Origin of the sequence: Vibrio sp. 10N.222.54.A3, from assembly GCF_041474095.1 — a bacterium.
GTDB lineage: Bacteria > Pseudomonadota > Gammaproteobacteria > Enterobacterales > Vibrionaceae > Vibrio > Vibrio crassostreae_C.
Window position 1 is genome coordinate 1 of sequence record NZ_JBFRTN010000055.1, and the last position, 52,238, is coordinate 52,238.

The window sequence follows — 52,238 nt, forward strand, 5'->3', positions numbered from 1 at the left end:
TTTAACTGATCGGCATTAGCACGGCATGTGCTCCTTTTTATGCAAGCCAGAGTGGAGGACTTTACCTCTCTCCAAACGCCACGCTAACATTGGTATAAATCGGTTTCCATAAGTATTGGAACACCGACTTCTCGCCAGTTGTGATGTCTACTTCACCCGTCATACCCGGCAGTATGGAAAAGCTTTCAGGGTTATCACGGAAGTAAGGCGTATCAACCGACACTACAACTTCATAATAGATCTCGCCACGTTCGCTTTGACTTGTGGTCGGTGAAATACTCTCTACCGCCCCTTTTAAAGCCCCAAAGCGGCTGTAATCAAACGCATCAATCTTGACTCGAGTGGGCTGCCCAACACTCACAAAACCAATATCTCTTGGGGACAAACGTGCTTTGAAGTCAGCGTTCCCTCCGACAGGCACAATTTCAACTACCGTGCCACCCGGCTGAATAACACCACCATCCTGCGTGCTTGGTATGCTTTGCACCAAGCCTTGTAGCGGTGACACTAACATAGTGTTCGTCAATTTAGCTTGGCTTGAACGAACTCTAGCATTCAATGCTGATAAGTCAGATACGGCTTTAGAACGATCATCGCTCACTTTAGCTTTCGCTTCCGCCAGAAGCTGTATGATTTTTTGGTCATTACTGTCAGCTTGTCTAATCAATACCGACTTCTTACCACGAGCTTCTTCGATTTTCTGTTCGATACTGGCCAATTTTTGTCGCATTTCAAGCACACGTAAACGTGAAATGTTACCCGCTTTATAACCCTTCTCCAGTATGTTCAACTCTTGCTTAGTCGCATTTAACTCTTTCTCATAACTCGGCAAGGCCTTTTCTACGCTACGAAGCTGCTCTGCAATTTGCTCGCTCTCTTTCTCAAGCACCACACGCTTTTGGAAGTAGAGGGCTTTTTGCGCGTTCAGCTGCGCTTTTTGTTGGCTGACGATCTCTGGGTAATCGACCTCGAACTCAGCAAGGTTTGGCTCACGTTGTTCAAGAAGCGCATTCATACGTTCTACACTGGCTAGAAGCGTCACTTGTTGGGACTTTAGCTCTTCAAGGGCGGTACGCTGGAAAGTGGCATCAAACTCAACAAGCGGCTGGCCTTTCTCGACAAGCTGTCCTTCTTTAACGAGAATTTGCTTTAACTTACCGCCAATCGCGCTTTGTAATACTTGCTTCTCGCCTTCTGGAATCACAGCACCTTTGGCTTTGGCGATTTCATCAACTTGAGTGACTACAGACCAAGTGGCAAAAGCAATAACACATAAGGCAACCGACCATGTGGCCAGCGCCAATGTACGAGCCGTATTTTGTGATTCAACAAGTTCACCGTAGCGCTTGCCCTTCTCGATAGATTGTTTAGTCATTAGCGACTCCTTGCTTAGACTTTGATTGTTCTTGTTGGGCTGCATTTTGTTGAGCAGACGCCTCTTGAGTTGACGGCTGTAGCTCTTGAGATAACGGTTGCTCAGATAACAGCGGTTCTTGAGAAGTTTGAGGCTCTGAAGGCTGTTCCTGCTTCGAAGACTGCTCCGGCTCTAATGGACCGGCATAAACCACTGCACCTTCATTTAATACCACCACTTTATCGGCAAGCTTGATTAAATCCGGATCGTGGGACGTGTAAATCACCGTTGCTTTTCCTTTTTTCGACTGCACAAATTCACCAAATATACGTTTAGCATTTGGGTGAGCATCAGGCACAGGATTATCCATTAAGAACATTGGGTAGTCATAAACCAGCGCTTTCGCGTCAATGAGGATCTGCGCGACGCTGCCAGACAACATGTCAAAAAGGCTGTCCGGCTGAATACTGCTGATGGAAGTATCGAGCCCACCTGATAATGTCTCGAACCAACGCTTTCCGCCGACCATTTCAATTGCAGAGATCATTTTCTGATCTTCGACTTTGTGACCGTCGTTTAGCCACTCTCGAATACTCAGCGTAAGCAAATCAGGATATGCGGCTCGAATGAAACACCAGTGGCGATAAAGCTGCGGGTCGTATTGAACGAGGTTAACGCCTTCAAGCTCGACCATGCCATTTTGGATAGGCTGCAAGCCAGACAGCACTTCAATTAATGTTGATTTACCGCTCCCAGAAGGGCCGGTAATCGCGACAACTTCACCGGCTTCAATATCAAAACTCACACCATTCAAAGCGGGGCGACTCTGTTTGGGATAGCGCAGCGTCACTTGCTCTAATTTCAAGTTAGGCGCTACCACAGGTAACGGGTGATGCTGGTAACTGAATTCACGCTCAGACGGCTGAGACAAAATACGGTTCACTTGCAGCTTGGATTGATTAAAGCTATTAAAACGCATCGCACTGTTTGCCAACACCTGAGCAGGACCCGTCACCTTAGATATCAACATCATTGAAGCAATCAAACCACCAGGGGTCATCACTTGTTCAAAAATAAGTCCTATGCCTAACCCCATCACGGCGAGTGTCGAGCCCACACCAATGAAATAGTAAATCGAGGTGTACCGACTCTGGAGAACCGATTGATTAAAGGTCACTGTTGAAGCAAGAAGATTGGCCTTTTTGAAACGTTGAATCCAGTGCTCTGAGAATCCAGCACTGCGAATAAAGGCAAGCTTGGATGACAGCTCATTAGTCATGTTTTGACGATTCGTACCTGCCACTGTCGATTGCATCGAGCGCTTGCTGCTAGAGCGTATCGAGCGTTTTGCTAGCAAGTAATAAAGGATTAAAGAGACGACTGGAACCAGTACCAACCATCCGCCTAAAACACCTATCGCAAGTACAAAAATAAGAATGAATGGTAGGTCAAATAACGCATTTCCTAATGGCCCCGATAGCACACCTGAGATACGCTCTGACAACATCACTTGGTTTTGCTGACTAGAAGAAGCTGTTTGCTGATTTTGAGCATAGCTATTACGAAGCAGACGCTGCACGAGGGATTGAGAAATCTCACGACTTACTCGGTTGGAAACTGAAGCAAACACTCGGCTACGTAATGTTCTCAACCAACCCATCATCACAAACAACAACGCCGCGCCAATGGCGATACCTTGCAACTCATGCCCTGCATCACCACCAATCACATGGTCATAAATCGACATCGTGATGAAGGGAACAGCAAGCGCAAATAAGTTAGTGATAAAACTGACTAGCAGCAATTTAGGAATAATGGGGCGAAACGCATGTAGTCGTTCGCCAACCCAATCAGGAGAAGCCTTCTCTAGTGGTGGACCTTCGATAACAATACAAAACTGAGGGACATCGGTAATGTCGTCATTGGCATTAAAGGCAACAAATTGCTTGGATTCTAAATGACCAGAGACCAGCTCATTTTCACCAAGCACCAGTAAGACCAATTTATGTTCACCAACGTCATCTAGGTTGGCAACCAAGCGATAAGGCAGTGCAAGCCTGTCGAACAAGGCAAACATATCGTCGATTGATTCAATGCCATTTTCATCGACCCATTGATGTGCGAACAACTGGATATTAGCATTAACTTCCAACTGCTTAAGAACGGAAAGGCTCTCGGTTTCTAAATGATTCATCACCTCTTGTCGACCGCTGGTATCTGCACGGTTGTTCGTACCTGAAGGGTTACCAATATCTAAACGATTCATACGACGGCCTCCTGATTGCTCTCGCTGTCGACCGTAATAGCTCGACTTTCCACTGTAATGATTCGATTAGCAAATTCGCGAAGCTTCGAATGGTAGCTCACCATCAGTATCGTGCGTCCTGCCGTTACTTCTTCCTCCAACACCTTAGCTAGATTCCCAAGGGCGTCTAAATCAAGTGAAGAATCCGGCCTTTCCAACATGATTATGGGTTTATCACTTGCCAATTGAGCCGCGATATTGAGCATTTTCACGTTACCCATACTCAACAAAGAAGCACTCGTATGGCCAATTTGTGTCTCTAGTCCATCGGGTAATCGAGTAATCTCTTTGGTTAAACCCAAACGCTTTGCATAGTCACTGGCGCTTTGCGTTTTCTCAGGGTCAAAGCCACACAAGTTGTCAAGAATGGTCCCCGACACCAGTTGTCCTTTAACGCCACAGTAGGCTGCAATGTTGGTTACCGATGCGATTGAAACGGCAGCTCCGTTAATGAAGCACTCACCCGCTTTCAGATCATCAATACCTGCAATCGACGACAATAAATGACTGTTGGTGTGGCGATCCTCACTCTCTAACAATATCAACTCACCTTTATTCAGTGTGACATCTGCATGAGAGAGTTCACCATATCTTTCAACGGTCGCTTGCTTGATTTCCAACGTCTCAAAGTCAGATAAGTGGTTCTCGGCTTGCTCAGAATCTGAAGATTCCGATAATGATAAGTCACTCAATTTTTCTATTGCCTGATTGGCACTGTGTATTGAATTAAGCTTGATTCTAACCCCAACCAGAGCACTCAAAGGCGCAACCGCTCTGCCCGATAAGATAGAACATGCTGCCAATCCACCTGTGGTTAACTGGCCATCCAACACCCATAAGCTCCCCGTAATCACGAGTAAAACTGACGTGGCTAATGCGGCAAGCTGAATACATTCTTGGGCGAAGGCGTTCTGTTCTTCTTCTCTCGCTTTAGACTGAGAGCGAACATTATTGAGGGATTTAAACTGATTGAAGATTCGAGACTCAACAGCCTGACGTTTGATTCCTTGAATGGTTTGGCTCAGTAAAATCAAGAACGCTTTTCGCTCCTGCTCATCTTGGGAAGCTTCTTCACTTAAGCTTTTAACGCGAATAGAAGATAACCAAACGATTCCGAGAGTAATCAGCCAAACTGCCAAAGGTATCGCCACCAGCTCACCGCCGATGTAAGCCACCAAGCCCAAGAAGATCAAGGCAAAAGGCAAATCAATAAAGCCTGCAATCACACCACCGGAATACCAATCTTTGACTTTGGATACAGAACCAAGCCCCTCTTCCACGCCGCCAACACCAATGTGGCGGAGATGGCCTGATGAAGCCGTTGTTACTCTTTCAACCAAAGTTTGATAGGTCGCTTTCTCGGTATTGCTGGCCGCGGCTGACAAAAGCCAAGTACGCACAAACCGGATCAATGCTTCCATGGCAACAGCCAACGCTGCACCCGCCAACAACAAAGTGGCAGTACCGTAACTTTGGTTAGGTAAAATACGATCGTAAATTTGCAAAACCGTTAACGGAACGGCGAGAGAGAGAAGATTCATGAGTAAAGAAGGCAGTAAGACTTTCCCCACCACCCCTTTGTTTTTCATTGAACTTGCGGGCATACACAATCCTTATCCATGCTTATGAAATAAGATTGGTACACCATGTTGAGTATTGCAAGGTAACGGACTGATTTAACGTGTTTTTCAATATAAATATGACACAGATCTTTCTACACAAATCTGTGGCTATACCCGTACCTTAAAAACGCTCCTTACAAACGCTCGTTACAAGTGCTCGTTACAAGTGCTCCTTACAAACAATTGTCGTAATCCGTTATCGCCTGCTTTAACTTTGAAAAGTCTGAGTTACATAAATACGGTTTCAGCGCTTCAAATTTATCTGAGGGCCACTCGTATATTTTGAATGACATGAGTTCGTCAATAACGGACTCATCAAAGCGGTATTTGACGACTTTAGCTGGAGAACCACCGACAATGCTGTATGGAGCGACGTCTTTAGTCACCACACTATTCGCTGCAACCACAGCGCCTTCGCCAATCGTCACACCGGGCATCACCATCGCTCTCATGCCTAACCACACCCCATCTTCAATGTGAGTGTCACCTTTGCCAATGTAGGCATCGTCGATTACATCCATAAATGGATACAGCGAAAACCAATCAACTCTGTGGGTATGGTTGCCACCCATTAAAATCACAACCTCTGCGCCAATGCAGACATAATCGCCGATATGGAGTTCGTCGATTTCCCATCGAGGCTCCCACTGGCGGCTGACTTCGTCGCCATGTAAATAACGGACGACAGATTGCTCGAACCCATTATCCCAGCAATCGCTGTAATAACTGTGTTGACCTTTTACGTGAATATTGGGGTTGGTTACGACTTCATGCAGCAACTCGAATTTGGACCAATGCTTCTTTTGCATTTTTACCTCTGAATGATCTATTAAGTTTTATTCGTTAACTATCAAAATGTTCGACGATGCAAATCCAAGGAGCACAAACTAACGCCCTATAAACACAGGGTTCACAGGGATGAATAGTGAGTATCACGCTTAAATCATAGCAATGTCGCTAAAACTAAAGAGGCGTCAGTGGATTCGAGGTTGCTTAAGAAGAGGAAGTAGTTTCAAAGTTTGCCCAGTTTTTATCGATAACTTGGTTGGATAATTTACAGGCGTATTGTAACTGTTTAGTCGCGCCAATTTGACAGGAAGATGTGAGTAATAAGGTTTCAAATTTCGTTTCGTGGAATACGGAATGAACAAGAGCCTGCGCGATTACACAGGCTCAAACTTAGACTCAGCTATAAACTTCGGAGCTCGCTTGGAGCTGGGCTCAGCGACTACATGCGTGCAAGCTGTACTTTTCTGTCTTTATTCACCACGCAGAAGTTACCGCGCTTAGTACGACACTTAGAGCATCGTTCGCATTCAACAGGGCTTCTATCCCCTTCCTTCCAACGCTTCACTAAATGGGGTTCAGAAAGCAGCGGTCTTGAAAGCGCGAAGTACTCAATGCCCGTGTTGTTTGCAATCGCTTCGATAGCATCAAAATCCGTTAGACCACCAACCGTGATCACTGGGATATTAACGTCTTGGCTGATCGCGTGACCATACTCATGGAAGTAGCCTTCAGCTTGAATGGTAAAACCATCGTGCGACTCGCCAATCATAGTGTCTGCTTTGCCATGAATATTGCCTGACACGACAATGCCATCCACACCCACTTGTTCAAGCTTTTTACAGACAATACGTGTTTCCTCAAAGGTGACGCCACCTTCAAAAAACTCGGATGCCGTGAGCTTAACCAAGATAGGGAAATCATCACCCACCAGCTTACGTGTCGCGGTATAGATCTCTAACAAAAATCTCATGCGGTTTTCTAAGCTACCGCCGTATTCATCTTCACGTTGGTTGTAATAAGGGCTTAGAAATTGGTTAATCAGGTAAGTGTGAGCGGCATGAATTTCAACGCCATCAAAGCCTGACTTCTGTGCTCTCAAAGACGCTTGAGCAAACGCATCAACAATGTAGTCGATCTCGTCTTTGGTCATCGCTTTGCCTAGAGTTTGAGTTCCTTTTTCTGGAACCTCACTTGGTGCGTAGATTACTCGCTCGCCAAGGTCATGCGTGGTTTTGGTGCCACCATAAGCCAACTGCATCACGATTTTAGAGTCGTTGTCGTGCACCAGTTGAGTCAGCTTTTGATACTCTTCAATGAATGAGTCGTTATACATACCCATCATGCCTGCATTCGGCTTTTCTTCTTCAACAATGTTCGCGTAGCCCGTCACGATCAGGCCGACTTCACCTTGAGCCAACTCTTCATAGATAGCGTACAGTTTATCTGTCATATGCCCATCTTCGGTGGCCATATTTTCCCACGTTGCACTTCTCATGAAGCGATTCTTTAGTGTCATCTTGCCAATGTGGGTTTCTGTAAACAAAGTGCTCAAGTGTCTTCCTCTCAAAATCGTGTTACGCAAGTTACCCATTAAGCATGGGCACTGATTCAGGCGGATACTACAGAGAATAAGGCAGCGAAAACTTAATCTAGATTAAGAGAGCGGCACTCTCATGTGAGAAAGATATAGAAAGCATCAAAAAGAGATAAAAAAGATTGGAGAAATGGTAACAAAAGAAAGTCGCTAAGTTTTAATAAGCGACTTTGTTCAATTTAATCTGGACTAAGTCAATGGTTCTTACGAGAGGTGTCCACCTGCGAATTTCTGCCTGCTAACAGTTATTTGAACTCATAGGTGTAAGACGCGCCAACACTGTTATTTTCACCGAAATCGTCCTCAGCAAAAATAGTGAAGAAGTTGAATGATTGAGCGTCACTCAACTTGTAGCTAGCACCGACGCCTGCCCAATACCCTGAATAATCATCAGACCCCATTGAACCGCCACCGAAGCCCATGATAGACCATTCATCAGTAATCGTTTTTAAACCAAACGCACCAATGTAGCCACCGTGTGTTGAGCTCGACATCAATACATAGTCAGAACCAACATTATCATCATCGAAAACCGCTACTTCGCCGTCATTATAGCTGTAACCAGCCATAGGGAAGATTTGCCAACCGAACGGCTCAATATCGAAATAGCTCAGTGGTATAAATGTGCCAATACTGTAGTTGTTCTTATAAGCATCGTTGTCATATTCAGAACGGCTAAAGTTGAAGTTAACAATACCCATAGGCAACAGCCATGAGCCGCCTATTCGCCATTCTTCGCCATCTGCGTTAACACGAGCATTGATCATTCGTGCTTCATCAAGCCCAATAGACCCAGAGAACTGCAGATCTTCGTTATAAGCAACGCCAGCTTTGGTTACGATTTTAGTCGGATCATCAGGGTGCTTCTCTTCAGCAAAAGCACCCGTTGAAAATAAAGACACTAAAGTAATGATTAGTAGATTACGTAATGTCATTAGAAGGTCGCGCTAACACCAACAAAGTGGATACGGCCATCGAACGAACCATTCAACAGATTAACTTGACCAAATCGACCATATCGATCCATCTTAACTGAACCCAAATCAGCGTATTCATAGAACACATCAATTAAGATGTCGTCCCAGTAGGTAGATGCGCCAACTGAGTAGCGGTACTGTTCACCCACAGGAAGGTCAACCCATTGCATTGACGGATCGTCTTGCGGAGAAGTTTCGTAAGAGAAGCCAGCTTTCAAACGCCAGTCTGAGTTAAGTTGGTAATCTGCACCAACTGCAAACTTCCATACATCGTCCCAATCGCGCAATAGTGTTTGATTAATTGGAAGGTTACCATTTTGGTTTGTACCCAAATCTAAAACAGTGCTATCCCATTGACTCCAACGATGAAATTGCACACTAGCTAATAGATCAAGCTGAGTATTAAATGCATAACTCAAACTGGCATCAACAATTTCAGGTACATCTATACCAGTATTTAATGAACGCTGGCCGCCAGTAAATACATTCACATCATTGTTAAACTTATGCTCTAGCTTAGAACGGTAACTTGCGCCCAGCTTAAGTTTATCTGTCGGTGTGTACATTACGCCAAGGTTATAGCCGTATGCCCAGTCAGTATCTTGCTTCGCAGTAAGCATTGACGTTGTTTGTTGGAATGCAGCCCAACTGAATTGCACACCCGCGCCTACTGACCATTGGTCATTCAGCTTATAACTCAGTGATGGGTTCACTTGCATTGCAGTAAGAGTGATATCTTCTAGAAGTGCAGCACCCGCCCAATCACTGCCGTAATCAAGGCTAGAGCCGCCAACAGCGCCAAGCGCGATACCAAGGTGTAATTTGTCTGTGACTTGATGAGCGTGGAAGGCACCAAATGACGGCATTACGGAATGAGCTTTACCATCTGGATTACCACCGTTATCTTGATACTTCATTTCAAGATCGAATGCCATGGTGTTGATGGTCGTTTTGCTTTCGCCCATGTGAGACATAGTGGCAGGGTTTGTCCACATCGCCGCTGCAGATCGAGTGTAAACACCATCACCAGCGCCAGTAGTACCAGCGTTGGCAACGACAGCTTCTTGCAAAAACAGGCCACTTGCGAATGCATTTAAGCTCGTAAAAATTGCAGTGGCAGCTAGAGAGTAAGTAAAAGTTTTGTTCATCAGAGCGCTCATTTAGCCTTAGACATTAAATTGCTCTAAGGTTACCGCAAAGCTCAATAAACAAAGGGAATATCCATTATTCCTGTACAAGCGCTATTTAAACTTTCTGGCGACGTAAGGGCGTGGTTTGTCTCGATGAATTTCACGTTGAGCAGCAATCGCCCTGTTCTTACCTAACCCAACCTTTATCTGATACCAAGTTTCGCAGAATACAGCCATGCCCGGGCTTGACCACCAAGTCTTGTTGTAGAGCTTCTTGTTAGCAGCGACGACATCTGGCGACCGATTCGCACACTCAAGTGCCAACGCATAGGCTTCAGCGTAAGGATCTTCGGCAATCTTGGTCACCAACCCATATTCTTTAGCGGTTTCACAGTCGATCACTTTGGCCGTCATCGCCATTTCAAGGGTGTGATCTTTACGCATCAGCTCTCTAAAAGCGATAGCGCCTCCCATGTCTGGAATCAGACCCCACTTTGCTTCCAATATAGAGAAGTTCGCATCCGGGCTAGCAATTCTAAAATCACCCCCACTGACCAATTGCAGGCCGCCTCCCCAACAACGACCATGAATCGCAAAAATGACAGGGCATGGAATATCTCGCCAACCCAATGAAAAGCGTTGTGCAGCGTTAGGCAATGTCGGTAGCCATTTAAACAAGAGCTTCATCGCCCCAGATTTACTGGTTAATAGGGACTTAACATCAAGCCCTGAACAAAAATCAGAACCCTCACCTTTTACTATTACGGCACGAATCTCGGTGTTCTTTTTCAGCTGAGTCACCATGTTATTCACGCCTTGAAACATTGCCATATCAATAGCATTGAGCTTATCGGGTCGATTCAACACAACCGTCGCAATTTGGTTTTTATCGATAGAACAAGTAATACGATCGAGGTTTGGCATGGTGGCTACCTTATCAGTGGTCAGACCTTTAGGTTATACATTTTATTAACATATGCCAAACTTGCACATTAAGAAGCGAGACCTGTGTTGCTTAACGTCTTTCCCTTTACACAAACGACATCAACAAAAAAGCAGTGATGGATCGCTCCATTCACTGCTTTTCATCCGTAGCTTTTATCGCCAATGGCTTTGATTGCCAGTAGCTTTGATTAGCAATGGCTTTCGGTCATGAGCAAAACCTATGTTCTTCGAGATTTCAGTAGCAAGAAGATAAAGTAGCTGCCAGCAATAATGGAAACTAACGTCCCTGCCGCAAGCTGCGCTCGGAACACTACCACTTGCCCTAAGCAGTCAGAAAATAGCATATATTCTGGTAACTTAAACCAAAGCGCTGAACATTAAAAAGGCCATTGAAATTCATCATTTCAATGGCCTTCTCGTTCCTACTAGCCAGGCAGCTAGCTAATTACCTAAGCAACTAACTGAGCTGAGACTCTCTCGCTTCTTGGCTACTGAAACCACGCAAAATGTTAAACAGGGTAATCAATGTGAACAGCATGATAACGAGCGATAAATGCCACGCTTCCCCTAACCCTAACTGAACCAGGCCCATACTCACCATTGAAGACACCACCATCTGCCCGCCACCAGACATCGCAGCCGCCGCGCCAGCGTTCTTCTTATAAGGCAACATCACTAACGCCTGAGCACAAGGTAACGCAATACCATTACCAAGGATCATCAAGAACTGGCCAAGCATGAGATACAAAGGTTCGAGTGGACAGAAGAACAGCCACAAGGCCGCAGCAACGTGCAATACAGGTGTGCATAACAGAGTTTTCTTGTTACCCAGCATAGGGCGAATACGGTTACATAAGCCTGTTCCGCCAAGCATGCCTAATGCTGGAATCACCGCCCACATTGCGTATTCATCTGACGTCATACCAATCTGGTTCTGCATGATAAATGGCATCACCGACACAGTGGTGATCATCAAGCTAAAGTTAAGCCAACCGATACTCGCAAAGCTCATAAAATAACGAGAAGTGAGTAACTCTTTATATTGAGAAACCATTCTCTTAGGCGAAGGGATCGCCGAAACCTGAGTGACGGTTTCCTTAAATTTGAACGCTAACACCACCCAAGCTAATGAGACATAGCCAAGTAGCGAGATAAACACCATGCTCCAGCCAAAATGGAAGTTAATGAATCCACCGATAACGGGCGCGATCAAAGGTGTTATAGACGCAACCATAGCAATGTAAGACATCGCCAAAGGCAAGTCTGCCCCACTGAATCTGTCTCGCGTAGAAGCACGAGCAAGTACCGCGCAACAACCGGTTCCTAAGCCTTGCAGGAATCGCCCCATCACCATGCTAGTAAACGAATGGCTGAAGAAGATGATCATCAATAACCCAAGCATGGCAATCAACAAACCGCTTAGCAGTACCTTCTTGCGTCCCAAAGCATCGGAAATAGGGCCATAAATAAACTGGGAAGGGCCAAAGCCTAATAAATACACACTCACCAAAAGCTGGGCTTGCTCTAGCGAGACATCAAAATCTTTTGCGATCCAAGGCAAAGAAGGAAACACCAAGCCCATACTGAGCTGCCCGATACTGATGACCAAGCACGCAAGTAAGATCGATTTAAAATCAAATCCACGACTCATCGTTTAATAGGTCCGTTCGAAGAAAAATCGTGCGTATCTAACTCACAACATAAAAACTGAGAAAATAGCGAAAATGCTGCTGGTGAGTTGTTCATAATGCTCCGACGGGATCAAATAGAGAAAGGCACAGTAAACATACGTGAGCTTGTATAATCATACAATAGGCGTTCAACTAAATATGTGAATAGTCACTTTTCAGCAACCTCGGCTTTCCGCCATTCGGTCACAAGCGCTAGACTAACACTAGATGCTCATAATCAAGGGATTTCAATGAACACTCATCACCGTATTTTTTCATGTGCTTTGGCGCTGCTTGCCTCTGGTCCTATAACGTCAGCCTTTGCATGGCAGGCAGAGAAGATCACCGACGGACTCGTGATCCCTTGGGGACTGGCTTATGTCAACGATAAGTCCATGTTAGTCACAGAAAAATCAGGCGTCATTAAACATGTCGATTTAAAAACAGGCGATCAAAACACACTGTTCAGGCTGCCCAATGTATGGGCGAAAGGCCAAGGTGGATTATTGGATATCGCACTCTCCCCTTTTGAAAACGGAAAGTTCTACGTCACTTACAGTAAAGACGTCGATAGTGAAGGCGTAACGACACTGGCTTCTGCTAATTACAGCAATAATGAAGTCACCAATTGGACAGATGTGTTTGTATCTAAATCTAGAACGGACACCGGACGTCACTTTGGTAGCCGTATCACCTTTGATGATAGCCACCTGTATTTTTCAATCGGCGACCGTGGTGATCGAGACAACGGCCAAGACACCATGACTCACGCCGGATCAATATTACGACTGAATGCCGATGGAAGCACACCAAGCGATAACCCATTCACGGATAACAACAAAGTGCTCAATGAAATTTGGAGCTTTGGCCATCGTAATCCACAAGGTCTGTATTACGATTTCCCGACTCAAAAGCTTTGGTCGATTGAACACGGCCCTCGCGGTGGTGATGAAATTAACCTAATAAAAGCGGGTGCCAACTATGGGTGGCCTGTCACCTCACACGGAAAAGAGTATTGGGGCCCTATCAGCGTTGGCGAATCGGAAACCAAAGATGGTATTGAAGCGCCAAAAAAAGTCTATGTTCCTTCAATCGCTCCGGGCAGTTTGCTTGTTTACCAAGGAGACAAATACCCAGAGCTGAAAGGCAAACTGCTGGCTGGCGCACTAAAACTTACTCACATCAATATTGTGACAGTCAATGAACAAGGTGAGGCAATCGAGGAAGAACGCATTTTAGAGGACTTGGGCGAAAGGGTAAGAGACATCGAAACTTCACCAAACGGAGACATCTTCTTCAGCACTGATAATGGCAACCTGTACCGCTTGAAAAAGTAGCCGAGACCTCGTTCAAGTAAAGGCACTTACCTTACAACGACATTTATAAATATAAGCCGTTAAAAGTGGGCTCAACGCCCAGTTAGCGGCTTTAAATTTGCAAAAATGAATGCGCTAAAACAGTGCATTGACTCCAAATTCGTCATCAATTTCGACCACCTTTTTCACAAAAACTACAACAAATCACCATACAACTGTAACTCCATGATATTTAAGGAATGCAAAGTTTGACTACCCCCAAGTTTCTGCAACCTTTCCCTATGTATTCGATTGACTATCCCCTGATTTGATTTAGACTCGTTCCCGGCTAGAAAGAAAGTTCTTTGTATATAAACATTTCGTTGGATTACTAGTAACCCCGTTGTGTTGTACGCAATAGCAATAAACTTTTCCGCGCTATCAGTGCCACAATTGGCTCAAAATAAAAATTTAATTTTAGGATATCATCATGTCTAACACAGTTACTGGTACAGTAAAATGGTTCAACGAAACTAAAGGCTTCGGCTTCATTCAACAAGAAAACGGCCCAGACGTATTCGCACACTTCTCTGCTATCACTGGCGACGGTTTCAAAACTCTTGCTGAAGGCCAAAAAGTTGAGTTCGTAGTATCTCAAGGTCAAAAAGGCCCACAAGCTGACAGCATCAAAGTACTTTAATTTAGTATTTTAAAGCTTTCTAAAAATAGCCAGCCTCTGCTGGCTATTTTTTTACCCGCTATTCAGAGATTTAAGGTAATATTCCCCTTCACTATTTCTACCTAAGACACCCTCTCAATGGCTCTTAAACCGACAATCTACAAGTTTCGTATCTCTTTAACCGATATGAATCGCGACTATTACGACTCTTTTAATCTAACGGTTGCACAACACCCTTCTGAAACAGAACAGCGAATGATGGCTCGAATCATGGCTTTCTGTATCAATGCATCTCCTGAACTTGAGTTCACTAAAGGATTGTCTAGCATTGAAGAACCCGATTTATGGCAGAAGTCGTTAGACGATCAAATCCTAGAATGGGTCGATGTGGGCGAACCCGATCCAGAGCGTGTTAAGAAGGCAACTCGCCTATCTAAATCAGTACGCGTATTCAGCTTCAACACTAAATCAAACGTTTGGTGGGAGCAGAACAAAGGTAAATTCGGCTACCTAAAAGCTCAGATCGTTCGTCTAGACAACGATGGTATTGAGCAGCTAGCGGCGATGACACAACGTACGATGGATCTTTCAGTCATGCTGACGGGTAACTCTGCTTTCATTAACAGCGATACTCAATCGGCAGAAGTAACGTGGGAAGAGCTACAGAGTAATGACTGAGCGTCCAACCCCGAATAATTCGCAAACAGCAGCTAGCCAGCTAGAAGAAGCCAAGCAACAAGCCGACGCGCAGCAAGAAATCAAAGCTAAACAACAAGCTAGAACCAAGCTTCACCAGTGTTTAAAAGAAGCAGGTTTAGGTTCAGTCAAAGCGCTCTCGACAGGCTACGAGAAAGAGCTGTCGTCATTTATTGATGAAAACCACGCTTTGTTTAAACACGCTTTGTTTAAACACGCTTGCGAGAACAAGCCGGAGAACTCTGCACGTCAGACGTTGCTTGGCTTGCTAACCAAGGTACATATCGATGCAAGCTATCGCTTTGAAAGCAATAAAGAAGCGAATGAGGCGATGCAAAATGTATTCGATAATACAGTGGGAACTGAGCACAGCGACAAGTTACAAAACTCTAACGCTCAACAGTTAAAACTAGTCACGCATTTGTGGTTGTTCATTCAAGGACGACTAGGAATGGATTACAGCCTAGCCAATGATCACGCAGCTGTAGCCGCTACGCTACTGTCTCGTATATCGAGAAGCAGTGATGATGAGATTCGCGTAGAGTTCATGGCGAGTTTTTACGATGGTTTGAGCATCTATCAAGCCGAGAACAAGCCATCCGGTATTGTTCACCACTTAAAGCGTTTGTTTAACCTTTCTTAAGCACTCCACCAGCGACTGATTCTAGTTACGCTCTATATGCTTTCAACAAACGTTAAGATATAGAGCGTGCTTTTTCTGCTTGGCCGCAACAGATTCCCTATTACGTTCATTCCTCACTTTAGGGAATGGCGAAAGTGAATAAGTCGCTCATTCTTCACTTTAGGGAATAACAGCATTTTCAGCCATTACAGTTGACTTCATTGCAGGCGTAAAAAAGCCCCGCATAAAGCGAGGCTTAGAATATTTTCAACGAACTTCAATTTACAAAGGCTAAATCACGTGCATCCAATAACGAAACGTATTAACGCAGGCCGTGTAAGAATTCGTGGCGCGTTGCTGGGTTTGATCTGAAGATACCGCCCAGAGCTGTTGTTGTCGTTTCGCTAGTCGCATCCATTACACCGCGTGATTTCACGCAGTAGTGAACCGCATCCATGGTGACAGCAACGTCATCAGTTTCGAGTAGCGTTTGCAGTGCAACAAGGATCTGCTGCGTCATACGTTCTTGAACTTGTGGGCGCTGAGCAAAGAATCGAACAATACGGTTAATCTTTGAAAGGCCGATGATTTTCCCACGAGGGATATAAGCGACCGCAGTCTTACCATCAATCGTCACTAAGTGGTGCTCACAAGTACTGGTCACGGTAATGTCTTTTACTCGTACCATCTCACGAACGCCCATCTTGTTTTCGATTACCGTAATTTTAGGGAAATTGGCGTAATCCAAACCAGAGAAAATTTCATCCACGTACATTTTAGCAATACGTTGCGGTGTTTCTTCCAGACTATCGTCCGTAAGATCAAGTTCAAGGAGAGTGAGAATCTCACGCATATGGTGTTCGATTCGTTCCTTTTTCTCTTCTCGGCTAACCTGGTTTGGACTCATTGGTGTCTCTAAACCACGGCTTGCTAGCGCATCTTTAACCAACTTCGCTGATTCGCTAAGACCTGACATTGAACTTCCTCTTTTATTACCCCTTCTGGATGGCAAACAAGGATACTCGGAATTTTGAATAAATACACCCATATTTTAAGGGAGGTCATTATTTACGGGGCTTAAACTGTGCTAGAGTGGCTAGAATTTCGTTGGCGAACCATCATGATTTGATAACTATTGAATCCCTATTGCCAACCGCCAAATCAAAATAATAACGATCAAAGGATTTCAATTATGGGCTGTTGCGACGCTCCGGGCTTGATGCCAATTGAAGAAGCACTAGATAAGCTGCTATCACCAATTCAACCTATTCAAACGACCTTATCACTGCCATTAGCAGAAGCATTGGGTTACGTACTTGCTGAAGATATTCTATCCCCTATTTTCGTCCCTCCTTTTGATAACTCAGCAATGGACGGCTATGCACTGCGCTTAGCAGACCTAGAGAACAGTAAAGTGCTGCCTTTAGCGGGCAAGTCCTTTGCAGGTCAACCTTTTGAAGGTGAATGGCCAGCAAACACCTGTATTCGCATTATGACTGGCGCAAAGATCCCGGAAGGTTGTGACGTCGTAATCATGCAAGAAAACACGGCTGAAACTGACGCTGGCATTGAGATTCAGCAAGACGACATCAAGCTGAACAATAACATTCGCCCTACCGGTGACGACATCAAGCAAGGCGATATCGTTCTTAGCCGTGGCGAACGTTTAACACCTCGTGACATTCCAATGATTGCTTCGCTCGGTGTGAGTCATGTAACTGTGGCACACAAACCTAAAGTCGCTTTCTTCTCTACTGGCGATGAGCTCAAGCCATTAGGTCAGCCTCTTGAAGATGGTCAGATCTACGACAGCAACCGCTACGGTATCAAACCACTGATTGAAGCGTTTGGTTGCGAAGCAATTGACCTAGGTATTATTCCTGATTGCCCTGCAACGCTTAAAGAAACCTTTGTAAAAGCGCAAGAACTGGCAGACGTAGTTGTCACTTCTGGTGGCGTAAGTGTCGGCGAAGCTGATTACACCAAAGACATTCTTGAAGAGCTTGGCGAAATCGGCTTTTGGAAACTAGCAATCAAACCAGGTAAACCATTCGCATTTGGTGAGCTAGACAACGCTTGGTTCTGTGGCCTACCGGGTAACCCAGTGTCTGCAATGATGACTATGTATGTGTTAGTTCAACCTATGCTGGCTAAACTTGCCGGTCACACTGCGTGGACAGCACCAGAATCGATTCCTGCGATCACTAAATCTGCATTCAAAAAAGGCCCAGGCCGTACTGATTATCAACGTGGTATTTACTCGATTGAAAACGGTAAGTTTGTAGTAGAAACAACAGGTAACCAAAGCTCTGGCGCTTTCCGCTCAATGAGCTTAGCAAACTGCTTTGTGGTACTAGAGCGCGAACGTGGCCGTGTTGAAGTCGGTGAAACGGTTCAGATTCAACTGTTTAACTCCACGCTTTACTAACGAGGCTTGCTGATGGAAATACTGTCTGACGCAGAGATGCTTCGTTACAATCGCCAGATCATTCTCAAACAGTTTGATTTTGAAGGTCAAGAAGCGCTGAAACAGAGTTCAATCTTAGTGTTAGGTGCGGGTGGTTTAGGCTGTGCCTCTGCTCAATACCTTGCGACTGCGGGCATTGGTAAGCTAATGCTGATCGACGACGATGTTGTCGAGCTTTCAAATTTGCAGCGACAAGTACTTCACACCGATACTGATATTGGTAAGAAGAAGGTCGATTCTGCCGCTGAATCTTTGCAGGTATTGAACCCGCATCTGACGATTGAAACTGTCGAACACAGGCTTGATGACGAGGCACTTGGCAAGTTAATTGAAGCACACTCGCTTGTTCTTGATGCCAGTGACAACGTCGAAACGCGCAATCAGTTGAACCGCTTATGTTACGCATCAAAAACGCCTCTAGTATCGGGCGCTGCGATTCGCATGGAAGGTCAGATTAGCGTATTCACTTATCAAGATGAAAATGCACCTTGCTACCAGTGCTTGAGCGCTCTATTCGGCAACGCTGCTCTAAGCTGTGTTGAAGCCGGTGTGATGGCACCTGTTGTTGGCATGGTTGGCGCGGCTCAGGCTTTGGAAGCTATCAAGGTTATTGCCGGGTTTGGACAACCAAAGCAAGGCAAGCTTTTGATTCTCGATGCCATGTCTCACAGCTGGCGTGAAATGAATTTAATGAAGATGCCTAATTGTTCGGTGTGTGGTAAGTAATAAAAAGAGCCAAAGCCCATTGAGTTGGCTTTGGCTCGTTACCCTAATACGTTGTTAATGATTAGAAGTATATTCAGAAGCGACGTAATCTAGCTCCTTTTGCTCTGCGAGCATCTCAACTACAATTTCAGGTAGTGATGGAACCCCATGAAGAAAACCTTGTTGGTTAAAGCCGCCTAGAGCTTCCAGAAATGCACAGGTGTCTTTATTTTCAACACCCTCATAGATAATACGTGCGTTTTTTACCGAAACGAGCTTCTTAACTTCATCGATTTTTTGCATGTAATCAATGTTATGGCAAAGTCCCCATGTAATGGTTTTATCTATTTTTATCTCACTAATAGGCAGTTTGACAATACGTTCAATATTCGATGCTTCCATCCCAAAGTCATCTATAGAGATCTCAAAACCATTCAACCTTAGCCGTAAAATATTTGCCAACAATTCTTTTTCAATATTGCCTGAAAGCCCCTTTTCAGTCAGCTCTACAACGATAGTATGCTCAATACCTTGCTTATAGATCTCGAGTAGATTATCGACAACAGATTCATCAGTCAGTAAATTAGGATCGATATTAATTGAGAACCTCAACGATTTATCAAGTTCACTGAAGTGGAGATGATAATCCTGAATGAATTTATTTATCACGATATTGGTAAAAACCTTTTGCTTTCCTAGCTCTTCAATTACTGGCAAAAAATAGCTCGGTGGAAGTAAGGTCCCGTTTTCATCAGACCATCGTGACAACACTTCAAACCCCGAAATAACATTTATATCCGAAACAACTTGCGGCTGATAAACCAGATTGATGGGAAAATCGTCATCGATGATTGTTGCACGGTTACCAAAGCCAAGCTCGCTTTTGGTTATGGTTTCAACTTCAAGTGCTTTATCAACCAACTCACTTATTTGGTTAGCCCAAATAGGCTTTTCTAGTGAAGCGACAACATTTAACTCATAGAGCTTTCCAAGCATACTCACCGAGCTAACAATGGATTTATCCAAACCTGAAATAATGATTATTTTAGACTCAACATTTTGTTGCGACATCATACTCAAGAGTTCAAATCCATCGCCATTGGGCATCATGATGTCCATAATCACCAAATCAAATGATGCGTTTTGCATTTTGCTCATTGCATCGAACGCATTTTCTGCAAACTGTACAGATGTTTTTTTATTAGATAAAGAGACCGCATTTTTAATGACCTCTCTCGATAGTTCAACATCGTCAACAATCAATACTGTGTTATTCATTCTCTTCACCTTTATAGTTTGCAATAATATCCATCCAAGTGCGTTGTGATTTCATTTTCTTTGAATCCAAGTTCATGACCTTCATTGATCTATCGTTACTTCTTACACTTCGATACTCGCAGCCCAATGAAAAAAACAGATCAAAAATCCTTTTGCTTTTCAGTAGTATATAAAGCTCTTTATCTGGATTTAAGCTTTGTAGATACTTGTACGCCTCTCTGCCCATTGTGTCTGTAAATGACGAATAATGAGTGCAGTTAAAAGTAACAACTAAATGTGCTCTATCTTCTTTAGATACTAAGACTTGCTCCAAAAAATCTGCTGCAAGATTATAGTTAGCACTTAATAAGTGTCCGATTAATTGCCCATTAACCGTGACGAGCGTTAACTCTCCAGAATATTGATTTATTATTTTTTCAATAATTACCTTTCTACTCATACCTAAATCTTCTAAATTACTGAGCATAACGTTATCCTCATATTCAAAGATGACATCAATTAACTTGGTAATCTTCCCAAGAAGGAATGAATTATTTGAGTTAATCACCGTAACTTCTGTTTGGACGTGCATGTTCATATCAATATAACCGTTATTATTAAATTTATTCGTTAACCCTGTGAGAACTGTTTGTGAGTCGTTTGCCTCCCAAACATCAAATATGTTGACTCCAATAAGGTCCAGTAACTCGTTTTGACGTTTTAAGTGGGGAGTTGTTACTCCTCTTTCCCAACGGCTTAGTGTCACAACGTCCAGGTTGTTAAAGTTAGAGTTACTTCTTTGAATCGCATCAACAAAATTAGTTTGAGACAAACCATTATTAACACGAAACGTACGTATAATATTTCCAAACATAGCTTTATTTTCTTATTCGTTATTGTGATTTAGCTTATTTTTAATTAAATACGAACAAAAGCTAAGGGCAAGCTGTGATTGAATAATTTGAAAATGCCCAGCTACTCTCAACACTTATTGGATGATAGTTATTTTCATAACAGTTTGGGCATTATCTTGATGACAATGCCCATAACTCTCAGAAAAACAGATGAAAATAATACATGAAGATCCGAAGATGGCTTACCCTCAGGTTATAGGTAGGAGTATTTAACTAAGTTAGCAAGTACCACCTGATAAAGCGCAATGAAGCTTTAGCTTTAGATCGCTCGGGTTGAGCGGTTTGGTTAGATAACACGAAAAGTATTGGTCCATTCGAGCCTCTTCTTGAATGGTAGCTCGTGCCGTAACGGCAATTATAGGTAACGATGGCTTACGCTTTTCCAACTCAGAAGCAAGCTCAATGCCATCCATAACCGGCATTGAAATATCCGTCAGTACAACATCAAAGTCATGTTCAGAAGCGAGTGCTAAAGCCTCCAAACCATCATTCGCGGTCATGCATTCACAACCTAGCTCGTTTAAGTGGAACTCTAGAATTTCTCGGTTGAACTCAACATCATCAACGATCAAGGCTTTTTTACTTGTGCAGTCTAAGCGCTCTCTAACGTTATATACCTGTTCAGCAACACCGTTAGAACACTCAAGAACATTCATAATTTCTTGAGCTGGGAGTGAGATAACAAAAGTACTACCGGTGCCGAGCACACTCTCAACACGCAACGAACCCTTCATTAACTCTACGATGGTTTTAGTTATCGCCAAGCCCAAGCCAAAACCAAACTGTTGGTCTTCTTGATTAACCTGTTCAAAGCCGTTAAACACCGCATCCAATTTATCTTGGGGAATACCGACTCCAGTATCGCTTACGGAGATATTGAATGCTCTATCGTCGGTTGAAACTTCTATTGTCACCCCTCCCTTGTTTGTAAACTTCAATGCGTTCGAAACTATATTATTGATTGCTTGCTTAATACGAAGCTCATCAATCATCAATGTTGTCGAAGCATCGACATTGCATATAATATCAAGCGACAATTGTTTAGACTCGCTAAGCGGAAAAAACGTATTTTCAATTTCGCGCATCAAACTCATTACTGACAGGCATTTAGGGTTTAATGAATAGCTTGCTGCTTTTACTCTTTCAAAATCCAATAGGTCATTCACAATGCCTAAAATAGTATTGCTCGCACTCGAAATACCGTTCAGCTGATGGCGATATTCGTCAAAGTTTTTGCTATGGCTTAGCATATGTGTATAACCAATAATCGCGTTCAGTGGCGTGCGAACCTCATGGGACACATTTGAAAGCAGCACCGATTTCTGTTTATTGGCCTCACTCGCCTCTTGCGCTGCTATCTCGTACTGCTTCGTTCGCTCTTCAACTTCATATTCAAGCCCTTCAATCAAATTTTGAATCTGGATCCCAGCCTCAGAATAAGCCTTTGAAAGCTGTTCAATTTCGTCTCCATTACTATAAACAGTATGTCTGGATTTATTAAAATCACGCTGCTTTAGATATTTAGCTTGTGCGATCAATTTAGAAATAGGTATCAGCATCTTATTCACCGCGATTGAGTTAATAGCTAAAAACAGACCAAGCAAAAGGATATAAGCAAAGAACAGGCGTTTGATCAACGAGTTATCACCAGATAAAACCAGCTCTTTGGTGGTCGCATAACTGGAACGAATCACATGCTCTGGCGTGACTAAAATCAACCTCCAACCGGTTTGACGGTTCTGAACAAAAGTGACATTGAAAACACCTTTTTCGCCACTTACCACAAAACTACCCAAGTAATGTGACATGATATGGCTTCCGACACTCTTTTGAATTTGTTCATCAAAAACACTTTCAGACATCAATTGGTCGACATTCTGTTGTAGATTCGACGCGATAAGCTTGCCGCTGTCGTCTACTAAGAAATAACGGTATTGGAATTCATCGATCATATTTTCAAAAGTCAGTGAACGAGAAAAATACTCTAAATCTAAATCAAATTTGAGTAACGCGTTATCCCAGTGCTCTGGACGGATATAAATGGCAAACTTAGTGACGTGCCCCACTTTAACTTCTTTCCCTATATAGAAATTCTTGTAGTGGATCATGCGACTAAAATCGACAGAAATATAGCGGCTTACAATACCATTTTCGGTGATAGAGACTTCTTGGTTGCGTTCAGTGTCAATAAAAAGCACCTTTTTGATAAAGGGCTTAAGCTTAGTATTGATATAAGCCAGCTGTTTATTACGAAGTGCCTCGTTTTTCAATTCATTAACAAAATCATGAGCAAAATCAATCGCCACATGATCCACTTCCTCAGTGATCAGCTCGACCTCTTTATCAAGGGTTACACTTTGAGCTTTCACAAAGGTAAGTAGAAGCTTTTTGTTATTTCCCGTAATGCTCTCCTTTATCTCTTCAAATTGGTTTTGTGAAGAAACCTGAACGATTTCGATAGCGGAGTACGTAAGCAACACCACAAATAGAACCAGTATTGTTGCGTTGGTGAAAATGATTTTATTTTTAAAAGACACGTTCATATCCTCCAACTTAAGCGTCAAAAAGTTGAATCATGGCGTTAGACACATCCATCAAAATCTTTTTTCCTGCACTTTCATTGATTACCGCGTCGTAGTGCTCCAATTTAAGACAAATTCTTGCAACCTCTGTAGCCCCGCAAGATAACGCAATGCCTTTCACTTTATGGGCGAGCGCTCGATTGGACTCACCTCCTTGAAGAATATCATCATTAACCTTGTGCAAACTTCTAATAGCAATCTGACGAAATCGAACGCCAATATCCGATTGAAAGTTACAACCCGTCGCCATTAAAAATACATTTGTGTCGATGCTATACATACCAATTTCTCCCGCCTTCGTGACCCCCCTTAATTTTGACCGTCTGTTACAAAACTGATATGGCAGATCGAGAATTTAAATAACCGGCATGCCTAATGGCATTGTCTGTTTTTTAACTTGGCTTATGCCATATTCACTGCTGGCTACATTTGGACAATAGATCACACTTTTTATGATTATCGAGTGAAAATAATGGCTCAACTTTTCAGACATACTTTTAGACGCTTGGAACAATTAGGTCGAGTGTCTATAAAACAAATATTTGGCGTAACGGCCTTCTATGTAGATCACGTTTTGCTCGTTCTACATAAAAGTGGGGAGCTGTACCTCAGAGGAACACCGGCACAAGAAGGCTACTTTATTAACAAGGGCTACCCCAAGGTGAATGCGAGCGTACTTGGAGTAAGTCAGAATGCGGATTATTACAAGTTGCCAGCAAACCCTTGGAGCAAGTATTCTTTGACTCTATGTGAAGCAGAAATCGCACTAGAGCAAATAAAGAGATCACGAAGCAGTTATATTTCTGCTCCCGAAAGGCTCAAAGACTTACCCAACATGCGATTCTCAACTGAGCAACTTCTTGAGAAAGCGGGTATAAACTCCATTGAGAAACTCAAAAACCTGGGCACGATTGGTGCTGTAGAGGCTATCCAACAGCATACCCACCATAAACCAACCATCGAGTTAGTTTGGTCGTTAGAGGGTGCAATCCAGGGTATACACCGTTCACAACTGCCGACGAACCTAAAAAATGCATTGCGCACCCAAGCTCAAAGTTATTGTTAGCCTATATTGTTTTAACGAAGCTTAGATTCTTGTTAAATCCAAATGCGGTCAATTTGATGCCGTGGCTATTCCTAGCTACGGCTCATTAGGCTAACCCGCTGTCCTTAAGTGATTTCACTCAAGTTTAACGTCTTTAAATTAGCCTCCCCTTTCATTTGATCGCCCACTCCGTTTTAATTTTCACTGCCAGCCTTTATTTTGGTTTCCTACTATTCCCTCTGCTACAAATTACCATTCAAGTTTTAATGCAACTGAATTTATAACTATTTATTTTACAACCTGCCCTACCGCTACCAAACTAGGCATATCAACACAACACTAATAAAAGGTGCCTAAATATGCGTTCATTAATCTTTATTTCAACAGCAGTATTAGCAACTCTTATCTCTTTTCAGTCGGCGGCCGCAAATGTCACTGTGCGTTGGACAGGGAAAGTACCGACTTCTGACTGCGCTTCAAACCCTATTAGCAATCAAGTCGCGTTCAACTCACAAAGCGAACGTTGTAAGGTTGAACTTAAACAAACTGAAATAACTAATACAAAAACAGCAAATAAAATGGTTTCGTTTGATGTGTAATATGAAAGGAAAACCCATTAAGTAGGCATAATAGCCAGATTAATATTCAACCTGACCTTGCATGTAATCGCAGCAAATAAATAATACGGGTATGATAATTAAACTGGCTGTTTGTTTATGCACTTAATCTTACATAAAGGGTCGCTAAGAATTTCGCTAGCCGACCACCCAACGATAAAACCCATCCAGCTCACACTCAGTGAATTTTTAGTTCTAAAAGAGTTACTCACTCATCAAGGGGAGCATTTAACCAAACACCATCTACTAAAAATGGGATGGCCCAATTCATTCGTCTGTGACAATGCATTGAATATGGTGATCATGTCTTTAAGAAAGAAGCTTCTTAGGCTCGGTGGATGGATAGAAATCAATACCATTTACAAGATAGGTTATAGTTTAAATAAAACTGACAAAATATGTGTTTTGCAGTGAATTTAAACACTCCCGTCCAAAAACCAGCGCCGCCAACCTACAACTTGCCTTTGAATATGACCAATGCATTCGGTCAGTTGCATCAATGGCTAGGTGTTGTATCGCTCCTCTCGCTTTAGTCTTAAATGAGACCTCAACTTGCTTGGCTCTACGACTGATGCAGGTGTAATGCGGACAACTTAACGGCACATGGGCTAACCTAAATATCGAGTCGATAAATCCTTGCAGCGCTCTCAGTGGCATAGAAAAAACTCGTTTCACCATGAGTGCTGTCGTAATAGCTAAATCACTGAACCGACGTGGCCTCCCGCGCTTATTCTGTTTGCTTTGCGCCCACCCACTTATTGCTTCTTCATCGATCCAGAAGGTCAGAGAACCACGGTTAATGAGCGATTGGTTGTATTGCTTCCAGTTGGTTGTTTTGTAACAAGGTTTAGGCATAAGGCTACGAGAGAGTGGTGGTAGCTGATCAGATCGTAGGTTCTTGATTTAGTTCCATTGAATTACGCAACAAAGCCCCTGCCAATGCATACTATACGAGCGTTAAGCTCCGTTCTTGTCATTTTTGATAAGGCGACAACACTGAGTATATGTCAGCCTGATACGCACGAGACGTAGTTCTGATTGGATGGGTTGTTGCTGTTGACGTTGCCATAGTTGAGGTTCACGTTGTAGTAGTTGGAACCATTAGCCGTCGACGACCAGTAGTTGTTGTTGGTCGCCCAACCCTTCACGTTTGCACTTATTGTTTATACGGAGTGTTGCCTTTCGACTTGCCCCCCTTTATTACCTCTAATAAGGCCATAAGTGCCGATAACATACCAGGGCCCGCTCACCAATGCCGTAACAAAGGTGTTCTCTAGGCGCAGCAACGCTGCTATGTTCCCTGTTTTTAGCGTATCGCCTTATCAAAAACATTACTAAGGCTACCGTTCAGTCCAACGAATAACATCAAACAGCAACCTACCCTCTGGGTTAGATGTGTCCGGTGTGCATTCGTCTAGCTGGTGTACTAACCACTGTGGCATCCAAACTTTAGCGAAGCTGTTATCTATTTTTAGTCTAGGATTTAAGTCAGACCGTTCATGTACAGGTAAGTCGTTTTTGTGCGATAGATACCACTCTTCCCAATTAGACATATCGGCATAAAAACCAATGCTGATGATACCTTTTCGTCAGGAAACACCCCTACTTTTGCAAGGCTGCTTACAGGTAACCCGCCCGATAGAACACATTGTGACCCGAGTTTTTTAACCACTTTAGCTGACACTTTTAAAACAGGCAAAGAGGGGGGAGTGACCACCCACTGCTGCCATGCGAACAGCGCTTGATCATAAAAACGAACAAACATGCCTTCATGTATGCCGATAATTTTACCTTGTTGCTGACTAAGCTTGAGTTTTGTTTCAATATCCATATTAATCCTTACTGAGTTTAGAAAATAAACCGCTACCCTCTATAAAAAGAAAAAACGGCCCTGCGGGCCGCAAACTCTGAACGTTGAACCCTAAGAACCTGATACGCACGAGACGTAGTACTGACGGGATGGGTAGCTGCTGCCGACGCCGCCATAGGTGAGGCCCACGCTGTAGTAGTAGCCGGAACCATTAGCCGTCGACGACCAGTAGAAGTAGCCGGTCGCCCAACCCTTCGCGGTGTACATGTGACCAAAGTTATTAAAAAGACTCGTCAACTCATCTATATTTGCTAAAGCCCAATCATCTCTCCCGTTAAGCTCAAGTGTATTATAATGTTCACAAAGGCTATGTGCTTCAGTAACACTAAAAATTGCAAACGATCCTGAAGGACCATAAGGGATATTGTCAACATGACTACCGTAGTAATTACCACTATAGCCAACAGCGTTTAAAAAGCTCTCACTTGGAGTACCGGTAAACAACTTTCCATCGCTTTCCGCAATTTTAACACAGGCACCCGCGGCGTTTTGTTGATCATCATCCCCAACTTGGCCACCACACAAATAGGCATGAAAGGTAACTTGGCTAATCGCATTAGTCTGTGTATTGGTTGTTGTGGTGTAAGATGACGCCACATCAAAGGTCATGGTCGTTGTTGGGGTTTGATAGTTTGTATCCCACTTTACCCGCACTTTTTGCTCACCTGATTCATCGGTTTGAGTCGTTTCCGCTTCAAGGATAGGAGTAACCATTTCTGCGGTGTCTGGGTGCTGTTCTGTACTTACCACTGAAATGACTGAGTAACCTTCTACTGGGTTGCTATTTTGATCGGTCAAGGTCGCAGTAACCTGGCCACCTTCCACTGACGTATAAGGTACCGTGTCAATCGTTGCTTCTGATGACACTGCAGCCGTCTTTTCATCACCAATAAACTTAACTTCATAGTCTTGAGTAATGCCACCCACATCAAGGGTTAATGTGACGGTTTCCGCTTTTAAACTGGTTAAGCGAAACTCGGCAATACCATAGCTGTCTGTGGTAACGTTATCGCTGTCCAATGTCACATTTGGGCTAGAGACAGAAGCCGTCACAAGGGTATCTGGTCTTACTTCTTGACCGAGTTTTAACTCAACAAATACAGAACCAACATCAACTCCATCCGCGACAACTTCCGTGCTTGAGGTAGGCAATACAGTAATTAAACCTTGCTTAACACATGTCACATAATAAGCCGATGTTGGATCGACATCGCCTGTAAGGGTGCTGCCATCTTTAAGATCCACCCACTTAACCAGATCTGCTCCGTCATCATAAGCGAGGTATTGCGCTTTAACAGGCCAGTTATGTAACGCCTGAACATCGGTATCAGTGGCCATCAGCTTAAGTTGATCAAACGTCGGCACTGAACCACCGATGGTGTCGCAGTATGCTACGGCCGACGGATAACGAAAACCAGCCATATCAATCGCTGGGCTGTAGCCATCATCGTTCAGTTTTATATCATAAGGCGAGCCTTGCCCGGCTGCATCAAGTGCGGTGGGTGGTCCAATATAGAGATCCAACAAATGAGAAATGTCGTCCCATTTTGATGACTGATTAGGATCGGTCACTTCAACACGAATCAAACCCATGTCATACACTCCATTATGATCACTAACCGCAAAACTAATATAGTGGTAACCTGGTTGTGACGCTTGAAAGACGATCGTTTTATTCTGAGTGTCCAGTGGATCTTTAGGTACCGCTTTTGCGTTAAACGATTCAACATACACCAATTGATAATCATCACTATCGTCCGAGGAAACAAAGCCGCTGATGTCGATTTCTTCATCGGTCAATACGTTGACAACAACTGGATATACAATATTATCGTCAATCGTAAAACCTTGGTTAGCTTCGTAGCCCACCGCAACATCTAAAACCCCCATCAGCACAAGGCCATTAACCGAGTCTTCTAACGTATAAAGAACACGGTCAATGCCGGTAAAACCTGACGGCGGGGTATAATCCATAGTCTGGTCATCTGTACTATTTATTTGAACTGAGCTCGAGCGACCGTACGGTAGTGTAAGCTCCGTTAATACAAACTCGTCACCTAACGTAAAGCCGACTTTCTCCAATTCGTCCTTCAGTAAAACACTCACATCTTCATTAATCAGTGTTGTTGCACTTACTGGAACCAGTTCGGTTGAGCTAGGATTACTACTTACCGCAATGCGCGTAACCGCAGAACTCGAACCTTCTGAGCTACTACTATCACTCATTGGCGCTTCAGCCATACGGCTCATTGGCGACAATGTTTTAGGAGTCACATGATATCGATAGTCACACACCTTGGTATCAAAGGCCTGAATTACAAACCCTGTTTCCGTCATACTTTCTACTTGGCAGCTATCATCATTAGACAAGACCTCGACTTCACTCAGCGCAAAGCCACCACCCGTTGATGAAAATACCTTTGACGACAGGTCAACCTCGAACGATTCAGCATAGCCAGTCGAGTAGGTAGCATTTTGAGCGGAAAGCGTCGCGCTTTGAGTATTAGGGGAAACACTTGCTGAGCTTCCGGCACTTCCTTCACTGCCCTCTCCACCACACCCAAAAAGGGTAAGCGTAGTAGCGACGACAAAACCCAGGGGAATGCTTCCTCCTGGCTTATTGCTTAAAAGGTTCATATTACTTCTCTTTACTTTTTATTGATTTCAAAATTGATTTTATGATTTGTATTTAATGTTGTATTGGGCATTTACACTTTGCTGATAACAGTGATGCCATGTAGGCTAAAATTAGCACTGAACATGGGTAATGAATGCTGATCGTCCTTGATTAGCATTCATCATTGAAGGCCTATAATTATGTCTATTTTCAGCGTTCCTATTACTGAATAGGCAGTTGCATCTCTTTAGAGTATTTTTTATCGTAAGATGTTACGGTTACATTAAGTTGTTCACTTTGCGTATATTCCGCAAGAGAAAACGTTTTATCCCGACCAGATACAACAGTGAACTTTTGTTTACATTGCGTATTATTTTCTGTTGTACATGAGTTAACATAAACATCAATTAGCGTATTACTATTATTATCGATGCGTAAATTCTCGCCCTGATTGTAAATCTTATAATCAAAACTTGGCTTTGTCGTAGGCAGAATATAAACCGGTGAAAAACCATAGTTTATCTCGACACCGTGAATTTTCTCTCCCTCTTCTTTATAACGACTAGGAGTAAATGGCAGCATAAACATCAAATCTTTGCTGTTATCGCAAGACGTGTTGTGACATAAGCTACGAACACCCACGTCTTTCTCTTCACCAGGTCTTAAAACTAATCTTGGGTGCGTAAGAGATATTTTCCAATCATCTAGATTGTTTCTTGTATAACTATTACGAACGATTTTTTCGCCATCAATAAACTGAATTTCTTGTACTTTTCCATTAACAAAAATCGGGTGAGACTCATCATTAATAAGTGTCACGACACCATTGCCCTTTTTATCCGCGACGACAATCATCTTGTCGACATTAAAAGCATTGGCAGCAGTAGAAGTCATTGCTGAACAAATTGCGAATACTGTTAATAGATTATATTTAATTTTCATATTTCTCTCTACTAAAAATAATAAATTTTAGGATACTACTCGTCTATTTTGCTCAGCGCGTATATAACACCAAGTGCGAAAAGAATGAGTACATACATGTTTAAAATATTTGGTCCGATCATTACTCCGCTCTCTTATATTTGACCTTCATGCATATAATTGAGGTATTAATTAGCATATTTGCGAGCCCAAACGATAAAAGGTGAGTAGCTCGATTGGTGAGCAGTATCGCGCATTCGGATTTAAAGGTATTGGGCACTCTTGAATTTCAAAAACGCAAGATGCGAGATAGCTAAACAAGTGTAGATATCATTTACATTGGCGAGATACTCTCTGCTACAAACAAAGAAACACTGCCAAAAAATTGGCAGTGTTTCTGTTTCAAGGAAGGCAACTTAATCTAAACAGCTAACTTTCGGGTAAAGTATTTTCTCTTCAGGGTAAATCAAATTCAAATCACGATTATTAAGATTTGGATTTGCTTCGACTAATTCATCAAGTGAGCTATCAAATGCTCTTGCAATTCGGTGCAAATAGTCGCCAGGAACCACTCGGTATTCAACTAAACGCTGCTGACACGATGGCGCCTTCTTAATTGGGACAATAGACGCCAATTGGGTTTTCGGCCTTGATACTTGGGTCGACTCTTCAACAAGCTGGTCAACATTGGGCCTTGGGTTAATATCTGAAAGGCCTTCTGCGGCTTCATTGCTTGAAAAACGATAAACCAACAGTGCATTAAATGCGTATAGATCGTCTTGTTGACGAGCTAAATCAAAGACGCCTTGGTAACCAAGGTCGGCGCTCCAATTTTTACTCAATTGGTATTTAAGACCAAGCGATGCCGTAAAATTGGTGTCGTCACTAGAAAACGCGCCCCCGACTCCTGCATACAAGGAGGCAAATTCACTGACGGGTAGCAATAAGTCGGTTTCAACCATTACCGCACGTAAACTATCTATTTCCGAATCAGAAAAAGCAGAATAATCAGCATAGCCAAGTTCAAATAGTACGTTTTCACTAATGTTATATCCAACCGCCGCCTTATAACCAAGTGCTTCAGTCTGTCCCATGTTGTCATCAAATGCAGAAAACGTCATGCCACCACTCATCTGGATAGGCAGCTCCTCTGCTGATACACTTATGGATAAGAACACAGCGATAATCGATGACATTAAGTTCATTTTTTTCATCTTAAATACCAGGCTCCAACATGATCGTTACTTCATCAAAATAATCTCCGGAAACAGCAGAACTGCCCTCAATATCGTAATCAAAGTCTAAAGTAAAGTTAATACTTGTTTGCACTCCAGCTCCTTCTGAAATAGCCGTTGTTTGATACATTAATTGTCCTTCATCAACTAAGTTACCAGAGCTGCACTGATCGCAATGAATGCTGTAAGGAATAACCACACCAGGGTTACTTGAATTAACCAATTCGTATGACTGTAAGGGCATTGTTAAAACAATTCCGTCATTAAAATAGCCGTTCGCTGTAATATCAAATGACGTTGTCGATGTTATTCTTTTGCCAATTGTGTCGTAGACTGGCGTCATGACACCATCTCCACTTACAAAAACACTGTCGAGTTGAACAGGCTGATAATCAAATGAAAACAACATCACTTCATTGATGTTGCGATAAGTCATAATGCCGTCATTTTCATAGTAGTAACGAATATTTACCGGCACTGAAGCTGAATATTGCCCCTCTGGTAGCCCACTTAATGCCGACACTATTTCATTTTCGTTAATATCGAAAATAGGTCTCAGGAAAATAAATGGGCTCGATTTTTGTTTATTAATTAATCGAACAGACGAAACACAGTTTGGACCTTCAACAGTCACAATCGGTAGTGACACTTCATCAAATGAGCACCCACCACCTACCGTATTCGCTGACTGGGCAAATTCAATTCCAGTAGTATTGTATTGAACGCCCGATATATCGATCGATATTGACGGTGAAGTATTCCCATTTCCCCCAATTAAAGTCATCTCTGTTGGAGGTGTACCCGAAAATGTCGCGGCCGCCCAAGCTTCTGAAGCCTGCAACATAGGAGGAGTTTCCCACGTACTTGGCAGCATTTTACCATTGTAACGTGTCACATTGTCCCAACGAACACCACCAGCCTTCACTTCCGCGCGAACTTCAAACGCAGCTTGAGCCATGCTTGTCGTCATTAATGCAATAAACGCTACAATATATAGGATAGGTCTAGGCATTATATTTTACCTCTCGTCACCATTTCTTTCTTTGAATAGCTTCTGTCGTGAGATGTCACGGTAATGGTCAACTCGTTATTTCGCATAGTTTCGGTTAAAGGGAACGTCTTATTCCTTCCCGATACAACCGTAAATTTTTGTTTGCATTGGGCTTTGTTTTCAGCAACACATGCATCTACAAAAAAATTGAGCATGGTATTACTTTTATTTTCGACTCTAAGGCTATCACCGTTGTTGGTTAATTCGTAAGAATAATTCGGTTGTGTTGTAGGAATAATATAAACAGGTGCGAATCCGTAATTAATTTCCACACCACTCACTACTTCACCAGGTCTGTATTTACTTGGAGAAAAAGACAGCATAAACATCAAATCTTTTGAATTATCGCATGCAGCGTTGTGGCATAAACTACGTATGCCAATGTCTTTCTCTTCACCAGGGTTCAAAACTACCTTCTGGTGCGTTAATGACACCTTCCAATCGTTTAAGTTGTCTCTTGTATATTGTTTTTTTTCTACCTGTTCTCCATCAATAATATTTATTTCATCCACCTTTGCTTGGATAAAAATTGGGTGAGACTCGTCGTTGGTTAACGTAACGATACCGTTCCCTTTATCATCAGAGACAATAACCATTTTATCTACCGTAAAAGCTTGTACACTTATAGATAACAATATAGCGGTGAGTGATACTAAATTTAGTAGAACTTTATTGGATTTCATTTCCCACTCCTTAATTAACTTGTGCGACTGGGTATGTAATGGCGTTGGTGCGATAAAGTCGCTTTGCCAACAGTTTTAACTGATCGATATCTCTTTTATGAAGCGCTATTGTTTCCGCCATGTTTATAGATTCATGCGCTATATAAATTGCCTTAAACGAACCCACTTCTTTCTGAATAATTCGATAACCGTGTGACTCGAGCTTTTTAAGCGCTTTATTCAGTTCAATCGAGCTTTCGTATGCACCTAAATACATCGCTTGTAGTCGTTCATCTGCATCAATCAAATCTATCTGCTTTTCTTGAGCTATTGGCAAACAATAGTTTTGACCAAAGTTCATCTGATTTGTTGAAGTAAATTCATAAGGCAGTAAGCATTGGCTTTCTTTCGCTGACAATTCAAAGTTCATGCCTTCCAATACGGTTACTCTATAAACACCGTCGGCCATTTCATTGACTTCAATACAACCTTCTCCATGACACTCCACTTCTGTAATCGGCTGTTCTGATATGTCATTAAAGGCGCTGACAAACGAAACGACGCGACTAACTCTTGGCTCAATAGAAGCAACCGTACCTGGGTGTGTAAACACGGTTACGTTACTATCACCAGAGTTGTAAAGATCAACGCTCTCTGAATCAAATTTCGCACGATATTGACTATAGTCTTCCAAAGGCACAATTGTTTCATCGTTATATACGATGAACTTACTGTTGTTTCGCCCTTCTTTTTTAAGAGAGAAGTAACCTTTTTCATCAAACGTCTGCTCTGTATTCTGCGACTGATGAATATCGACAAGCGTATAAGACATTGCCGCTTTATCGGTAATATAAACGCCGTCTGTCGTCACGATTTGAGTGCTAGACAAGCCAGCATTGATACCACTCGTGCCATTGGTGGACGTATGGGCGGAGGCATTCATTCGAGCGTATTTAGTCGTGCCACTGGTCGCCAATAACGCATCTTGATACATATCATCCTGTTGTCGATCGTAGGTGTTACTCACCTCAAGCGACGTATTAAAGGAGTCTGAGTCAATTAACTGATTTCGTCTTACTGTTGTTTTAAATTGATTAATGTCATCACTATCACTCGTCAGGCCCACGATAGTTTCTACTGTGTCTGACAACGGGACACTCCATAACAAATTAACTGATATGTCGTCCGTCGCCTCAGAGTAATCGACGTTAATATTAACTCGCGAATCTAAAACTGTGGGCGTGCTGTAACCAACGGAAATAAACTGCTGTTCCTGTTCATCCGAGTTACCTAAATTGTCTAACTGCTTGTCGTTATTAAGCGAGTAAACCGCATACATAGATTGTCCACCGCGGAAGCTGTACGAAGAATTCAACGATAGACGTGAATAATCGGCATATCCGTACATATAAGAAGCAACTGGATCACCAAGTTCATTATCGAGAGACTCATAAGATAGACTTAAATAAGGGATACCGATATTAGCATTAAAGTGAGATGCGTCTTCGAATTGGCTGTACACAGCTTCAGTACTCAAATCCCAATCAATCAGATTGTATGCACCACCAACGGTGTACATTGTGCCACTGTCCGTGACCAAGCCGCCCAAGCCTACTTGCAACGAACGGGTGAGTTGGTAGTTAGCTAATGCCTTGCCATAAACATCGTCTTCAATATTTTGAATGCCATGTTCCGTGTAGTCGTAATGGCTTCCTGAAAACATACCCGCAGTGGCAACGAAATCCACTTCCCCCTGAGTCAGAGAGTCACCTTTGGTGTTATATACTTGATAAGTCTGGGTATTAACAACTTGCCCACCACTTGTCACCTCAAGTACAGCTTCATAGCGACCAGATGGTAACTTGCTGTAAGGAATTGAGTTCTGCCCTTCTGGTACGTTATCTTGAAAAATCAATCGACCATCACGAAGAACTTGTACACCGCCACTTGTTGGCGCATAAAAGCTCAATACTTTGTCGTTATTATGTCCGCCTACGAGCAACTTTTTAGAGGTACCTACCGTGAGCGAGTTTTGAGCAACTCGAGCGGTGTTATTCAGGAAGTCAGTTGAGTTAACCTCTGGCTCAAATTCAAAATGACCCGCTTTTATTGAGTAAGAATCGATATCTAAATGATATGCCGCTTCATACAATTCAGAACCGTTATCACTGTTGTTGGCATTGAAATCAGTTTTGAGGTATCCGTAAGGTAGCCCCAGTGTCGTTTCATTATTTAAAGAAACGATTGAGTCTTGATCTTGATATTCACTCACGTACAGATCAAATGAATTGATTAACCCATTGTGTTGACTCAGAGACGAGTGGTATACCAGTTCTTCATCGAGATTCGAGTATGACAACACCTGTGGAGATACAAAAAGATAGACTTCTTGATCGTTATAGTTATGAACGATCTCAAACGTTTCTGGGTACAACTCACACTCATCGAGCTTACCTAAACACTCAGACTGATCTTGTATGCCAACCATTAATTGATCTATGATCTTCTGCTGGTACTCAGCCGACACTGTATTATCATTTAAATAGTCAGATACCTGTGCGATCGCTTTTTTATTATTCGAGTCTAATTTTAACGTGTTAAACGACGTTAAAAATGGGATCGGTGAAGTAAGGGAACCATCTAAGTTACGTATACGGACTGTTGACTCTTTCAATTCAAACAGTTCTTCAAAACCTTCAAGAACATTTTGACTATAACTTGAATACGAATACACAGGCAATAACACTAAAATTGCCATTGTTATGAGTTTGAACCTGAACATTATATATCTACCTCTATATTGAACTCTATCTCACCATTACACCTCTCCGCTTGGCCCGCTGTGATGATATCTTTAAATGACTGAAAACTTAATATAATGTCATGCTCACTATACTTATTGTCGCCATCATTTAAATTGAAATTTGAAAAAGAGACGGATTCACCCTCTGACAAACTTTTCCCGTCAATCGTTAATGTAACGAAATCATCCTGAACATTGCTCACTCCAGAGTAGTCCGTACAAATTGACGTATTTTTTGTTAACGTTGAAATATAAGGAATATCCGAAGACTCAAAAGGTATATCTGTTTCAATTCTTAATGTGGTATTAACATCATCAAATTTTGTTTTGTCTTGATTTGACGTCAACTCCAGAACTGCCGGAATAAATTCAACAGAATTAATTGAATTTGTATAAAGTTTGCCTACATCGAGGCTCGTAGTAATGTAAAGCACTTTGAAATCGGCGTTGGCATTCATACTCATGAAAGCCAATAGTATTAAAACTTTTTTCATATTGACTACCATCGTAGAGAAATAAGGCTCGTAATTACTACGAGCCTTTGAATCGGGAATTTTCTACAAATTAAACAAGGTCAGCCATAACCGTTACTGATGCTTGAACAGTAGTTCCACCTACTTCAGATTCAGGTAATACAGCAGTCTGCTTAACTTTAGTTGAAATAGTTTCTTCACCAGAAACAACATCACCAACGGCTACTGGTGCACCATTTACATTAATCTCAACAGCTTGAGATGGGTTTGCCACACCGTCAAAAGCTACTGATGCATCAACTAGAGTCCAGTTAGCTGAAGCTAATGCACCAACAACAGGAGTAACAGCATCACCATCATTTAAGTGAGACTCAAGTACGATAGTATCTGATTCAAACACACCGTCTGAGCTTGGAGTGATAGTACCGTTAAGCGCTGTTGTATCACCTCCTAGGCCAGTGATGATAAGTGCATCTGATGCGCTAGTTGTTGGAACAACGCCGTTCCATATAACAGTAGCATTTGAAGATGCGTTAGCACCTGCACTTACTGCCATACCCATAAGAAGAACTGATGCTAGTGCGCTTTTTTTGAAGTTAAACATTTTACTTTCCTTTAAAGATTAAATATTTCATAAATTAGTAATCCCGCTCCTGCGTTTAAATTTGTTAACGCTCATCGGTGACAGGACGAAATAAATTATGCGGAACACTGGAAAAGAAATATTGGGCATTTGAAAATTCCATTTGCCGAAAATGCCGATTCGATAAAACCATCAACAGTAAAGCTAGTAATACCTACCTTCGTTTTATCTACATCTATAATAAAAACCTGCCCGATAAGCTATAGTTTAAATTCTAATAAAAGAAGATTGAATTACATAAGCAATCGAACAATACTTACCATAATAGAGATTATCGAGGACAAAGAATGCCACTCACGTTTGCACACTTCTTAGAACAAGCCAGAAAGGAGCGAGGTTTAACACAGCAGGAGATGCTTGAGTTACTGCTTGAGGCCGACCCGACATTGTCTAAGCTCGACCTCAGGGCAAGATTACGAAGCCCCTTGCCCTGCAAGGACTTGCGAAAGGTAAGCGTTATTGCGGTTCGCTTTTTTCTGCTTTCTTTTGATCCCTGCTTTGAAGCTGATTTCTTCCGTCAGCAGATTTAAAGCTATATGTCTTATAACTGCTAAATTCTCACCGGCTTGCTCTCGACGTATCCGACATTCATCTTCTTTAAAACCAACGTCTAATCGCCAGTGCATCTGATTTTCAATGCTCCAATGTGCTCGCGTGCTCTCTAGTAAAGCTTTAGCCGTTAGTTTTGCTGAGCTTATGTAGTGCTTGATTTGCATTGTTTCTGCTGGCTTATCACCTTCTTGACGAATTGAAACGACCATACCAATTGTGGAGAGTTCAGCCCAATCAAACGCTATATAGCCTAAGAAATCTGTATTGTGAACAACCATACTCAAACGCGTTTCTGTACGACCATGCCCTTTCTCTTGAGTGACGTATTTATCACCTTCAAAACTATTAATCATACTAGAATTAAACACTTGGCTAATCGCTTGCTCCAATCGTTTTTGATTACCTTTTACCGCTAAGAGATAATCTGCATCTTGAGCGACTATCTTTTCAGCTATATCCTTCTGGCATCCCATAGCATCAATAGTCACTAAACAACCTCGCAAGGAAAGCATTTCAAGCAGTTCAGGGATCGCTTTTATTTCATTGCTTTTATCCGCAGTCTTCACTTGTCCTAGTACAACTTGGTTTGCTGCACTAAAGGCACTAACCATATGGATTGCACCACAACGCTTGTCTTTGTTGTATGTGCCTCTGAGAGTTTTGCCGTCGATAGCAATCACTTCACCCTCTGTCGTCTCATGACAGTCTTTCATCCACGCAGTAAAGCATCGTTGCAGTTGCTTGGCGGAAATAAGATTGATAACTCGGGCAATGGTATCGTGTACTGGTATGCCTTGTTTGAAATCACCATACTGCCTAAGCCATTCCAAGTTATCTTCACCAAAATCTTCAATATCCTCCCAACCTTCAGCACCAGCAATCACTGCTGCAATTGTTAAGAAGATAATGTCGGTTAGCGTGTGCTCTATTTTCCAAGCTTGGCGAGGGTCTCGAATAACTGAAATATGGTCCAAAAGGCTTAATCCATTCATTATGGCTAAATATCTGCTGTTAAAAAACAGTATATGATCACACCTAAATCTGATCATCAAATCGATCTTGAATGTATTGAATGTATTGAATTTGTTGTGACTTCAGTGTACAAATTAGTGGAAACATCACTTCACGCTACCCCTTATTCCATATGGGTTTTTCATGATCTTGCCCTGGGGTATTCCCTTTATGAATCAAACTCAGATTGTGAATTGATTAACAAAGGAAAGAGTTTACCGTTTGGAGGAGTAAAGGTTTATGGCAAGCATTTTCGATATGTCAGAATAAAAGCTAACGCTGAAAGCATTTTAGCATCCAAAGTGGTCTCAGATATTGTTCCATTCACGAGTGAATACATACAGAGCCTATTAGACAATCACTCGTAATTACCGCCTAAGCTCTTGTATCCTTAGCTCTAATCAAATAGAAATATAAAGGCCTTTGGCTATTTGGATGGCACACTTTCATATTGACACTCAAATTGGAAACTGAACTCGATAAATAATAAAAACCCATTAAATCAAATGCTTAAAACTGGCACGTAACTTGATTGAATATCTAGACCTTCCATCACAAGGATGTAGATATGAGAATTACAACGTTAAGTTTGCTATTAAGTGCCCCTCTAGTCGCCAACGCAGCGCCATTCGATACCTGCCCTAGTCAAGCATACCTCTTTCAGTCGAAACCCGTTGAAGTTTGGGGTGTAAACCTAGTAACAGGTTCAACCACACTGTTAGAAGACGATACGGGTATGAATGCCAATATCAATGGTGTCGGTTTCGACTTTCAAGACAGATATATTTATGGCTATGACACCACCAACAAACGTTTAGTGCGTCTTGGTCAAGACTTCCAAGCAGAAGTTATCAATACCAGTGGCTTACCAACCGATCACACTTTCTATGTCGGCGACGTCTATGACCATGTTTACTACTTGTATCGTACAGGTAAGGGACTATTTACTGTTGACCTCTCTCCTTTAGACTCTGATCCGAATGCGACCGTCACGGTCAACAAAATCGCAGGCAGCCCTGCAACTGTAAAACTGACTGATTTTGCTTTCCATCCAAGTGATGGCTCTTTATATGGTATCGACAATAACTCGGGTGGCTTGTACAGCTTCAACCCAACTACAGGTGCAGAAACCTATATTGGTGATACCGGAGAAACAGGGACGTTTGGCGCAGGTTATTTTGATGTAAACGGCTACTATTACGTATCTCGAAATCAAGACGGTAAGATCTACCGTATCAACCTATCCCCAGATAACGCTGCAAACATCGCTGCAGGTGTCGTTCCTGCTGTAGAGTTCGTATCGAATGGCCCTTCTTCGAATCAAAATGATGGTGCTCGCTGTGCGAATGCGCCTGTCGTAGATGAAGATTCCAACATCGACTTCGGTGACGCTCCAGATACCTATCTAACGTTATTAGCAAGTAACGGTCCTCGACATGAACTAGATGGCGTGACTTGGTTAGGTACAGACGCGCCCGACGCCGATCTTGACGGCTACGTAACACCGCAATCGGATGAAAGCGTGGGTATTGATGATGAGTGGGCGAACGGTGGTATCGGTTTTGTAACCGCACTTGAAGCTGGTCTTGATTCAAAAGTGGTGATTGAGGCTTCAACAACCGGTTACCTTTCGGCTTGGATAGATTGGAACCAAGATGGCAGTTTCGATGGCGCCAACGAGCAAGTATTTACCGATTACCTGTTAGATACGGGTGAAAACGATCTGTTCCTAAATGTCGATATCAACGCTCTGACCGGTACGACGTGGGCTCGCTTTAGATTCAGTCAACAAACCAACCTAAGTTACTTTGGCGGTTCAACCTCTGGTGAGGTGGTCGATATTCAAGTCGATGTTCTTAACGATGGTGCCACTGCTCGTTACTTCCCAAGTGCTTCTGGTTACGCAACGCTCGCGTACGAAGATAACTGGCCATATAAAGCAGATTACGACATGAACGATGCTGTTCTTATGTATCGCATTACTGAGATCCTTAAAGATGGAAAAGTCGTTAAGTCCACTATCGACGGCCGCCTAGCTGCTGTCGGGGCAACGTACAGAAATGGTTTTGCTGTTCGACTTCCTAACCTAGACCCGAGCTTAGTGAGTAATGGCAGCTCTTACATGAAACACAACGGTGTATTCACTGACCTTGACCTAGAAGATGGACGTAGTGAAGCAATCTTTGTTATCGCCAATGACCTGACAGAAAAAATCAGCACTGGCTGTACCTTCTACCGCACCAGTAATGGATGTAAAGAGGATGAGCAGTTCTCATTCCAAATTGGTATTACTTTAGCCGGTGACGGTGTGAGCACAGGCAGCTGGACCGATATGCCTTACGACCCGTTCATTTTCGCAACGCCTGGTTATTATCACGGTGAAAACCTACCTCTACATCCAGGACGCAGCTGGGAGGTTCACTTGCCAGACCAAGCTCCAACCGAAGCATTTGATACCACTAACCTCTTTGAAGCTGGTTTAGGCGTCGATGACAGTAATCCATCAACAGGTAAATACTTCAAAACAGTAGAAAACCACCCTTGGGCACTAATAGTGACTTCGGATGACGAATGGGAGTGGCCTTTAGAGTACGTCGATATTGTTACCGCTTACCCAGAGTTTAAAGAATACGCAGAATCCGGCGGTGAAACGAACCAAACATGGTACCAATCACCTGCAGACAACCAACGTTACGAACCATAAGGAGAGACGTTATGACTATTCACACTAAACAATATCGAGACAATCATTGCGTTGATTCAAGTCGCAATCTCTTTGAGGAAAAACGTATGTCTGTACAAAGCACTTGGAACATCAAGAAGTCACTAGCCGTTATTTTAGCTGCAGCGCCATTAGTATTAGCCGGCTGTGGAGGCGGTGGGGGTGGGGGCGGAAGTACATCTACGGCATCACCATCTACACCCTCGACACCTGCAACTCCGTCGAATCCGGTAACAGCAACGACTCCGGTAACAGCAACGCCTTCGCCGTCTCCCGCGACAAGTGCGGTAGCAGCGCAGAGCTATACGATGAGTGATTTGGTGGTACCTGATGGATTTGACTACAACTCTGTTGAACAGTTTGATCTCAACATTGACATCAGCAGCATTTCGACAGACCGTTCTTTTGTGACCGTTTATAGCCGCTTTAGTACAAGAGATGACTCAACCTTGAAGCCGGATTACTCCAGCAAGGTCATTGCGGGCCCACTAGATAACGGTGTGTTCGCCTCCAACTTTGCAGCACCAGTAAACCATGACGCACTCTTGATAGAGATTTGGTTTTACGATGGTCAACCTCCATTGCAACAAGTGGTTTCTAGCGGCGACTCTCAGATTGTCTGGCAGTAAATTGTTTAACAGCAGGTAACTTGTCGTTAGCGAGATCTCTGACGAAACAGAGTCAAAATGGATTGTTTGTAAGTAGGAAGTGAGCAGAAATGCTCACTTTTTTATTTTCGTCGAAGAGCAGTTAATTCAGCTTTCTTAGCGAGTAGCATTCACTTTACCACCAACCTCACTTATATTTTTAACATAACCTTCAAAGACTTACTCTCATGAAACAGTTAAAAATAGGTCTATTTATCTTAATGTGTGGCGTAGGCGTGTTAGTTGCCCTTGCCTATTTCCCGCTAACATCAGAGACGGGGCAACGTATTCAAGCCAAAGTAATTTCGAACACGCTTACTCAATCCTTAGATGGGCACAGGCGTTATCTGACGGTTCAGACAAAAGATAATGACGTATTTCGGCTCTCTATTGCTCCTACCACAGACTGCCCTATTGATTCTGTGGTCGCGCTTGATACATTAAACAATCAAATAACCGGACAAAGCAGTTATCAGTTCATCCACTGTCGAGCTGCACAGTAGCCATCGATGCAACAACGGTATTCGTAAAGCAACTGTATTCGCAAAAGCAACAGTAATCGCTAAAACAGTAAGAATCGCTAAAACAACAAGAATGGATATAACAATAATGAATCAGCCACTCATCTCACCACAACAACTTCAACAACGTTTGCTAGCAGAAGACAATATCATCATCCTCGACGCCAGCATCGAGTTTCAAATTCCAAGCGAGTCAGAAAAGATCAAAGGACAAATGATTCCTGGTGCTATTCGTTTTGACTACGACAAAGACTTTTGTAACAAGCACACTCTGCTTCCTCACATGTTTCCGAGCGAAAAACACTTCAACACTCGCACAAAAGAAATTGGCATCAATCAAGACAGTACGATTGTGGTTTACGATAACTCCGGAACCTTCGCTTCTCCTCGTGCGTGGTGGATGTTTATGGCAATGGGACACAACGACGTATTCATCTTAGATGGCGGTTTGCCAGCTTGGATCGAAGCCGGTTACGCGACCGAGACTGACTATCGCACCGAAGTAAAAGCGGGCAATTTTGAAGGCCATATTCAAGACAACTACTTTGTCAGTGCTCAGCAGATTGAAGGTTACTCAACTGACAAGAGCGCAAACATTGTAGATGCTCGTTCTCAAGCTCGTTTCGATTCAGAAGTTCCTGAACCACGTGAAGGCTTGCGTAGTGGCCATATACCGAATTCTATTTGCCTACCATTTGCCCAAGTACTCAAAAACGGCAAGTTAAAGTCCCAAGAAGAGCTTATTGATATCTTTTCAACGCTAGAATTAACGCCTTCTCAACCTATGTTCTTTAGCTGTGGCTCTGGCGTAACAGCTTGCATCATATTATTAGCCGCTAAACTCGCTGGCTATAACGGTGAAATGGGTGTTTACGATGGTTCATGGACGGAATGGGGTGCTAACGACAAACTCCCTATCGCCGTGACTAAAAAGTAATTCAACTTCGCTTAATGCAACTATTAGAATATACTGCGCATGCATAAAGAGCTTACTGATAATGATGGCTCCACGTCTCATGAAGTAAGCCTCTATGTCGCAGTTAACGCTATGTTCATTTGAGACCAAGACTCGATTCACGCCGTTTGATTTGTAACCCACATCAACTTGCTAACCATAATTCGTGATTAATCATAAACTAATCGTTATCGACGTTATGAATACTAATTTTTCACTCAAGAATCTCTGCTCGTAGTCGTTACACTATTTAATCATTAATACTTTCATCATTGATGTTTGTATTTTTCGTTGCATGAATCGCGCTGACAACCCAATAGTTTGTCACTTGCAGTCTGTTAAAAGTAGTAACCAACAAAGGCACCTCATGGCTCTATTTAAGCAAAATATCTGGTCGCTGTACGCGTTTGTCGTACTACTGACCCTGATACTTTTCGCCGCGTTGGGAATAACAAACTGGAAAGCAAACAGAGACGACTTCATAGAGCAGCAACACATTCAGGTTGAGCTTTTTTCTAGCTCCGTCAACTCGCTGCTGACCAGTCAAGAAGCCTTGTTAGAAGTGGTTGGCCATCAACTGGCTCAACAGTCTGATTTCACACGTACTGCATCTATCCAGATTAGGCCAATATTAGACAAGCTACTTGAGACCCACCCTGCGATAGCAGCGTTTGGCTTGTTGAACACCGACGGTGATTACCTCTCGATTAGCTCAAATCTCGAACTTGCGAATCAAAGGAACTTGCTGCAATACGCGCCAACCAGAGGCTCCTTCCTAGACGCCCTATCAAGCAGTAGCATGGTGCTTGGCCGTACCTATTTTCAAGATTCGTTGAATAGCTTAGTCATCCCGCTGAGAAAATCCATTTCAATCGATGGCAAGAAAACCGATGCAGTAATGACCGCAGGGCTACGATTAGACGCAACGATCGTATTTGAAAATAATGCTCACGCCGGAAGTTTCAATACACTAAGCCTGATCAGAAAAGACAGCTATCGCCAGTTTTATTCAAGTGATATTGAATCTGAGAGTGCCTATTCCTCTCCAGTCGGCAAAGATGTCATACAGCGTATTGCAAGTATCTTTACCGACCACTTCGGAATTAGCGTACAAGAAGCGATGAATGGGCAAGAAACCTATTCTTTTGTCGTCGACGATGAAGAGTACCACTCTTTGATGAGCGCGAAATACATCCCAAACTACAAATTATGGGTGGTAGGACGTACGGATCTAACTCACGTCGATAGTATATTCATACAAGAGTTCAGCATTCTTTTCGTTGCCTTTATTTTTCTTCAGTTTGGTTTCTACTTTTTGGTTAAGTCGATTGCCAAGAATGAACAACGGACTCGTAGCCAACTCATTTATCAGGCGAACCATGACCCTTTAACCTCTCTGCCAAACCGTTTGTACATGCGTAGAAACATTGGTAAATGGATTGACGATGAGTCAGAGCCGTTTTCGCTGTTGTTTATCGATATCGATAACTTTAAATGTGTCAATGACACCCACGGGCATGACTTTGGAGATAAGGTTCTCAAACAGATCGCTTTGCGTTTGATGAGGTTCCGATCTCGCCTCAGCCTATTGGTACGTGAATCCAGTGATGAGTTTTTGTTCTTGACGCCCTTGTCGAATGAAGCTGAAATTAAACGACTCGCCAAGCGCATTATTGAAGTGCTTTCTCAACCTTATGAAGTTGAAAGCGCTCAGTTTTTGTTAGGTTGCAGCATCGGCGTAGCGCGTTTCCCAGAACACGGAAAAGATCTGGATAGCCTGTTACGTTCTGCCGATATTTCAATGTACAAAGCGAAACAGCAGCAAAACTCGTACAGTATTTTCACAACGGAAATGCAAGACGCCCACCTCTACAAAATGAAAGTAGAACAAAGGCTACGCATCGCTATCGAGAAACAAACGCTGTTCATGGTTTTCCAACCACTGGTTCGAGCAAATGAGAGTATTCACGGTGTAGAAGCACTCGTGCGCTGGATTGATGAGGAATTGGGTTTTGTTCCGCCAGATGTCTTTATACCGATAGCAGAGAACACGGGTTTAATGCAAAAACTGGGGACTTTTATTATTGAGTCCAGCATTATGCAGATCGCCCACTTGCACCGAACAACAGAACAAAAGATCGGGCTGTCGATCAACATATCAGTGCGTCAGTTTTCTCATCAATCCTTCTCTGAGCACTTGTTCGCGACACTAGAAAAGTATCAACTCTCTCCTAGCTGTTTAACGCTAGAAATTACCGAGAGCTTGTTCATTGAAGATGTGACTTTGGTGAAACCGACTTTTGAAGCCCTCAAAGAGAAGAATATAAAGATCTCTTTAGATGATTTCGGGACAGGTTATTCATCACTAAGTATGTTGAAAGCACTGCCTATCGATGAACTTAAAATCGATAAGAGCTTTATTGAGAACATTGCTGTCGATCAGCAGTCACTCACCATGGTGCAAAACATCATCGCAATCGGTAAGAACTTCGGCATGGTGGTATTAGCAGAAGGCGTAGAATCAAACGAACACTTCGCAATTCTAAAGGCATGTGGATGTGACTTAATGCAAGGCTATTACTTCTCTCGCCCTATTCCTTATGATGAGCTGGCTACTCACCTAAACAAGAAAGTGACCGAGCACGCGGAATGTTCTGTTTAAGAACGTGAGTTAAATAGACGAGCTAAATAAGGTAGGCGGCTAAACACCTACCTTATTTTCTAGGTATTTTCTGTTCAGTTATTTATTCATTTCACTTTTTATTCATTTCACTATGCATAACATCGATCAACTGCCCGGAAGGATCTCCTGATAATTCCCAAGTAAAAATGCCGCCTAGGTCTGATTTCTTCGCCCATTCTGCCTTTGCTTTAATAGAACGCTGATCTTCAAAAGATATGAATACTTTTTTATCTGGGTTCCACAAATAAGGTGCTTGAGCTTGCTCATCATACTTATACTCATAACCTTGTTTACTGCTGTAGTTATTCATAAGATCCCAAAACATGAAGTAACCGTTTTCACCGGTACCAAACTGCGCCCCTTGTTCAGAAACTAGGTCACCTTTAGGCAGCTCTCCAGCAAAGTCTTTTGTCCCTTGCCAACCTCGACCATAAAAAGCCGCCCCGATCACGAGCTTCTCGCTAGGAATACCTTGCTCTATCATCTGATTAATGAAGACATCAGCTCCCATTCCCCACCAACTACGCTCGGTGGCATGTAAGTTTGTTGTGTGACCTGTTTGAGTTCCCCAGCCTCCGAGGAAGTCATACGTCATCGCAAACATGTTCGTCAAATATGGGCTAGCTGCGTTCCAATCAATTTGGGCAGCCTTAGCGCCAACACCGACAGCCGTTGAAAGCTCGTAATCTCTTTGAGTCGTCTTTGATAGAGCGTCCAAATCACTTCTGATTGTTTTTACTAAAAGTGTAAATGCTTCACGCTCTAGCGCTTTTTGCTCATCCGTTAGTTTAGTCTCTGGGTTCCAAGGCGAAGTGGTTAAGCCGCCGCCTCCTGGGTATTCCCAATCAAGATCAATACCATCAAAGAAGTCGTATTTTTGGATCAACTCAACAGCAGTTCTTGAAAAGTGCGCAATGGCTTTAGGATCTTTCGCCATCGCATGGAAAGGTTCAGACATTGTCCACCCTCCAAATGAGGGCAAAATTTTGATATTTTGATTGTCGGCCTTCAGTTGAGCTAACTGGGCAAAGTGACCTTTATAGGCGACATCAACACCCACGTCTCCGAAATCGACTTCTAACGCAGCTTCTTTATCCACAATAATCGCGGTATATGGTTGTTTGTCTGCACATTGCTGCTGAATTTGTTTTTGGACGGGCTCACCAGCACCGCTATGAGGACCACACATGCTCAAGAAGGCGTAAATAATATGTGAGAGCTTGTCTGCAGGTATGTCGTCAACGGTATAAGGGTTGTCTTTATTCAGATATTGCCAATCCGCAAAATACCCTGCGACGACTTTATCATCGGCATGTACTGTAGGTGTGAGCATACAAGCCGTGGCTATTGAGCTAAGCCCAAAGATAGAAATAGATTTAAAGATAGAACTTGATTGGTCACTGTTGCTAGAAATAGCGTGTGTGATAAATGACAGTTTCATAATTATCTCCTTTAGTGTGGCTTAACATTAAAGAGTGATAATTCTTTCAACCGCTGAACAAATTCACTATTCGAGTCATGTCTAATAGTTATCCCCCTTATTGCACTGGTTTCATTAGGGGGATTTTCCATGATTACTCAAGTAGTGAATTCAACGAAGCACAAATATCTTACTATTCACTGCCGTATGGTTTATTCACGCTAAGTTGTTCGTCCAAATTAAGTACCGTTAAAGCATTACTTACGCTGGTTGCGATCACGTCTACCACGCCGGTTCTTAGTGCACCTAACAAAGCGAGTGGTTTACTGTTCTCGGCTGCAATGGCAATGACTTCTGCAATTGGGCGGAATTCTTCCAAGGCCAAACCAATCACACGGTCACTCATTACTGTGTTTGCTGTTTTACCGTGAACATCGAAAAAGTCATAACCCGCAAAGTCACCGACGACTCCTTGCAATAAACGAGATTGAACGACCTCACCTGCGGTAAACCAACCTAAGTCGACCATATAGCTGTTTTCACTCATATCACCGATACCGACTAATGCAACATCGGCTTTTCGAGCGAGATCGAGTGTCTGCTTAACGGTGCTGTTTTCCATAAATGCGGTTTTTTGCGCTTTATTCTCGGCATAAGCCGGCGCGTATAAGGTTTCAGAAGATCCACCGTACTTTTTGGCTAGCTGCCTGCATATATGGTCGGCATTAAACATACCGCCTCTTGGGTGAATACCGCCGATACCACACACGAATTTACAGTCTCGTGGCGTAATTACGCCAGTGTGGTGAGCAACAGACGATACGTTTCGCCCTTGCCCTACTGTCACCACCATACCGTTTTTCAGTGTACTGGTAAGATAGTTAGACACTAAACCGGCTACTTGGAGTCGTTGCTTCTCTTCATTCGGTTGGTCTAGTGCCACAAGCGCACGCTTTACACCAAATCGTTCGATCAAACGTTGCTCGATCTTCGCACTAAAGACAGGGTGGTATTTCACGGTGATCTCAACAATGCCCTCATCTCGGGCTTGCTTGAGCATTCGACCAACCTTTGCACGGGAGATAGAGTACTTTTTAGATATCTCTTCTTGCGTGGCACCATCTTGATAATAAGCAACCGCGACTTCAGTGAGGAGATCAGTGTTTTCTTCGGAAACATCTTGGATATTCTTACTCATATACCACTCAACCAATATTTAACAATTATTTTACCTGCTTGAAGAACAAATGTTCGATGCTTAAGCAAGTGATACACAAGTTTACACCCCGAACATATGTAACAGCAAGGTACATTTGCTCATAGTCATAACCATGGTTTTGTTGTTGATTAATTCACCTCACTTTGCTCGTTAAACGTTTGCTTGCATAGCCCATGATTACTAGAGCGAAATATATTTGACTGAAGTCACCATACAGTACTATTTACCGTTGACTTTGGGGCTAGATCGGATAAATATGGCTACATCATTTACTCATCGAGCGATCAAATGTTCTGTGCAAATGTTCGTTCGGAGAAAAATTTAAATTAATGTAAGTTTGGCTCACTGGTACAACCATTGAGAACTTCATTAGTTAGCTTGCAAATGCCCACACCTCTCCCATTAACGAGGTGTTATGCGATACATAGGATGATCAAAATGAGCAATAAATTAGAGCAACTTCGTAAACTAACAACTGTTGTAGCTGACACTGGCGATATTGAAGCTATCAGCAAGTACACTCCTGAAGATGCAACAACTAACCCATCTCTAATTCTTAAAGCTGCTCAAATTGCTGAGTACGCTCCTCTAATCGATGCTTCTATCGAATACGCAAAAGCGCAAAGCGGTGATAAAGCACAGCAAGTTCAAGATACTTGCGACATGCTTAACGTGAACATCGGTAAAGAAATCCTAAAAGTTGTACCTGGCCGTATCTCTACTGAAGTAGATGCTCGTCTTTCTTACGACATGGAAGGCAGCGTTGCTAAAGCTCGTCAACTTATCAAAATGTACAACGACGCTGGCATCACTAATGACCGCATCCTTATCAAACTGGCTTCTACTTGGGAAGGCATCCGTGCTGCTGAAATCCTAGAGAAAGAAGGCATCAACTGTAACCTAACGCTTCTATTCTCTTTCGCTCAAGCTCGTGCTTGTGCTGAAGCTGGCGTATTCCTAATCTCTCCTTTCGTTGGTCGCATCATGGACTGGTACAAAGCGAAAGAAGGTCGTGATTTCGAAGCTTCAGAAGATCCAGGCGTAATCTCTGTTTCAGATATCTACAACTACTACAAAGACCACGGCTACAAAACTGTTGTTATGGGCGCAAGCTTCCGTAACATCGGCGAGATCCTTGAACTTGCTGGTTGTGACCGTCTAACTATCGCTCCTCAACTTCTAGCAGACCTAGAAGCAGCAGAAGGCGAAGTAGTAGAGAAGCTTATCGACTCTAACGGTACTAAAGAGCGTCCAGCAGCGATGACTCACGCTGAGTTCCTATGGGACCACAACCAAGATGCAATGGCTGTTGAGAAACTGGCTGAAGGCATCCGCAACTTCGCCGTTGACCAAGGCAAACTAGAAGACATGATCGCAGCTAAGCTGTAATCACTCTTACCAAATTCAAATAGGGGAACGTTCAGTTCCCCTACTTTTATCAATTTTGTTTTTCTTAATTTTTATTCGGAAGTTCTTATGAATCGCAAACATCTAGCTAACGCTATTCGTGCTCTAAGCATGGACGGCGTACAACAAGCAAACTCTGGTCACCCAGGCGCACCTATGGGTATGGCAGACATCGCTGAAGTACTTTGGCGCTCTCACCTAAACCATAACCCAGCAAACCCAGAGTGGGCTGACCGCGACCGTTTTATCCTGTCTAACGGCCACGGCTCAATGCTGATTTACTCTCTGCTTCACCTAGCAGGTTACGAGCTTTCAATTGAAGATCTTAAAAACTTCCGTCAACTGCATTCTAAGACTCCAGGTCACCCAGAGTACGGCTACGCACCAGGCATCGAAACAACGACTGGTCCTCTAGGTCAAGGCATCACTAACGCTGTTGGTATGGCTATGGCAGAGAAAGCGCTAGCAGCACAGTTCAACAAAGAAGGCCACGACATCGTAGACCACTACACTTATGCATTCATGGGTGATGGCTGTCTGATGGAAGGTATTTCTCACGAAGCATGTTCTCTAGCAGGTACGCTTGGTCTTGGTAAGCTGGTTGCTTTCTGGGATGACAACGGTATCTCTATCGATGGCGAAGTTGAAGGTTGGTTCTCTGACGATACACCTAAGCGTTTCGAAGCTTACGGCTGGCACGTAATCCCAGCGGTAGATGGTCACGATTCTGACGCTATCAACGCGGCTATCAAAGCAGCTAAAGCGGATCCTCGTCCGACTCTAATCTGTACTAAAACTGTAATCGGCTTTGGTTCTCCAAACAAAGCAGGTACGCACGACTGTCACGGTGCACCATTAGGCGCTGATGAAATCGCAGCAACTCGTAAGCAACTAGGTTGGGAGCACGGTCCTTTTGAAATTCCGTCGGAAGTTTACTCAGAGTGGGATGCGAAAGAAGCAGGCGCAGCTAAGGAAGCAGCGTGGAACGAGAAACTTGCAGCTTATGAAGCAGCATACCCTGAGCTGGCAGCTGAATTCAAACGCCGCGTAAACGGTGATCTTCCTGCTGAATGGGAAGAGAAAGCATCGGCAATCATCGCTGATCTTCAAGCTAACCCAGCAAACATCGCATCACGTAAAGCATCTCAAAATGCACTAGAAGCGTTCGGAGCTATGCTACCTGAATTCATGGGCGGTTCTGCTGACCTTGCGCCTTCTAACCTGACTATGTGGTCTGGTTCTAAGTCTCTTGAAGCAAATGACTTCTCTGGTAACTACATCCACTACGGTGTACGTGAATTCGGTATGACGGCTATCATGAACGGTATCGCTCTGCACGGTGGTTTCGTACCATACGGCGCAACTTTCCTAATGTTCATGGAATACGCGCGTAACGCTATGCGTATGGCTGCTCTGATGAAAACTCAGAACATCCAAGTTTACACGCATGACTCTATCGGTCTTGGCGAAGATGGTCCAACTCACCAACCAGTTGAGCAAATCGCTTCTCTACGTCTAACTCCAAACATGAGCACATGGCGCCCATGTGACCAAGTTGAGT

Annotated in this window: 42 protein-coding genes and 1 pseudogene; 16 read left to right on the forward strand and 27 right to left on the reverse strand. The window is 43.1% G+C overall.

The annotated features are described in order from the left end of the window. Nucleotides 1-61: 61 nt before the first annotated feature. The 9 genes from AB4507_RS12400 to AB4507_RS12440 form a co-directional block, all read right to left on the reverse strand. A complete protein-coding gene (locus AB4507_RS12400) occupies nt 62-1,375 on the reverse strand; it encodes an HlyD family type I secretion periplasmic adaptor subunit (RefSeq protein WP_017061737.1) in 1,314 nt (437 codons plus the stop codon). After that, complete coding sequence (locus tag AB4507_RS12405; RefSeq protein WP_372182771.1) at nt 1,368-3,620, reverse strand: ABC transporter transmembrane domain-containing protein; 2,253 nt, start codon at nt 3,618-3,620, stop codon at nt 1,368-1,370. The genes AB4507_RS12400 and AB4507_RS12405 overlap by 8 nt, the downstream gene beginning before the upstream one ends. Further along, nucleotides 3,617-5,263: an ABC transporter transmembrane domain-containing protein gene (locus tag AB4507_RS12410; protein ID WP_372182773.1), complete on the reverse strand. Its 1,647-nt coding sequence runs from the start codon at nt 5,261-5,263 to the stop codon at nt 3,617-3,619. Before AB4507_RS12410 ends, AB4507_RS12405 begins: the two co-directional genes overlap by 4 nt. Nucleotides 5,264-5,454: 191 nt before the next feature. Further along, on the reverse strand, nt 5,455-6,090 hold the full coding sequence (locus AB4507_RS12415) for a CatB-related O-acetyltransferase (protein WP_017061734.1): 636 nt from the start codon (nt 6,088-6,090) through the stop codon (nt 5,455-5,457). A gap of 419 nt (nt 6,091-6,509) precedes the next feature. Next, complete coding sequence (locus AB4507_RS12420; RefSeq protein WP_032546839.1) at nt 6,510-7,622, reverse strand: NADH:flavin oxidoreductase; 1,113 nt, start codon at nt 7,620-7,622, stop codon at nt 6,510-6,512. A gap of 287 nt (nt 7,623-7,909) precedes the next feature. Continuing rightward, on the reverse strand, nt 7,910-8,599 hold the full coding sequence (locus AB4507_RS12425) for a hypothetical protein (RefSeq protein ID WP_102320576.1): 690 nt from the start codon (nt 8,597-8,599) through the stop codon (nt 7,910-7,912). Beyond that, nucleotides 8,599-9,789, reverse strand: coding sequence for an OmpP1/FadL family transporter (locus AB4507_RS12430; RefSeq protein ID WP_372182775.1), 1,191 nt, complete (start codon nt 9,787-9,789; stop codon nt 8,599-8,601). The genes AB4507_RS12425 and AB4507_RS12430 overlap by 1 nt, the downstream gene beginning before the upstream one ends. Before the next feature lie 93 nt (nt 9,790-9,882). Further along, nucleotides 9,883-10,695 (reverse strand): crotonase/enoyl-CoA hydratase family protein, encoded by an 813-nt coding sequence (locus AB4507_RS12435; RefSeq protein ID WP_017061730.1) that lies wholly within the window; start codon nt 10,693-10,695, stop codon nt 9,883-9,885. A gap of 478 nt (nt 10,696-11,173) precedes the next feature. Next, entirely contained in the window at nt 11,174-12,367 is a 1,194-nt protein-coding gene (locus AB4507_RS12440; protein WP_136976044.1) for a multidrug effflux MFS transporter, read from the reverse strand. A gap of 270 nt (nt 12,368-12,637) precedes the next feature. Here AB4507_RS12440 and AB4507_RS12445 point away from each other — a divergent pair, with 270 nt between their 5' ends. The 4 genes from AB4507_RS12445 (at nt 12,638) to AB4507_RS12460 (ending at nt 15,699) form a co-directional block, all read left to right on the forward strand. Further along, a complete protein-coding gene (locus AB4507_RS12445; RefSeq protein WP_372104985.1) occupies nt 12,638-13,723 on the forward strand; it encodes a PQQ-dependent sugar dehydrogenase in 1,086 nt (361 codons plus the stop codon). 448 nt (nt 13,724-14,171) lie between these two features. Further along, nucleotides 14,172-14,381, forward strand: a complete 210-nt coding sequence (locus AB4507_RS12450; RefSeq protein WP_010430417.1) for a cold-shock protein — start codon at nt 14,172-14,174, stop codon at nt 14,379-14,381. Nucleotides 14,382-14,498: 117 nt separating this feature from the next. After that, a complete protein-coding gene (locus tag AB4507_RS12455; protein WP_017061727.1) occupies nt 14,499-15,038 on the forward strand; it encodes a YaeQ family protein in 540 nt (179 codons plus the stop codon). After that, nucleotides 15,031-15,699 (forward strand): hypothetical protein, encoded by a 669-nt coding sequence (locus tag AB4507_RS12460; RefSeq protein ID WP_372182776.1) that lies wholly within the window; start codon nt 15,031-15,033, stop codon nt 15,697-15,699. Before AB4507_RS12455 ends, AB4507_RS12460 begins: the two co-directional genes overlap by 8 nt. 301 nt (nt 15,700-16,000) lie before the next feature. Here AB4507_RS12460 and folE read toward each other — a convergent pair whose 3' ends face one another. Continuing rightward, entirely contained in the window at nt 16,001-16,654 is a 654-nt protein-coding gene (folE, locus tag AB4507_RS12465; RefSeq protein WP_017061725.1) for a GTP cyclohydrolase I FolE, read from the reverse strand. A gap of 216 nt (nt 16,655-16,870) precedes the next feature. On the opposite strand from folE, the gene moeA reads away from it, so the two are divergent. Further along, nucleotides 16,871-18,106 (forward strand): molybdopterin molybdotransferase MoeA, encoded by a 1,236-nt coding sequence (gene moeA, locus AB4507_RS12470; RefSeq protein WP_102393097.1) that lies wholly within the window; start codon nt 16,871-16,873, stop codon nt 18,104-18,106. 12 nt (nt 18,107-18,118) lie between these two features. Then, a complete protein-coding gene (moeB, locus tag AB4507_RS12475; protein ID WP_372112360.1) occupies nt 18,119-18,871 on the forward strand; it encodes a molybdopterin-synthase adenylyltransferase MoeB in 753 nt (250 codons plus the stop codon). A gap of 54 nt (nt 18,872-18,925) precedes the next feature. On the opposite strand, the gene AB4507_RS12480 is transcribed toward moeB, so the two are convergent. The 4 genes from AB4507_RS12480 to AB4507_RS12495 form a co-directional block, all read right to left on the reverse strand. After that, the gene (locus AB4507_RS12480) at nt 18,926-20,128 is read right to left on the reverse strand and encodes an EAL domain-containing protein (RefSeq protein WP_017061722.1); all 1,203 of its coding nucleotides are present in this window, start codon (nt 20,126-20,128) and stop codon (nt 18,926-18,928) included. Further along, complete coding sequence (locus AB4507_RS12485; protein ID WP_102319859.1) at nt 20,121-20,981, reverse strand: helix-turn-helix transcriptional regulator; 861 nt, start codon at nt 20,979-20,981, stop codon at nt 20,121-20,123. Before AB4507_RS12485 ends, AB4507_RS12480 begins: the two co-directional genes overlap by 8 nt. Nucleotides 20,982-21,239: 258 nt before the next feature. After that, on the reverse strand, nt 21,240-23,564 hold the full coding sequence (locus AB4507_RS12490; RefSeq protein ID WP_372182777.1) for an ATP-binding protein: 2,325 nt from the start codon (nt 23,562-23,564) through the stop codon (nt 21,240-21,242). A gap of 10 nt (nt 23,565-23,574) precedes the next feature. Then, on the reverse strand, nt 23,575-23,883 hold the full coding sequence (locus tag AB4507_RS12495) for an Hpt domain-containing protein (RefSeq protein ID WP_017061719.1): 309 nt from the start codon (nt 23,881-23,883) through the stop codon (nt 23,575-23,577). A 192-nt stretch (nt 23,884-24,075) separates the two neighbouring features. On the opposite strand from AB4507_RS12495, the gene AB4507_RS12500 reads away from it, so the two are divergent. The 3 genes from AB4507_RS12500 (at nt 24,076) to AB4507_RS12510 (ending at nt 25,679) form a co-directional block, all read left to right on the forward strand. Continuing rightward, nucleotides 24,076-24,669: a TfoX/Sxy family DNA transformation protein gene (locus AB4507_RS12500; RefSeq protein WP_137001856.1), complete on the forward strand. Its 594-nt coding sequence runs from the start codon at nt 24,076-24,078 to the stop codon at nt 24,667-24,669. 338 nt (nt 24,670-25,007) lie between these two features. Beyond that, complete coding sequence (locus tag AB4507_RS12505; protein WP_017061717.1) at nt 25,008-25,247, forward strand: hypothetical protein; 240 nt, start codon at nt 25,008-25,010, stop codon at nt 25,245-25,247. Nucleotides 25,248-25,364: 117 nt separating this feature from the next. Then, nucleotides 25,365-25,679, forward strand: coding sequence for a helix-turn-helix domain-containing protein (locus tag AB4507_RS12510; protein WP_017061716.1), 315 nt, complete (start codon nt 25,365-25,367; stop codon nt 25,677-25,679). 75 nt (nt 25,680-25,754) lie between these two features. On the opposite strand, the pseudogene AB4507_RS12515 reads toward AB4507_RS12510, so the two are convergent. The 11 genes and pseudogenes from AB4507_RS12515 to AB4507_RS12565 all read right to left on the reverse strand — a co-directional run. Next, nucleotides 25,755-26,120: pseudogene (locus AB4507_RS12515) on the reverse strand (IS5 family transposase); the annotation flags it as partial. A gap of 628 nt (nt 26,121-26,748) precedes the next feature. After that, the gene (locus AB4507_RS12520) at nt 26,749-27,096 is read right to left on the reverse strand and encodes a hypothetical protein (RefSeq protein ID WP_137001854.1); all 348 of its coding nucleotides are present in this window, start codon (nt 27,094-27,096) and stop codon (nt 26,749-26,751) included. Nucleotides 27,097-27,186: 90 nt separating this feature from the next. After that, nucleotides 27,187-29,772: a DUF1566 domain-containing protein gene (locus AB4507_RS12525; protein ID WP_102321097.1), complete on the reverse strand. Its 2,586-nt coding sequence runs from the start codon at nt 29,770-29,772 to the stop codon at nt 27,187-27,189. A 202-nt stretch (nt 29,773-29,974) separates the two neighbouring features. Further along, the gene (locus AB4507_RS12530) at nt 29,975-30,694 is read right to left on the reverse strand and encodes a hypothetical protein (protein WP_240800832.1); all 720 of its coding nucleotides are present in this window, start codon (nt 30,692-30,694) and stop codon (nt 29,975-29,977) included. 395 nt (nt 30,695-31,089) lie between these two features. Further along, nucleotides 31,090-31,887: an outer membrane beta-barrel protein gene (locus tag AB4507_RS12535; protein ID WP_102321098.1), complete on the reverse strand. Its 798-nt coding sequence runs from the start codon at nt 31,885-31,887 to the stop codon at nt 31,090-31,092. Between the two features lies 1 nt (nt 31,888). Continuing rightward, nucleotides 31,889-32,920, reverse strand: coding sequence for a hypothetical protein (locus AB4507_RS12540; RefSeq protein WP_137001853.1), 1,032 nt, complete (start codon nt 32,918-32,920; stop codon nt 31,889-31,891). Continuing rightward, on the reverse strand, nt 32,920-33,642 hold the full coding sequence (locus AB4507_RS12545; protein ID WP_102321099.1) for a hypothetical protein: 723 nt from the start codon (nt 33,640-33,642) through the stop codon (nt 32,920-32,922). The genes AB4507_RS12540 and AB4507_RS12545 overlap by 1 nt, the downstream gene beginning before the upstream one ends. A 10-nt stretch (nt 33,643-33,652) precedes the next feature. Beyond that, nucleotides 33,653-36,403, reverse strand: coding sequence for a TcfC E-set like domain-containing protein (locus tag AB4507_RS12550; protein WP_137001852.1), 2,751 nt, complete (start codon nt 36,401-36,403; stop codon nt 33,653-33,655). After that, nucleotides 36,403-36,918 carry a hypothetical protein gene (locus AB4507_RS12555; RefSeq protein WP_102321101.1) on the reverse strand — a complete coding sequence of 172 codons (516 nt, stop codon included), beginning with the start codon at nt 36,916-36,918 and terminating at the stop codon, nt 36,403-36,405. The genes AB4507_RS12550 and AB4507_RS12555 overlap by 1 nt, the downstream gene beginning before the upstream one ends. 70 nt (nt 36,919-36,988) lie before the next feature. Beyond that, on the reverse strand, nt 36,989-37,501 hold the full coding sequence (locus AB4507_RS12560) for a hypothetical protein (protein ID WP_102321102.1): 513 nt from the start codon (nt 37,499-37,501) through the stop codon (nt 36,989-36,991). A gap of 452 nt (nt 37,502-37,953) precedes the next feature. Continuing rightward, nucleotides 37,954-39,084 carry an ISAs1 family transposase gene (locus AB4507_RS12565; protein ID WP_065584519.1) on the reverse strand — a complete coding sequence of 377 codons (1,131 nt, stop codon included), beginning with the start codon at nt 39,082-39,084 and terminating at the stop codon, nt 37,954-37,956. 587 nt (nt 39,085-39,671) lie between these two features. Between AB4507_RS12565 and AB4507_RS12570 the strand changes: the two genes are divergently transcribed. From AB4507_RS12570 to AB4507_RS12590, 5 genes are all read left to right on the forward strand, one after another. Next, nucleotides 39,672-41,807, forward strand: a complete 2,136-nt coding sequence (locus tag AB4507_RS12570) for an LruC domain-containing protein (RefSeq protein WP_372182778.1) — start codon at nt 39,672-39,674, stop codon at nt 41,805-41,807. A gap of 11 nt (nt 41,808-41,818) precedes the next feature. Next, nucleotides 41,819-42,454, forward strand: coding sequence for a hypothetical protein (locus AB4507_RS12575; protein WP_017064433.1), 636 nt, complete (start codon nt 41,819-41,821; stop codon nt 42,452-42,454). Nucleotides 42,455-42,660: 206 nt separating this feature from the next. Then, on the forward strand, nt 42,661-42,975 hold the full coding sequence (locus AB4507_RS12580; RefSeq protein ID WP_017061706.1) for a hypothetical protein: 315 nt from the start codon (nt 42,661-42,663) through the stop codon (nt 42,973-42,975). A 106-nt stretch (nt 42,976-43,081) separates the two neighbouring features. After that, nucleotides 43,082-43,930, forward strand: a complete 849-nt coding sequence (locus tag AB4507_RS12585; protein WP_017061707.1) for a sulfurtransferase — start codon at nt 43,082-43,084, stop codon at nt 43,928-43,930. Nucleotides 43,931-44,315: 385 nt separating this feature from the next. Continuing rightward, on the forward strand, nt 44,316-46,610 hold the full coding sequence (locus tag AB4507_RS12590; RefSeq protein ID WP_017068242.1) for a bifunctional diguanylate cyclase/phosphodiesterase: 2,295 nt from the start codon (nt 44,316-44,318) through the stop codon (nt 46,608-46,610). A 91-nt stretch (nt 46,611-46,701) separates the two neighbouring features. Here AB4507_RS12590 and AB4507_RS12595 read toward each other — a convergent pair whose 3' ends face one another. Then, nucleotides 46,702-48,072: a glycoside hydrolase family 18 protein gene (locus tag AB4507_RS12595; protein WP_372180757.1), complete on the reverse strand. Its 1,371-nt coding sequence runs from the start codon at nt 48,070-48,072 to the stop codon at nt 46,702-46,704. 172 nt (nt 48,073-48,244) lie between these two features. Then, nucleotides 48,245-49,249 carry a sugar-binding transcriptional regulator gene (locus AB4507_RS12600; RefSeq protein ID WP_017064428.1) on the reverse strand — a complete coding sequence of 335 codons (1,005 nt, stop codon included), beginning with the start codon at nt 49,247-49,249 and terminating at the stop codon, nt 48,245-48,247. Between the two features lie 459 nt (nt 49,250-49,708). Between AB4507_RS12600 and tal the strand changes: the two genes are divergently transcribed. Beyond that, the gene (tal, locus tag AB4507_RS12605; protein ID WP_009845571.1) at nt 49,709-50,659 is read left to right on the forward strand and encodes a transaldolase; all 951 of its coding nucleotides are present in this window, start codon (nt 49,709-49,711) and stop codon (nt 50,657-50,659) included. 87 nt (nt 50,660-50,746) lie between these two features. After that, nucleotides 50,747-52,238, forward strand: a 1,492-nt coding sequence (gene tkt / locus AB4507_RS12610) for a transketolase (protein WP_372182779.1), incomplete at its 3' end; no start/stop codon positions are given.

Excerpts from the sequence above, each read along its gene's own strand:
- AB4507_RS12400 (WP_017061737.1), bottom strand. The coding sequence starts at position 1,375 with ATGACTAAACAATCTATCGAGAAGGGCAAGCGCTACGGTGAACTTGTT.
- AB4507_RS12405 (WP_372182771.1), bottom strand. The coding sequence starts at position 3,620 with ATGAATCGTTTAGATATTGGTAACCCTTCAGGTACGAACAACCGTGCA.
- AB4507_RS12410 (WP_372182773.1), bottom strand. The coding sequence starts at position 5,263 with ATGCCCGCAAGTTCAATGAAAAACAAAGGGGTGGTGGGGAAAGTCTTA.
- AB4507_RS12415 (WP_017061734.1), bottom strand. The coding sequence starts at position 6,090 with ATGCAAAAGAAGCATTGGTCCAAATTCGAGTTGCTGCATGAAGTCGTA.
- AB4507_RS12425 (WP_102320576.1), bottom strand. The coding sequence starts at position 8,599 with ATGACATTACGTAATCTACTAATCATTACTTTAGTGTCTTTATTTTCA.
- AB4507_RS12430 (WP_372182775.1), bottom strand. The coding sequence starts at position 9,789 with ATGAACAAAACTTTTACTTACTCTCTAGCTGCCACTGCAATTTTTACG.
- AB4507_RS12435 (WP_017061730.1), bottom strand. The coding sequence starts at position 10,695 with ATGCCAAACCTCGATCGTATTACTTGTTCTATCGATAAAAACCAAATT.
- AB4507_RS12440 (WP_136976044.1), bottom strand. The coding sequence starts at position 12,367 with ATGAGTCGTGGATTTGATTTTAAATCGATCTTACTTGCGTGCTTGGTC.
- AB4507_RS12445 (WP_372104985.1), top strand. The coding sequence starts at position 12,638 with ATGAACACTCATCACCGTATTTTTTCATGTGCTTTGGCGCTGCTTGCC.
- AB4507_RS12450 (WP_010430417.1), top strand. The coding sequence starts at position 14,172 with ATGTCTAACACAGTTACTGGTACAGTAAAATGGTTCAACGAAACTAAA.
- AB4507_RS12455 (WP_017061727.1), top strand. The coding sequence starts at position 14,499 with ATGGCTCTTAAACCGACAATCTACAAGTTTCGTATCTCTTTAACCGAT.
- AB4507_RS12460 (WP_372182776.1), top strand. The coding sequence starts at position 15,031 with ATGACTGAGCGTCCAACCCCGAATAATTCGCAAACAGCAGCTAGCCAG.
- folE (WP_017061725.1), bottom strand. The coding sequence starts at position 16,654 with ATGTCAGGTCTTAGCGAATCAGCGAAGTTGGTTAAAGATGCGCTAGCA.
- moeA (WP_102393097.1), top strand. The coding sequence starts at position 16,871 with ATGGGCTGTTGCGACGCTCCGGGCTTGATGCCAATTGAAGAAGCACTA.
- moeB (WP_372112360.1), top strand. The coding sequence starts at position 18,119 with ATGGAAATACTGTCTGACGCAGAGATGCTTCGTTACAATCGCCAGATC.
- AB4507_RS12480 (WP_017061722.1), bottom strand. The coding sequence starts at position 20,128 with ATGAATAACACAGTATTGATTGTTGACGATGTTGAACTATCGAGAGAG.
- AB4507_RS12485 (WP_102319859.1), bottom strand. The coding sequence starts at position 20,981 with ATGTTTGGAAATATTATACGTACGTTTCGTGTTAATAATGGTTTGTCT.
- AB4507_RS12490 (WP_372182777.1), bottom strand. The coding sequence starts at position 23,564 with ATGAACGTGTCTTTTAAAAATAAAATCATTTTCACCAACGCAACAATA.
- AB4507_RS12495 (WP_017061719.1), bottom strand. The coding sequence starts at position 23,883 with ATGTATAGCATCGACACAAATGTATTTTTAATGGCGACGGGTTGTAAC.
- AB4507_RS12500 (WP_137001856.1), top strand. The coding sequence starts at position 24,076 with ATGGCTCAACTTTTCAGACATACTTTTAGACGCTTGGAACAATTAGGT.
- AB4507_RS12505 (WP_017061717.1), top strand. The coding sequence starts at position 25,008 with ATGCGTTCATTAATCTTTATTTCAACAGCAGTATTAGCAACTCTTATC.
- AB4507_RS12510 (WP_017061716.1), top strand. The coding sequence starts at position 25,365 with ATGCACTTAATCTTACATAAAGGGTCGCTAAGAATTTCGCTAGCCGAC.
- AB4507_RS12520 (WP_137001854.1), bottom strand. The coding sequence starts at position 27,096 with ATGGATATTGAAACAAAACTCAAGCTTAGTCAGCAACAAGGTAAAATT.
- AB4507_RS12525 (WP_102321097.1), bottom strand. The coding sequence starts at position 29,772 with ATGAACCTTTTAAGCAATAAGCCAGGAGGAAGCATTCCCCTGGGTTTT.
- AB4507_RS12530 (WP_240800832.1), bottom strand. The coding sequence starts at position 30,694 with ATGAAAATTAAATATAATCTATTAACAGTATTCGCAATTTGTTCAGCA.
- AB4507_RS12535 (WP_102321098.1), bottom strand. The coding sequence starts at position 31,887 with ATGAAAAAAATGAACTTAATGTCATCGATTATCGCTGTGTTCTTATCC.
- AB4507_RS12540 (WP_137001853.1), bottom strand. The coding sequence starts at position 32,920 with ATGCCTAGACCTATCCTATATATTGTAGCGTTTATTGCATTAATGACG.
- AB4507_RS12545 (WP_102321099.1), bottom strand. The coding sequence starts at position 33,642 with ATGAAATCCAATAAAGTTCTACTAAATTTAGTATCACTCACCGCTATA.
- AB4507_RS12550 (WP_137001852.1), bottom strand. The coding sequence starts at position 36,403 with ATGTTCAGGTTCAAACTCATAACAATGGCAATTTTAGTGTTATTGCCT.
- AB4507_RS12555 (WP_102321101.1), bottom strand. The coding sequence starts at position 36,918 with ATGAAAAAAGTTTTAATACTATTGGCTTTCATGAGTATGAATGCCAAC.
- AB4507_RS12560 (WP_102321102.1), bottom strand. The coding sequence starts at position 37,501 with ATGTTTAACTTCAAAAAAAGCGCACTAGCATCAGTTCTTCTTATGGGT.
- AB4507_RS12565 (WP_065584519.1), bottom strand. The coding sequence starts at position 39,084 with ATGAATGGATTAAGCCTTTTGGACCATATTTCAGTTATTCGAGACCCT.
- AB4507_RS12570 (WP_372182778.1), top strand. The coding sequence starts at position 39,672 with ATGAGAATTACAACGTTAAGTTTGCTATTAAGTGCCCCTCTAGTCGCC.
- AB4507_RS12575 (WP_017064433.1), top strand. The coding sequence starts at position 41,819 with ATGACTATTCACACTAAACAATATCGAGACAATCATTGCGTTGATTCA.
- AB4507_RS12580 (WP_017061706.1), top strand. The coding sequence starts at position 42,661 with ATGAAACAGTTAAAAATAGGTCTATTTATCTTAATGTGTGGCGTAGGC.
- AB4507_RS12585 (WP_017061707.1), top strand. The coding sequence starts at position 43,082 with ATGAATCAGCCACTCATCTCACCACAACAACTTCAACAACGTTTGCTA.
- AB4507_RS12590 (WP_017068242.1), top strand. The coding sequence starts at position 44,316 with ATGGCTCTATTTAAGCAAAATATCTGGTCGCTGTACGCGTTTGTCGTA.
- AB4507_RS12595 (WP_372180757.1), bottom strand. The coding sequence starts at position 48,072 with ATGAAACTGTCATTTATCACACACGCTATTTCTAGCAACAGTGACCAA.
- AB4507_RS12600 (WP_017064428.1), bottom strand. The coding sequence starts at position 49,249 with ATGAGTAAGAATATCCAAGATGTTTCCGAAGAAAACACTGATCTCCTC.
- tal (WP_009845571.1), top strand. The coding sequence starts at position 49,709 with ATGAGCAATAAATTAGAGCAACTTCGTAAACTAACAACTGTTGTAGCT.